The organism is Micromonospora sp. ATA51 (assembly GCF_016802855.1).
Lineage (GTDB): Bacteria > Actinomycetota > Actinomycetes > Mycobacteriales > Micromonosporaceae > Micromonospora > Micromonospora sicca.
Genome location: NZ_JAEVHJ010000012.1, coordinates 1 through 55,877 on the forward strand (window position 1 = coordinate 1; position 55,877 = coordinate 55,877).

General features: G+C 69.5%; 57 protein-coding genes and 3 pseudogenes. 29 read left to right on the plus strand and 31 right to left on the minus strand.

Annotated features, from left to right (window positions below; translation table 11 throughout):
* Positions 1 to 196 precede the first annotated feature (196 nt).
* Positions 197 to 730 (plus strand): DUF4240 domain-containing protein, encoded by a 534-nt coding sequence (locus JNW87_RS04090; protein ID WP_238453070.1) that lies wholly within the window; start codon positions 197 to 199, stop codon positions 728 to 730.
* A 355-nt stretch (positions 731 to 1,085) separates the two neighbouring features.
* Here the strand turns inward: JNW87_RS04090 and JNW87_RS41310 are convergent, their stop codons facing one another.
* From JNW87_RS41310 to JNW87_RS04175, 18 genes are all read right to left on the minus strand, one after another.
* Positions 1,086 to 1,862 (minus strand): helix-turn-helix domain-containing protein, encoded by a 777-nt coding sequence (locus JNW87_RS41310; protein ID WP_375373461.1) that lies wholly within the window; start codon positions 1,860 to 1,862, stop codon positions 1,086 to 1,088.
* A gap of 294 nt (positions 1,863 to 2,156) precedes the next feature.
* Positions 2,157 to 3,191, minus strand: a complete 1,035-nt coding sequence (locus JNW87_RS04095; RefSeq protein WP_238453071.1) for a C40 family peptidase — start codon at positions 3,189 to 3,191, stop codon at positions 2,157 to 2,159.
* Positions 3,192 to 3,635: 444 nt separating this feature from the next.
* On the minus strand, positions 3,636 to 3,857 hold the full coding sequence (locus JNW87_RS04100; RefSeq protein ID WP_238453072.1) for a hypothetical protein: 222 nt from the start codon (positions 3,855 to 3,857) through the stop codon (positions 3,636 to 3,638).
* A complete protein-coding gene (locus tag JNW87_RS04105; protein WP_238453073.1) occupies positions 3,850 to 4,080 on the minus strand; it encodes a hypothetical protein in 231 nt (76 codons plus the stop codon). The genes JNW87_RS04100 and JNW87_RS04105 overlap by 8 nt, the downstream gene beginning before the upstream one ends.
* On the minus strand, positions 4,077 to 4,478 hold the full coding sequence (locus tag JNW87_RS04110; protein WP_238453074.1) for a hypothetical protein: 402 nt from the start codon (positions 4,476 to 4,478) through the stop codon (positions 4,077 to 4,079). Before JNW87_RS04110 ends, JNW87_RS04105 begins: the two co-directional genes overlap by 4 nt.
* 121 nt (positions 4,479 to 4,599) lie before the next feature.
* Positions 4,600 to 5,589, minus strand: coding sequence for a DUF932 domain-containing protein (locus tag JNW87_RS04115; RefSeq protein WP_238453075.1), 990 nt, complete (start codon positions 5,587 to 5,589; stop codon positions 4,600 to 4,602).
* A 69-nt stretch (positions 5,590 to 5,658) separates the two neighbouring features.
* Complete coding sequence (locus tag JNW87_RS04120; RefSeq protein ID WP_238453076.1) at positions 5,659 to 5,835, minus strand: hypothetical protein; 177 nt, start codon at positions 5,833 to 5,835, stop codon at positions 5,659 to 5,661.
* The gene (locus JNW87_RS04125) at positions 5,832 to 6,881 is read right to left on the minus strand and encodes a helix-turn-helix domain-containing protein (protein ID WP_238453077.1); all 1,050 of its coding nucleotides are present in this window, start codon (positions 6,879 to 6,881) and stop codon (positions 5,832 to 5,834) included. The genes JNW87_RS04120 and JNW87_RS04125 overlap by 4 nt, the downstream gene beginning before the upstream one ends.
* A 511-nt stretch (positions 6,882 to 7,392) precedes the next feature.
* The gene (locus JNW87_RS04130) at positions 7,393 to 8,124 is read right to left on the minus strand and encodes a hypothetical protein (protein WP_238453078.1); all 732 of its coding nucleotides are present in this window, start codon (positions 8,122 to 8,124) and stop codon (positions 7,393 to 7,395) included.
* An 89-nt stretch (positions 8,125 to 8,213) separates the two neighbouring features.
* A complete protein-coding gene (locus JNW87_RS04135) occupies positions 8,214 to 8,903 on the minus strand; it encodes a hypothetical protein (protein ID WP_238453079.1) in 690 nt (229 codons plus the stop codon).
* Between the two features lie 316 nt (positions 8,904 to 9,219).
* Positions 9,220 to 10,071, minus strand: coding sequence for a replication-relaxation family protein (locus tag JNW87_RS04140; RefSeq protein ID WP_238453080.1), 852 nt, complete (start codon positions 10,069 to 10,071; stop codon positions 9,220 to 9,222).
* A 209-nt stretch (positions 10,072 to 10,280) separates the two neighbouring features.
* Positions 10,281 to 12,032, minus strand: coding sequence for a type IV secretory system conjugative DNA transfer family protein (locus JNW87_RS04145; RefSeq protein WP_238453081.1), 1,752 nt, complete (start codon positions 12,030 to 12,032; stop codon positions 10,281 to 10,283).
* Positions 11,942 to 12,745, minus strand: coding sequence for a hypothetical protein (locus JNW87_RS04150; protein WP_238453082.1), 804 nt, complete (start codon positions 12,743 to 12,745; stop codon positions 11,942 to 11,944). The genes JNW87_RS04145 and JNW87_RS04150 overlap by 91 nt, the downstream gene beginning before the upstream one ends.
* The gene (locus JNW87_RS04155) at positions 12,745 to 14,448 is read right to left on the minus strand and encodes a VirB4 family type IV secretion system protein (RefSeq protein WP_238453124.1); all 1,704 of its coding nucleotides are present in this window, start codon (positions 14,446 to 14,448) and stop codon (positions 12,745 to 12,747) included. The genes JNW87_RS04150 and JNW87_RS04155 overlap by 1 nt, the downstream gene beginning before the upstream one ends.
* Before the next feature lie 41 nt (positions 14,449 to 14,489).
* Positions 14,490 to 15,380, minus strand: coding sequence for a PrgI family protein (locus JNW87_RS04160; RefSeq protein WP_238453083.1), 891 nt, complete (start codon positions 15,378 to 15,380; stop codon positions 14,490 to 14,492).
* Complete coding sequence (locus JNW87_RS04165; protein WP_238453084.1) at positions 15,377 to 16,294, minus strand: type IV secretion system protein; 918 nt, start codon at positions 16,292 to 16,294, stop codon at positions 15,377 to 15,379. Before JNW87_RS04165 ends, JNW87_RS04160 begins: the two co-directional genes overlap by 4 nt.
* A gap of 10 nt (positions 16,295 to 16,304) precedes the next feature.
* Positions 16,305 to 16,604, minus strand: a complete 300-nt coding sequence (locus tag JNW87_RS04170) for a pilin (protein ID WP_238453085.1) — start codon at positions 16,602 to 16,604, stop codon at positions 16,305 to 16,307.
* A gap of 359 nt (positions 16,605 to 16,963) precedes the next feature.
* On the minus strand, positions 16,964 to 17,740 hold the full coding sequence (locus JNW87_RS04175) for a hypothetical protein (protein ID WP_238453086.1): 777 nt from the start codon (positions 17,738 to 17,740) through the stop codon (positions 16,964 to 16,966).
* Between the two features lie 300 nt (positions 17,741 to 18,040).
* On the opposite strand from JNW87_RS04175, the gene JNW87_RS04180 reads away from it, so the two are divergent.
* The 11 genes from JNW87_RS04180 to JNW87_RS04230 all read left to right on the plus strand — a co-directional run bounded on the left by JNW87_RS04180 (position 18,041) and on the right by JNW87_RS04230 (position 26,045).
* Positions 18,041 to 18,580: a hypothetical protein gene (locus JNW87_RS04180; protein WP_238453087.1), complete on the plus strand. Its 540-nt coding sequence runs from the start codon at positions 18,041 to 18,043 to the stop codon at positions 18,578 to 18,580.
* Positions 18,573 to 19,163: a DNA methyltransferase gene (locus JNW87_RS04185; RefSeq protein WP_238453088.1), complete on the plus strand. Its 591-nt coding sequence runs from the start codon at positions 18,573 to 18,575 to the stop codon at positions 19,161 to 19,163. The genes JNW87_RS04180 and JNW87_RS04185 overlap by 8 nt, the downstream gene beginning before the upstream one ends.
* Positions 19,157 to 19,414 carry a hypothetical protein gene (locus tag JNW87_RS04190; protein WP_238453089.1) on the plus strand — a complete coding sequence of 86 codons (258 nt, stop codon included), beginning with the start codon at positions 19,157 to 19,159 and terminating at the stop codon, positions 19,412 to 19,414. The genes JNW87_RS04185 and JNW87_RS04190 overlap by 7 nt, the downstream gene beginning before the upstream one ends.
* A gap of 348 nt (positions 19,415 to 19,762) precedes the next feature.
* A complete protein-coding gene (locus tag JNW87_RS04195) occupies positions 19,763 to 20,512 on the plus strand; it encodes a hypothetical protein (protein ID WP_238453090.1) in 750 nt (249 codons plus the stop codon).
* Positions 20,455 to 20,985, plus strand: a complete 531-nt coding sequence (locus JNW87_RS04200; protein ID WP_238453091.1) for a hypothetical protein — start codon at positions 20,455 to 20,457, stop codon at positions 20,983 to 20,985. Before JNW87_RS04195 ends, JNW87_RS04200 begins: the two co-directional genes overlap by 58 nt.
* Before the next feature lie 219 nt (positions 20,986 to 21,204).
* The gene (locus tag JNW87_RS04205) at positions 21,205 to 22,179 is read left to right on the plus strand and encodes a DUF4192 domain-containing protein (RefSeq protein ID WP_238453092.1); all 975 of its coding nucleotides are present in this window, start codon (positions 21,205 to 21,207) and stop codon (positions 22,177 to 22,179) included.
* Between the two features lie 6 nt (positions 22,180 to 22,185).
* Complete coding sequence (locus JNW87_RS04210; protein ID WP_238453093.1) at positions 22,186 to 22,638, plus strand: hypothetical protein; 453 nt, start codon at positions 22,186 to 22,188, stop codon at positions 22,636 to 22,638.
* A 253-nt stretch (positions 22,639 to 22,891) separates the two neighbouring features.
* A complete protein-coding gene (locus tag JNW87_RS04215) occupies positions 22,892 to 23,248 on the plus strand; it encodes a hypothetical protein (protein WP_238453094.1) in 357 nt (118 codons plus the stop codon).
* 165 nt (positions 23,249 to 23,413) lie between these two features.
* Positions 23,414 to 24,100 (plus strand): GGDEF domain-containing protein, encoded by a 687-nt coding sequence (locus tag JNW87_RS04220; protein WP_238453095.1) that lies wholly within the window; start codon positions 23,414 to 23,416, stop codon positions 24,098 to 24,100.
* A gap of 17 nt (positions 24,101 to 24,117) precedes the next feature.
* On the plus strand, positions 24,118 to 25,383 hold the full coding sequence (locus JNW87_RS04225) for a hypothetical protein (RefSeq protein WP_238453096.1): 1,266 nt from the start codon (positions 24,118 to 24,120) through the stop codon (positions 25,381 to 25,383).
* A gap of 191 nt (positions 25,384 to 25,574) precedes the next feature.
* Positions 25,575 to 26,045: an SRPBCC domain-containing protein gene (locus tag JNW87_RS04230; protein WP_238453097.1), complete on the plus strand. Its 471-nt coding sequence runs from the start codon at positions 25,575 to 25,577 to the stop codon at positions 26,043 to 26,045.
* A 157-nt stretch (positions 26,046 to 26,202) separates the two neighbouring features.
* Here JNW87_RS04230 and JNW87_RS04235 read toward each other — a convergent pair whose 3' ends face one another.
* Positions 26,203 to 26,607 carry a hypothetical protein gene (locus JNW87_RS04235; RefSeq protein ID WP_375373462.1) on the minus strand — a complete coding sequence of 135 codons (405 nt, stop codon included), beginning with the start codon at positions 26,605 to 26,607 and terminating at the stop codon, positions 26,203 to 26,205.
* A 1,101-nt stretch (positions 26,608 to 27,708) separates the two neighbouring features.
* A pseudogene (locus JNW87_RS04240) lies at positions 27,709 to 28,878 on the minus strand (IS3 family transposase).
* Between the two features lie 564 nt (positions 28,879 to 29,442).
* Here JNW87_RS04240 and JNW87_RS04245 point away from each other — a divergent pair.
* From JNW87_RS04245 to JNW87_RS04280, 8 genes are all read left to right on the plus strand, one after another.
* Positions 29,443 to 30,783, plus strand: a complete 1,341-nt coding sequence (locus JNW87_RS04245) for a family 43 glycosylhydrolase (RefSeq protein ID WP_238453098.1) — start codon at positions 29,443 to 29,445, stop codon at positions 30,781 to 30,783.
* A 114-nt stretch (positions 30,784 to 30,897) separates the two neighbouring features.
* Positions 30,898 to 32,049 carry a sulfatase-like hydrolase/transferase gene (locus JNW87_RS04250; protein WP_309233900.1) on the plus strand — a complete coding sequence of 384 codons (1,152 nt, stop codon included), beginning with the start codon at positions 30,898 to 30,900 and terminating at the stop codon, positions 32,047 to 32,049.
* Positions 32,050 to 32,106: 57 nt separating this feature from the next.
* Positions 32,107 to 32,391: a sulfatase/phosphatase domain-containing protein gene (locus tag JNW87_RS04255; protein ID WP_375373463.1), complete on the plus strand. Its 285-nt coding sequence runs from the start codon at positions 32,107 to 32,109 to the stop codon at positions 32,389 to 32,391.
* 178 nt (positions 32,392 to 32,569) lie between these two features.
* Positions 32,570 to 33,046 carry an N-acetylmuramoyl-L-alanine amidase gene (locus tag JNW87_RS04260; RefSeq protein WP_309233901.1) on the plus strand — a complete coding sequence of 159 codons (477 nt, stop codon included), beginning with the start codon at positions 32,570 to 32,572 and terminating at the stop codon, positions 33,044 to 33,046.
* Complete coding sequence (locus JNW87_RS04265) at positions 33,043 to 33,246, plus strand: hypothetical protein (protein ID WP_238453102.1); 204 nt, start codon at positions 33,043 to 33,045, stop codon at positions 33,244 to 33,246. Before JNW87_RS04260 ends, JNW87_RS04265 begins: the two co-directional genes overlap by 4 nt.
* A gap of 1 nt (position 33,247) precedes the next feature.
* Positions 33,248 to 33,973, plus strand: a complete 726-nt coding sequence (locus tag JNW87_RS04270) for a sulfite exporter TauE/SafE family protein (protein WP_238453103.1) — start codon at positions 33,248 to 33,250, stop codon at positions 33,971 to 33,973.
* Complete coding sequence (locus tag JNW87_RS04275) at positions 33,967 to 34,377, plus strand: DUF202 domain-containing protein (RefSeq protein WP_238453104.1); 411 nt, start codon at positions 33,967 to 33,969, stop codon at positions 34,375 to 34,377. Before JNW87_RS04270 ends, JNW87_RS04275 begins: the two co-directional genes overlap by 7 nt.
* Positions 34,374 to 34,748, plus strand: coding sequence for a DUF202 domain-containing protein (locus tag JNW87_RS04280; RefSeq protein WP_309233902.1), 375 nt, complete (start codon positions 34,374 to 34,376; stop codon positions 34,746 to 34,748). The genes JNW87_RS04275 and JNW87_RS04280 overlap by 4 nt, the downstream gene beginning before the upstream one ends.
* A gap of 67 nt (positions 34,749 to 34,815) precedes the next feature.
* Here JNW87_RS04280 and JNW87_RS41315 read toward each other — a convergent pair.
* Positions 34,816 to 34,992: pseudogene (locus JNW87_RS41315) on the minus strand (IS5/IS1182 family transposase); the annotation flags it as partial.
* Positions 34,993 to 35,552: 560 nt separating this feature from the next.
* Here JNW87_RS41315 and JNW87_RS04290 point away from each other — a divergent pair.
* The 3 genes from JNW87_RS04290 to JNW87_RS04300 all read left to right on the plus strand — a co-directional run bounded on the left by JNW87_RS04290 (position 35,553) and on the right by JNW87_RS04300 (position 40,555).
* Positions 35,553 to 36,503, plus strand: coding sequence for a family 43 glycosylhydrolase (locus JNW87_RS04290; RefSeq protein WP_238453106.1), 951 nt, complete (start codon positions 35,553 to 35,555; stop codon positions 36,501 to 36,503).
* Positions 36,504 to 36,835: 332 nt separating this feature from the next.
* Positions 36,836 to 37,960, plus strand: coding sequence for a hypothetical protein (locus JNW87_RS04295; protein ID WP_238453107.1), 1,125 nt, complete (start codon positions 36,836 to 36,838; stop codon positions 37,958 to 37,960).
* Between the two features lie 213 nt (positions 37,961 to 38,173).
* Positions 38,174 to 40,555, plus strand: a complete 2,382-nt coding sequence (locus JNW87_RS04300) for a family 43 glycosylhydrolase (RefSeq protein WP_238453108.1) — start codon at positions 38,174 to 38,176, stop codon at positions 40,553 to 40,555.
* Positions 40,556 to 40,621: 66 nt separating this feature from the next.
* Here JNW87_RS04300 and JNW87_RS04305 read toward each other — a convergent pair whose 3' ends face one another.
* The 7 genes and pseudogenes from JNW87_RS04305 to JNW87_RS04340 form a co-directional block, all read right to left on the minus strand.
* Complete coding sequence (locus tag JNW87_RS04305; protein WP_238453109.1) at positions 40,622 to 41,668, minus strand: formylglycine-generating enzyme family protein; 1,047 nt, start codon at positions 41,666 to 41,668, stop codon at positions 40,622 to 40,624.
* Positions 41,665 to 43,097: pseudogene (locus JNW87_RS04315) on the minus strand (sulfatase). The gene JNW87_RS04305 and the pseudogene JNW87_RS04315 overlap by 4 nt, the downstream one beginning before the upstream one ends.
* A gap of 44 nt (positions 43,098 to 43,141) precedes the next feature.
* Entirely contained in the window at positions 43,142 to 44,644 is a 1,503-nt protein-coding gene (locus JNW87_RS04320) for a sulfatase-like hydrolase/transferase (RefSeq protein ID WP_309233903.1), read from the minus strand.
* The gene (locus JNW87_RS04325; RefSeq protein WP_238453113.1) at positions 44,641 to 45,642 is read right to left on the minus strand and encodes an aliphatic sulfonate ABC transporter substrate-binding protein; all 1,002 of its coding nucleotides are present in this window, start codon (positions 45,640 to 45,642) and stop codon (positions 44,641 to 44,643) included. The genes JNW87_RS04320 and JNW87_RS04325 overlap by 4 nt, the downstream gene beginning before the upstream one ends.
* Before the next feature lie 19 nt (positions 45,643 to 45,661).
* On the minus strand, positions 45,662 to 46,501 hold the full coding sequence (locus tag JNW87_RS04330; protein WP_238453114.1) for an ABC transporter ATP-binding protein: 840 nt from the start codon (positions 46,499 to 46,501) through the stop codon (positions 45,662 to 45,664).
* A complete protein-coding gene (locus tag JNW87_RS04335; protein ID WP_238453115.1) occupies positions 46,498 to 47,211 on the minus strand; it encodes an ABC transporter permease in 714 nt (237 codons plus the stop codon). The genes JNW87_RS04330 and JNW87_RS04335 overlap by 4 nt, the downstream gene beginning before the upstream one ends.
* Positions 47,212 to 47,302: 91 nt before the next feature.
* Positions 47,303 to 48,556 carry an ROK family transcriptional regulator gene (locus JNW87_RS04340; protein ID WP_238453116.1) on the minus strand — a complete coding sequence of 418 codons (1,254 nt, stop codon included), beginning with the start codon at positions 48,554 to 48,556 and terminating at the stop codon, positions 47,303 to 47,305.
* A 344-nt stretch (positions 48,557 to 48,900) separates the two neighbouring features.
* Between JNW87_RS04340 and JNW87_RS04345 the strand changes: the two genes are divergently transcribed.
* Positions 48,901 to 49,911 (plus strand): TRM11 family methyltransferase, encoded by a 1,011-nt coding sequence (locus JNW87_RS04345; RefSeq protein ID WP_238453125.1) that lies wholly within the window; start codon positions 48,901 to 48,903, stop codon positions 49,909 to 49,911.
* 32 nt (positions 49,912 to 49,943) lie between these two features.
* On the opposite strand, the gene JNW87_RS04350 is transcribed toward JNW87_RS04345, so the two are convergent.
* Positions 49,944 to 50,096 carry a hypothetical protein gene (locus tag JNW87_RS04350; protein WP_238453117.1) on the minus strand — a complete coding sequence of 51 codons (153 nt, stop codon included), beginning with the start codon at positions 50,094 to 50,096 and terminating at the stop codon, positions 49,944 to 49,946.
* A gap of 83 nt (positions 50,097 to 50,179) precedes the next feature.
* Between JNW87_RS04350 and JNW87_RS04355 the strand changes: the two genes are divergently transcribed.
* The 5 genes from JNW87_RS04355 (at position 50,180) to JNW87_RS04375 (ending at position 54,531) form a co-directional block, all read left to right on the plus strand.
* On the plus strand, positions 50,180 to 50,434 hold the full coding sequence (locus tag JNW87_RS04355; protein WP_238453126.1) for a hypothetical protein: 255 nt from the start codon (positions 50,180 to 50,182) through the stop codon (positions 50,432 to 50,434).
* Positions 50,435 to 50,510: 76 nt separating this feature from the next.
* Positions 50,511 to 51,746, plus strand: a complete 1,236-nt coding sequence (locus JNW87_RS04360) for a tyrosine-type recombinase/integrase (RefSeq protein WP_238453118.1) — start codon at positions 50,511 to 50,513, stop codon at positions 51,744 to 51,746.
* A 336-nt stretch (positions 51,747 to 52,082) separates the two neighbouring features.
* Positions 52,083 to 52,670, plus strand: coding sequence for a tyrosine-type recombinase/integrase (locus JNW87_RS04365; protein ID WP_238453119.1), 588 nt, complete (start codon positions 52,083 to 52,085; stop codon positions 52,668 to 52,670).
* Positions 52,667 to 53,656: a tyrosine-type recombinase/integrase gene (locus JNW87_RS04370; protein ID WP_238453120.1), complete on the plus strand. Its 990-nt coding sequence runs from the start codon at positions 52,667 to 52,669 to the stop codon at positions 53,654 to 53,656. Before JNW87_RS04365 ends, JNW87_RS04370 begins: the two co-directional genes overlap by 4 nt.
* 470 nt (positions 53,657 to 54,126) lie before the next feature.
* The gene (locus tag JNW87_RS04375; protein WP_238453121.1) at positions 54,127 to 54,531 is read left to right on the plus strand and encodes a hypothetical protein; all 405 of its coding nucleotides are present in this window, start codon (positions 54,127 to 54,129) and stop codon (positions 54,529 to 54,531) included.
* 176 nt (positions 54,532 to 54,707) lie between these two features.
* Here the strand turns inward: JNW87_RS04375 and JNW87_RS04380 are convergent, their stop codons facing one another.
* Both JNW87_RS04380 and JNW87_RS04385 read right to left on the minus strand, forming a co-directional pair.
* Positions 54,708 to 54,935, minus strand: coding sequence for a hypothetical protein (locus tag JNW87_RS04380; protein ID WP_238453122.1), 228 nt, complete (start codon positions 54,933 to 54,935; stop codon positions 54,708 to 54,710).
* Positions 54,936 to 55,138: 203 nt separating this feature from the next.
* Positions 55,139 to 55,336, minus strand: a complete 198-nt coding sequence (locus JNW87_RS04385; RefSeq protein WP_238453123.1) for a transposase — start codon at positions 55,334 to 55,336, stop codon at positions 55,139 to 55,141.
* Positions 55,337 to 55,877: the final 541 nt, after the last annotated feature.

Consider the following 55,877-nt stretch of genomic DNA (forward strand, 5'->3'; position numbering starts at 1 on the left):
TCCATGATCACCGACGTGATCTCACCCGCTCCACAAAGGCCGCTCACCCCTTGAACTCCCAGCTCAGGGCACCCGTCGGCCGACTACGCAATCACCCTGTATTCCAGGGCGCGATGAGCTAGACGGGCTGTCAGGCACGGGCACGACGTCGAATGGTGGGCGGTGAAGTCATAGACCCCTGCCATACTCCGGCGTCGTGAGTGTTGATGAGTTCTGGAACGTGGTGGCGAAGGCACGGGAGTGCGCGACCGACCCCTCGGACGCCGAGGACGTCGCCGAACAGACACTGCGCCTGCTGACTGCCCTGCCGGCCGACAGAATCGCGGAACTGGCGCAGCCGCTGTGGGATCTGCGGGCGCAGTCGTACGGGTGGGACCTATGGCAGGCGGCCTATCTGATCAACGGCGGTTGCTCCGACGACGGCTTCGAGTACTTCCGCGGCTGGCTGCTCACCCAGGGGCGAGAGACGTTTGAACGCGCTGTGGCAGACCCCGATTCGCTCGCAGGCCTCCCGGTGGTCCAACGCGTTGCGGTCGATGGCGAGTTCGATCTCGAGAGCGAGACCATGTATGGCGTCGTATGGGACGCATACGCGGCCGCGACAGGAAGCTTGGAGCTGCCCAATGCGGTCACCGGCAGATACCCGGAGCTCGGCCAGGGCTGGGACTTCGAGGACGACGGTGAGATCCGTCGGCGTCTGCCGAGGCTCGCGGCGCTTTTCATGGATTAGTCGCGCCAGCGGATCTGCCACTTAGCACCGTCATAGCCGATGTGCGTGCGCGTGGAACGCTCAGTGCTGGCTGGCCTGAGCGGCTGTGGATGGCTGGCGCCGCCGTCGGTTGGATCGGCCAGCTCGAAGGTTCGCTGTTGCGTGCGTCCAACCGGTAGTTAGGCCGTTGGATGGTGCGGCTCGTGGTGCTCTGGAAGTCGGGGTCGATGTTGACCCAGCGGCTCGGCCGCCGACATTTCAGCAGAAGCGGGGTGCCGTATTGCAGAGCTGCTTTGTTGATCGGCGGAAGCACCAGCGCGACGAAGGTCCACTGCAGAGCCGACAGCATCTCGTCAGCGCCCAACGGTCGGGCCGTTCACCTGCGCTCGATCGCCTCGGAACGGCAGGGGACGCAGCGGCCAGCGGGCTGACCAATATGCCCAGGACGTTGGCACCGGCCACCACTGCCGACGTTTGGCGTGGCCGCGCGCGGCCGCCAGGCGGTCCGGGCTGGCACCGGAACCGGCCGACTCGCCGGTAGAAACCGCCGCCACCCCGGAGGGCTCACGGGCGCGTCGCCCTTCAATTGGTCTTCAGTACTTCGGGTGACACTCTGGCTGTCACCCCCGGCAGGCGAATGTGTCACCCCTGCCGGTTGTTCTGTCACCCCCGCTGCGGGTGTGGTCCGTCGGTTCGTGTGCACCAGCCGATAGACGCGGGTGGCGATGCCGGCGACCTTCGACACGATGAGGCGACCCAGTTGCACGAGCTTGGCCAGGCATCGTTGCACTGTGCGCTCGGAGCAGCCGACGTACTCGGCGAGGGTGGCCACGGATGGCCAGGCGTTGCCCTCGCGGTTGGCGTGGGCGGCGATGGCGATGGCCACCGCTCGCTCGTTCTTCCCAAGATCTTTTGTGGTGAGCAAGGCAGCCTTGACGGCTTGACTCATGGCTTGCGGATCTCCGTCCGTCAGGGTCCGCGGCGCCTGTCGTGGCGCCCTGGGCCAATCTCTGGGTGCAAACCGCCGGCACTTCCAGTGCGGCGGAGCGTTACGTAGGCGAACGTCTGTTGCTGCGGCGTTTTTCACCACGGCCCGGCCATCAGCCGACATCGGCGTGAGAGCCGGGTCCCTGGCAGCCGCGGGGACGGGCATGCCGGAGTACCTGAGGATGGTGGTGAGCGCGGGTCGTGCGATCGCTCACGGCAGGGATCTATGGCGGAGCTTGTAGGCCCCAGGCAGGACTGGCCATCGCTTGCGCCTCTTCGTCAGCAGGTGCTGTCGGGCAGTGGGGTGATGTTGCGGACTGTCACCGACGGATCAGCCACCGGCGGACCTGATCCACGCTCAATCCGTCGCCCGGGTCAAGCCACGTCAGCCGGGACCGCCAGCGGACGTTGTCGGCGCCCCAGATCAGATGCTGCGCAGGCCAGTTGGTGCGGCGCTCGATCAGCCCTCACCCGATGGAGCAGCGATGCGACGGAGCGCTGCGATCTGATCGATCCAGCTGCTCAGCCGAGTGATCCGGACGACGTCGCCGGTCTTCGGGGCTTGGATGATGAGTCCCTCGCCGAGGTACATGCCGACGTGACGTGGGTTGGTCATGGTGCCTTGGCTGCCCGGGATGAGGATGAGGTCGCCCGGGAGCAGGAGCGCCGGATCGGTTACGGCCTTACCGGCGTTGGCCTGGTCGGTGGTGACGCGGGGGATGGAGATGCCGGCCGCTCGGTACGCCGCCTGCATGAGCGATGAGCAGTCGCACTGTTTGTCGGGGTTGCCGGAGTGCGGGTCGGTGCATGATCCGCCGAAGTGGTACGGGGTGCCGAGTTGGCTTACGGCCCAGAAGATGGCGGTCGTGACGGCGGGCGGGGTGTTGGCGGGGAGCGCGAACCCGTCCGGGAGGGCGGCGGGCGCATCGGGGGCGCAGTTCGTCAGGGTGCTGGTCAGCTGCTCCACCAGGTGCAAAGCGTCGTCGGTCCACTTGGCGTACGCGTCGGGGAAGGCCGCGACCTGGACCGCCTGGGCGGCCTCGGTGAGAGGCATCGTCTCCCAGCCGGGAATGGTCAGGAGCTTGTCGAAGAATTTGCCCGCCTGGTGGGCGGGCTCGGACAGCTGCGCGATGCTGCCCCAGCCCTGGCTCGGGCGCTGCTGGAACACTCCGATGGAATCGTGGTCGTTGCTGTCGCCGAGGTAAGGCAGGTTGCGCAGGCCTGATTCCTGCATGGCGGTGGCGACGGCGATGACCCAGCCCCAGCGGGGTACGCCTTTGGCGACGCCGACGTCGATGATGGTCGCGGCGGTCTCCAACTGCTCGGTGTCCCAGCTACCGGCGCCGGGCGGCTGCCCGGAGGGGCGCACGGCGGGCGGGGCGACGATGCCGCATCCGCTGGAGCCGCCGCCCATAACGGCCGACAGCAGCAGCATGGGCAGTCCGAAGCAGGCCACGACGACGACGGTGACGACTCCGATGATGATCTTGGTCATGTTGTTGCCCTTCCCTTGAACACGAAAAAAGGCCGGTCTCCGCGCGGACGCGCGGCCGGGACCGCAGGTGCGAGAAGGCGGACCGCAGGTGTGGATGCGCGGAAGCCTCGGCGCAGGTGCTGCAGAGGAGATCGGCGATCGGGCCGGCCGTTTCCAACAGCAGATGGCTGGCGTCGACTGGGGTCGCGTAGCGCCGGATTTCGCGACCAGCCCCGGCCGGGGCAGGTATCGCAGAGGAGCTGAGTGAGGCAGTGATGGTGCGGGCGCAGTGGGACTCGTTGTAGGCGGTGCGCGGCAGGTGACGGTGCGCGAGGCGACGGCAGTCGCAGACCCTGTGCCCGGTTGCGTGTATGCCATGAGGTCTCAGCGCAGGGCGTGTACGTACGCCTCGGTCGCCGCCGGCGGCAGGCAGCGCCCGAGGCGTACGCGGCGGGAACGATGGCGTCAGGCCGTCATCCAGGTCGGCGGCATGATGGACGCCCGGCCCGGTCCCAGGAGCATGTCGCCCTGGATCCGGCGGGTTTCCTCGGCGGTGAGCAGGTAGGCGGGTAGCCGCGGCACGTGCTCGCGCCAGGCGCGGTAGAGGCGGTGTATGCCGTCGATCAGTAGCGCAATGGGTGGGTGCCCGGGAACGTCGAGTTGGGCGACGATCAGAGGTTTAGACAAGTCGGTCGTCATGGCAGTCGCGGTTGAGGCCGGTGCTGGTCGGGCCGATCAGGTTGACCCGGTGCGGGTCGTCGAGCCGGTTCAGGCCGTAGGCGGTAGCCCAGGTCGTGACGTCGAGCGACTGGGTGTCGGGGGGCGTGGTGGCGATCAGCGCGTCGGCGGCGTCGATGGAGAACGCCCACGGCCCGAAGTGAAACCACTGGGGTTGTCGAGGGCCGGTCACTGGCCGCCTCCGGCCCTGGTCAGGCGGGTGTAGACGGCAATGCAGCGAAGGATCAACTCGTGTGACGGCAGGGTCAGCAGCCGCTGCCGCTTGTCGTCGGCGAGCCGGTCCCAGATCAGGACGGTGACGCTGGCGGACCACACGTCGACGAGCACTCCGTCGATCTTGGCGTACTGGCGGTCGGCGACGATGCGCCGCAGCGTGTCGATGAGGGTGGCGTCGCCTGGCGGGTGGTTGGCGTCGTCGGGCCGTTGAGCTTCGGGAAGCAGGCTGTAGCAGTCTTCGCAGGTGTAGTCGATGCGCGGCCGGTCCTCGGTCTCCCACTTGCCGACGTCGGCAGCGGGCAGGCCGCACACCGACTGCCGCAGGTCGCGAGGGTGGCGGACGTGGTAACTCATCGGCTGGCCACTCGGTCTGATCCCCACTTCATGGGTGTGGGCTGTGCCATGGGGTGTCCCTTTCGTTGGTGAGCCGGGGCGGCGGGTGACCGCCGCCCCGGTGAGGTGGAGGGACGGGTGGTCAGACCTTGAGCAGGTCGAAGGCGGCCACCTTCAGGTCGCCGACGTTGCCGGTGAGGACACGGTTGGCGCGGACGATGGCGTTATTGGCAGGCTGGTAGTGGTCGAGGTATTCGGTGATGGCCTGGTAGCCGGCCCACCGGCTGCCGGTGATGGCTTTCTGGGTGTCGGCCTCGCGGATCAGGTACTTGAGCGTGCCGAGGCGTTGTTTGGCGTTGTTGCGGGTCTGCTCGGAGGCGTTGTCCTTGACCGGCCACACCTGCGCCACCACCGATTCGAACTCGCGCATCGTCAGCTCGGTCTGCAGCATCCGCTCGGCGGCCTTCTCAAAGGTCTCCATGTACTTCCACATCAGGCCCAGGGCCTCACGGGCCTGGCTGATCTGGGAGTTGACGTTGGAGGTGTGCCGGAACGTGTAGTGCCCGACCGAGTTGGCGAAGGCGGCGCGTTGGGTGTTCGCGCAGACCACTCGGATGGGGCTGGCGTCCACCCGCAGCGCAGCGGTGCCGTCGTGGGAGGTGGTGCCGATCAGGTAGAGGTCCAGGCAGTCCACCCCGGCGATCTCCATCGCCGTCGGCAGCTTCATGGTCACGAACACGCTCTTGCCGCGGCGCAGACTGCCGGCGGTCTCGAAGTGGGCGCCACCCACCTCATCCACCAGGCGATCCAGCATCTCGGCGCACTGCTCGTTCTGGACCACCGTGTAGTCGGTGCCGACAATGCCCAGGTACTCGGTGGCGCCGGTCACCGGGTTGCGGCGCACAGTCATCCGCTTGTTGTCGGCCGGGATCTGCACCTCAATCCCATCGACGAAGTCGATGCCGACGGTGCGGATGGTGCGTACGCCCCAGTCGCCGAGCCGGGCGGCGGCCATGATGTCCTCGGCGCGCAGGGTGTCCTGCGTGACGGTGCCGAGTTGGTGCCAGGCCGACAGGCGGGCGCTGGCGAAGGCGGTCGTTCCGTCCGCGAACGTCTCCAGTTCGTGCGGCACGGGCTTCTCCTGTTCATACGGTTGAGGGGGCCGAGCGCACGGCTCGGCCCCCCGCGATGGATTGGTGGGTCAGGACGGCTCGGCGGCGTTGACCTGCGCCGGGTAGGCGAAAGTCAGCGGCGTGTCCGAGACCAGGAGGATGCGGCCGGCGGCGGCGGCCTTGGTGCAGTTGTTGCGCACCGCCCCGGAACTGACGGTGCGGCCGAGTTGCCCGCCGATGGCGGTGGCGATGTCCTGCGGGGTCATCGCGTGCCGGGGTTGGCGGCAAGGACGTCGAGGGTGAGCTTCTCCAGCTCGCCCCGGCCGAACGGTTGGCTGCCGTCGGCGTTGACGGTCACGTCGCTGCGCCGGCCCACACTGCCCGCGGCGCCCGGCGTACGCGGGCCTGGGCGGGTGGGCAGAGTGACGACGTGGGTCTCGCCGTCTGGGCCGACGACATGCAGGGTGCCGTCCGGCCGGATCAGCGGCAGCACCGTGGCCCTGGCGTTCGGCGTGTTCGCCCCGCCGCGGATCACGTGAAGGCAGAGCGGGCAGCGGGGCGGTTCCGGGTTCGGGTCGACCTCGCTGGCCTTGGTCGGACCCGGGATCCACTGCTCGGGCAGGTCGGGCCGCCGTCGAGCGGCGTCGGCCTGCTCCATCACGGTCAGCAGCCGGGCGGCGGTGACGTGACCGATGCCGCTCTCGGCCACGATCACGTCGAGGGTTGCGCCGTCGTCGCCGTAGTCGGCCAGTACGCCTTTGATCGCCATGACCTTGCGGTCACCGGGACGCGTCGGCTGCACAACGGTGACTGTCCGGGCCTCGCCACCCTCGTTGCCATTGTCGGCGTCGTCGGAGGCCTCGCCGCTGGCGTCGAATCGGTCGGTCTCGTTCGCCGCCTCGTCGGTCTCCTCGTGTGTGCCGTCGCCGTCGGTGCCGTTGCCCGGGTGGTCGGCCGGTTCGGTGTCGCGGGTGGCCGGCTCGTCGGCCGCGTTGACGGGGTCCGGGTCGGCGGACTGCTCGGTCTCGTCCGCGCCGGCCGTGTGTCCGTCGCCGCGGTCGGCGACGTCGTCGGGCACGGCGTCGGTGGCCGGGGTCGCGAGGCTCCACTGAGTCGGCGCGCCCTCCGCGGAGTCGGCCCCGGTGTCCACTGCGACGATCACCCCGGCGTCGGCCAGCGTCTTGATCGCCTTGTCAGTGGTCGAGCGGGCCTTGCCCGACCTGTCGGCCAGTTCGTGGACGTTGCCCTGACCGAGAGCTGTCAGGGCATCGAGGACGGCCTGCGTGGCAGGTGTCAGGGACAGGTTTTCCATCGAGTTCCCTCCTTGGGAACGTGGGGTTGGGAATGCCCGGCCCGGTGTTGTGCCGGGCGGTGGTGCGCCGGGTCGCGGGGCAGCGGTCAGCGCGGCAGGCGCCCACAGCGGCGCGCTGCGTGCTGCTGGATTACGGTCCGGTGGCCTCGCGGCTGCGGGATGCGGCCGAAGCGGCCGGAGTCGGTGGGCTCGGCGGCCGCCGGCTGCAGGATGTAGCGCCTGCCTTCGGCAGGGTGGCGGTAAGTCCGGCGTCAGGCTGGGACAGGCGCAGCTGTCCGGTTCCGACCATCAGGTCGGACGACGTAGCGGCTGGTCCGCCCGGCGAGCTGATGGTTGCAGCGGGAGTCGGTGTGGCCGGGACGACCCGGAGCGTGTTCCGGGGTTGCGATCGCGCCGCCGCCGGCAGCCGGGGGAAGGGTGCGGCGGCCGGGATGGGGCGGCGGCGTGCTGGCTGAGGGCGCAACCCGGATGTCAGCGCAACCCCGGTGACCCATCGCGCTGCGGTGCGCTGCTAATTGGCGAGGTGAGCGAGCTCGGCCGGGGTGAGCTGGGCGGGGGTGCGGCTGCGCCAGGCGTCGGAGTGGCGCAGGTGCCACCAGCGCAGCAGCGACCGGCAGGCCGAGGCAAGCTCGTCACACACCGGCAGCGGATACGCCATGCCGGCCTTGATGTGCAGATGCTGCGGATCGGTGTAAGCGGTCGGCGCCCACCCCTGGTCGGTCTCGGTGACGTCGCCGACGACCCGATCCGGGTAGGGGACGACGAAGGCGCTGGCGGCCTCGGCGTCGGGCACCACCAGCCAGGTGTGCGGATCTTTGAGCCGCAGCGTCGCCACGCCACGTGACGGGTCGCTGCGCCGCAGGAGCAGGTGCCGCTGGTCGCCGTCGCCGATGGGCCGGTGGTTGCGCCAGGCGCGGTAGGCGCTGACGAGTCCCGCCCCGAGGACGGTGTGCCGCTCGCGGGCGGCGAGCGCGTCGGTGAGAGCTCGGTGGTAGCCGGCCAAGTGCAGGTCGGCTCGGGCGGCCAGTCCTTGCCGGGCCGTGTCGGCGAGCACACTCACGCGGGTGAGGGCCTGGTCGAGGCTGGTGGTGCTGTCGGTGAAGTCGCGGGCGGTCTTGTGCAGGACGCGGGCGAGGTCGCCGATCGGGTCGAGGTTCGCGGTGTCGTGGCGCCACAGCTGCTCGGGAAGGACGTCGTTGGTGTCGGCGGCGATGCGCCGAAGCGCCGGGTCAGTCAGGAACATCGGGAGTCTCCTTTGTGGGCCTCAGGGTTGCGGGCATGCCGAGGGCCGGTCGCAGCGGGGCTGCGACCGGTCGTCGGTGTGTAGGGGGGTTAGGCGATGGCGACGGCGCACAGTCGTGCGTTGGAGCGCAGGCTGCGCAGGTAGGCGCATGCCTCGTTGAGGAAGCGGAGCCGGTCGGCGACGGAGGCGCTGGCCGCGATGAGTAGCCGGCCATCGGTGGTGATCAGCGCGTCCCCGATCAGCGCGATGCGCCAGTAGAGCCCGACGTAGGTGCCTTCACCGGCTTGGTAGACGGGCAACTCGTAGGGGTCGAACGAGTGGGCGAGCATCGCCAGGACTCTTGGTTGCTGCTCGAAGCGGCGGCGGGCCTCGTTCAGCGTGACCTTGCCGGGGTCGGCGAGGTGCTGGGCGAGGTAGTCCTCCCAAGGGCGGGCCGGCCTAGTGGTGGCGCCGATGTGGGCGTTCCACGCGCGCCATCGTCGGGTGGCGCCGTGGGCGGCCTTCGCGGCGGTGCCGGTCAGGTCGAGGCGGCTCTTGCGGCCCCCGGCGGCCATGGTGATCGCGCCGAAGCGGCGGGCGGCGTCGAGTAGGTGGTAGCCGAAGAAGCGGGTCAGCCAGCCGATGAGACGGCGGTGACGGACATGGTAGCGGCGGACGGGGGTGCCGTGAGCGTGCAGATGGTCGTGGCCTTTTTCCGAGGCGGCGAACCAGTCGGCGTCTTCGCCGGCGGCGAAGCAGACGGTGACGACCTGAACGGTGAGCGGCCTGGGCGTGGGCATGACATAGTGCTCCCTTCGCGAAGGAACGCGCATGAATGGACGCGCGGTGGTGTCACCGGATCGCGGCGTCTAAGCCGGGGAAGCTGCCGTGAACGAGGGTGCGGGGCGTGGATCGCGAGCCGACCACAAGAGGGTGGGCTGTCGGCGATCCCGCGGCGCGGGCAGATCCGAGGAGGACAGACGGGCGGCGGTGCGAGCAATAGAGAGGTGAGCCTGCACCGTAACTTCGTGACCTGACAGCACAAGCCCGGTCAGAAATCACGGCCATGCCGGTGACCTGCGCTGACAGGAACAGCCGCGCGGCTGTCAGGGTCTGTCAGAGCACGAAGACGCCGTCGTCGTAGTTCGGGTTGTCCGCTACGGGCTGCCCGTGGTCGCTGGGCAGGTCGATGAGCCGGGTTCTGCTGGTGGCGCCGACCGGGAGCCAGACCGCTTCGGCGGGATCGCCATTGCCGGTAGCGGTCGCGGCCGGCACGTCGTCGCCTCGGGTGTGCAGGAGCCGGTGCAGGTGTTCTTCGCGTTGCTCACTGCCGAGCCAGAACAGCACCGGGTAGCGGGGCCCGCCACGGCCGATCAGCTGCCCATACCGGTCGAGCTTGGCCACCACCCGGCCCAAGGGTTCGGTGCCGGTGTCGGCTTCCAGGAAGAACCCCACCGTGGTGTCGCCGACGCTCCACAGGCCGTGCCCGTCGGCGGTGATCGTCCGGAACTGCTTCGTGGTGGTCGTCTCCGACCACCACCGGTCCAGCCGCGTCTCGGGGCGCCGGCGGGCGTACGCGGTGAGGCGGACGAAGAACTCGTTGGCGGTGAGCAGGTGGGTCAAATGCGGGTTGGCCGACAGCCGATGCGTGATCTGCCGGCTCGCCCGCAGGGTGGGCTCGGGCCGCTGGTTGGCGGCGGCTTGGAAGCCGTGCCCCTGGTGGCCGAGCGTCCAGTGCCATGGCTGGCTGCCGCCCCCGGCGCGGGCGAACCGGAACCGGTCCAGCAGACCCAGGGCGGCCAGTTCACCGAGGCGGATCTGGCAGGTCCGGCGGGCGTGGAACAGCATGCGGTGGATCTGGTCGGTGGTGAGGACCTGGTGGTCGTCGAGGAGTTGGAGCAGCTGGCGGTCACGGGCGGTGATGTGCGGGTAGATGGCCAGCAGGCCGGCAGAGCGCGATTGCGGCATAGATGGTTCACCCCTGTGGACAGAGAATCCCGTAGGGAGTCTGGATACGTTGATCTTGCCTCCGGGTGTGTTCCCGGGTAGGTTTCGGCAGCTCAGGCACCTGACAAGCTGGCTTGAGAGGGCTCGCAGGGGGACTCGTGTCGCGGACACCCCCAAACGAGCCCCCGATGCCGCACCCAGCCGAGGCGCCAACCGCGCCAGCCCGGATGTCAGCGGTCGCGATCGGTCATCCGTCGCTTCATCGCCGTGCGGGCAAGCTGCTGCATCGGCGGCTCACCGTCGGTGCGGCTGTGGGCGGTGGCGCACTCCTGCCGGATCGCGGTCGCCTCACCCACGACGGGCGCCGGCGGGTTGGTCACGAAGGTGAACGCGGGCAGTTCCCGGTTGTCGACCAGCAGCCGCGCGGCGGCGGTGTAGACGTCGAGGTGGGCGAGGTCGTGCTCGTCCAACTCGGGTTTGGTGTGCCGGGACAGCTCCCGCGCATCAGCCGGGTCGACGGTGAAGAACAGCTTCGACCGGGCGTTGGCCGATACCGCCGCGGCGACGTCCTTGGGCAGTTGGGCGAGGTCCTGGTGGGCGAGGACGAGCCCGAGCCGGAACCCGCGTGCCTCGGCCAGCATGTCGCCGACGCTGCCCGGCAGAGCGAGGAAGTTCTGACACTCGTCCACGTAGAGGCAGGCGTCTTTTCGCTGGCGCTCGGGGATGGTGGCGCGGGCGATGGCGGCCTGCCACACCCGGGCGACGATCAGCGAGCCGAGGATCCGGCTGGTCTCCTCACCGAGGATGCCCTTGGGTAGCCGGCACAGCAGGACTCCGCCGTCGAGCACTGTGCCCATGTCGAACGACGAGTGGGCGTTGCCGATCACGCTCTTGACGAAGTCCCGCAGTAGGAAGGCCCGCAACCGTGCGAGGACCGGGGCGATGACCTGGCCGCGGAACTGCTCGTTGATGCCGTCGTACCAGAGCCAGAACCCGCCGAGCCCGTCCGGGTCGTCCAGGCCGTGAGTGAACCTGGCCCGGAACTCCCGGTCCTGCAACAGCGACGGGATCAGGCTCAGGGTGGGTTTGGCGTGCCGCATCAGCGTCAGACACGCCACCCGCATGGTGTCGTCCATGCGGGGGCCCCACTGCCCTTGGAAGATCTTGGCGAAGATGCCCACCAGGTTGTCCACCGCCAGGTGCGGGTCGCCCTGGTCGTCGAGGGGGTTGAAGCAGCCCGGGTTCTCCTGGTCCGGGTCGATGATCACGATCTTCTTCGCGTGGGAGGCGGGGAGCCGGTCGAGGATGTCGGTGATCAGGTCCCCGCGCGGGTCGATGACCACCGTCCCGCGGCCGGCTTTGATGTCGCCGAGGATCATGTTCAGCAGCAGAGTGCTCTTGCCGACGCCGGTCTTGCCGACCACATGCACGTGCTGCCGGGCGTCGGTCACGTTCAGGCCGACGCTGTGGCGGCCGATCTGCGACCGGCCCAGCACCTTCACGCCCCGCCCGCCGGAGGGCACCTGCACAGGCGCCGGCACGGCCTTGGCCCGCGCCCGGTCCAGGCCCGGCACGGCGAGGTCTTGCGGCAGCGCGGCGAGGGCCGCGAGTTCCGGCACGGTGGCCAGGAACCCGCGCCGCAGCCTGCGCCCGGCGAGAGTGGCGGCCGGCTGCGGAATCTTCATGCGCCGCAGCCGGTTCGGGCCGGTGTATGTCGCGGCGGCCGAGGCGATGGTGTGTCGGAGCCCGAGCAGTCGTGCGCGGACCTGCGTGGCCCGCTCTGGGGCCGGTGGTGTCTTGTCCGCGTCGGCGGCCACGGCGAACCGGACCGCGATCTCGAAGTGCGGCACCCGCACGGCCTTGTCGACGATCGTGCGGGCGTCGGCGCTGGCTACTGGGTCCCGCTCGGCCGCCCGCGCTGCGGTGGCGTATGCCGGGCTGCGGGGCCGGGACGGGCCGGGCGTGAACACGTCGAGGAGCAACAGGAGGGGTTCGATGGCCAGCCGCGCCGCGCCGGAGACGGCGCGGGCGGCCGCGTCGGCCGCCCGTGGGGATGGTTGCTGCTGGTCGCCGCCGCCCGTCTGGCGGCCCGGACGCGGCGGGCGGGTGCCGGGCGGGCGAGGATCTGCACGCACGCGTGTTCGCGGTGGCGTACCTCGGCGCCGACGGCGAGCAACGCCCGCAGGGGATCGGCGTCGTGCTCGCTGCGCAGCGGCAGCACGTCGGGTTGCTGCGGCCAGTGCGCCCCACCCACCTCCTCGCCCACCTCGGCCGGGATCGGTGCGGCGGCGTCAGTGGTCGTCATGGTCGCGGCGGGCCAGGCCGCGCGGACGGCGGCCTGGACTGCGCCGGGCGGCACCGTGCCGGGCACCCACACCCGGATGGTCAGGGCGCGGCCGGTCCAGGTGTACTCCCACCCGACATGCGGATAGCCGTAGAGCCTGCGCCGCCACCCCGGCGGAGTGAGCACGCCGACGAGCGTTGTCCAGAACGCGGCGGCTGCCTCCTTGGTGACCTCCGGCGGGGCGGCGATGGTCAGCCACCGCGCGCCGGCCACGAGTCGCTTGTGCCGCCAGGCGAGCAGTTGGTCATAGGTGAACACCGCGCCGACGAAGCCGGTGGCGGCGAGAACGCCGAGCCACGGCCGGGCGATGATCCAGTTCCAAAACTCTTCGGGCCAGGTCCGGCTGATCATCACTCGGCCTCCCCGATCCCGGTCACGGCGATCTTGTGCTCGGCGGCCGACCCGACAGCGCGGAACGGAATCCGGCTCCGGCCGGCGACGAGCAGGCCCTCACCGCGTGGCGCCGACAGCAGCAGCCGCGACTCCCCGGCGGTCAAGCTGAACGCCTCCGACACCGCGTCGATGGACTGCGTGCTCTGGCGCATCAGCACCTGAGTCGCGGCGTTGGACACCACGGCGAGGCCGAGGTCGGTCGACAGCACGTCGGCCGCGTCCTGGGTGATCACACACAGGCCCGCCGCGCGCTTGCGGGCGGCCTTCGCCATCCGGAACAGGAACCGGCTGCCCTCACCGTCGCGCATCAGCAGCCACGCCTCGTCCACCACGACGAGCTGCCGCCGCTGGCGGCCGCCCGCGGCTGGTGTGTCGATGCCGGACCAGATCGAGTCGAGGGCCAGCAGCGTGCCGACGGTGCGCAGCTCGTCGGGCAGGTGCCGCAGGGACCACACCACCAGGTGACCGGCCGGGGTGGTGGTGGTCGGCCCGTCGAACAGGCTGGCGAAGTTCCCGACCGTCCAGGGGGCGAGCCGTGCGGCGAGCTGTCCGGCGGCCGGGTCATCGTCGGCGGCGAGCACGGCGGCCAGGTCCCGCAGCAGCGGCGCGGGCTTGGTCCAGGTGGCCGGGTCGCCGTTGATCCCCGCCTGGTTGTAGGTGGCGGTGATGGCCCGATCGAGGGCGGCGCGTTCGGCCGGCGGCGGTGCCGCCCCGAGCATGACCGAGATCAGCGTGTGCAGATACAGGCCGCGGCGGGTCAGCGTGTCGGGCCGGTCGTCGGTGGGCAGGTCGAGGGGGTTGATGCGGACGCCGGGCTGGCCGAGCTGCACGACGGTGCCGCCGACGTGCTCGGCCAGCGGCGTGTACTCGTCCTCGGGGTCGATGACCGACACTGTCGTGCCCTGGTACAGGTTGCGCAGCACTTCCAGCTTGACGAAGTACGACTTCCCGGCGCCGGAGCGGGCCAGCACGACGCTGTTGTGGTTGTCCTGCGCCCACCGGTTCCAGATGAGCACGCCGTTGCTGGTGGTGTTGACCCCGTAGAGCACGCCCTCGGGTGGGGCGACCGTGCCGGGGGAGGGGGCGGCGAGGTCGGCCGAGGCGAGGGGGAACGCCGCCGCGAGGGCGGTGCTGTCCAGGATGCGGCGCATCCGCAGCGGATCCACGCCGACCGGCAGAGTGGAAATCCAGCCCTCCTGCTGGCGGAACGTCGCCGGCTGCAGGTCCAGGAGCACTGATGCGGCGGCGGACTTCACGCCGGCGGTGACGGTGGCAAGTTCGTCGAGGGTGCGGGCGTGGATGGTGACGTAGATGCCGACCTCGAACAGCTTCGCCGCCCCGCGGGCGACCCGCTCGGCGAGGTCGGCGGCATCGGCCGCCGCGGCCTCCACCATCGGATCACCCAGGCGTCCCTGGTCGGCGTCGAGGCGGCGGGAGGATTCGAGGCGGGCGCGTTGGCGCTTGAGCATCGGCGCGGCCAGTTGCGGTGGCACCGGGTCCAGGTGCACGGCGACGTCGACTCGTCCGGGGTAGGACAGCAGTGGGTCGAGCCAGGCGGGGCCGACCTCGGCGGGGTAGCCGCAGATGGCGTAGGTGGCGGCGTACCCGTCGCCGACCTGCACGTGTGACCGGGTGACTGACAGAGCGGCGGGGGAGGGCATGGCGTCCCCGGCCGCGACGTTCTTTTTGGGTTTCAACAGGTTCACGATGTGCTCCGGCGGGTGATCGGGGCGCCGGGCACCGCGCGGGGGCCAGGCGGCGGGGGAGAGAACGGATCGACCGCGGCCGCGAGCGCGGAGGTGACGGCGGGCCCGTCCAGCGCGGTGGCTTCGACACCGAGCCCGGACAGGGCGCGCACGGCGCCCTCGGCGGCGTGCGCGCCGGTGACGACGGTCAGTACCTGGCGGCGCAACGGATCGCGCTGGTTGTCGAGGTCGAGGAGGAAGTCGGCGTAGTCGGTGGCGGCGGCCTGCAACGCCGGGTGGGGCAGGCGCGGCGCGTGGTCGACGGTCGCCTGCGCGTAGGCGGTCAGGTCGTGCCGCTGCGCGGCAACGACGATCTGCGCCGGCCCGGTCAGCGAGTTGAGGAACCGGCCGAACCCGTCCAGCAGGGCACCTTGCTCGCTACCGGTGCGCAGGTGGATGTTCGTGGTGCCACAGGCGATCAGCAGCCTGTCGCTGCCCTCGCTGCTCAGGACTCCGGTGGGGCTGACCGTCGTGACCGGAGAGCGCAGCGGCGCCGGGACGCTCGGCTTGCCGGCCACGACGGCGACCGAGCTGGCCCGCGCCGTGCCCGGGGTGAGCGTGCGCGGGCTACGGGACAGGGCGAACCCGTGCCGTAGCCACACGTCCAGGGGCAGGCCGTCGCGGCGGCCGAGGGCCACCACGATCGCGAGGGCGAACCCGATGACCGCGGCGACGATCCATGCCGCCGGCGGCAGTAGGGGACCGAAGGCGCGGTAGAGACCGAACCCGGCGAGGCCGACACCGCCGATGATGCCGAGCTGCCGGAAGGTAAGCCCGAACGCGATGCGGTCGGGCTCGTTGACGTTGGCCGGGACGACGGCCCGCGGCGTGGTGTCCTCGTGGGTCATCGCCCACCTCGCATGGCGGTACGCCCGATCCGGCCGAGCGGCAGGTGGCGGGTGACGCCCTGGATGAACACCGCGCGCAGCAGAACTCCGCCCGCGTTCGGTGATCCCGCCCGGATGGCGTAACGCCGCACCATCCCCGGGATCTTGATCGTGACCCAGAGCACGACGATGACGAGCATGAGGTTCAGCGCGTCCGAGCCGGGCAGGCCGAGCACGATCGGCAGGTTCGACTTCGAATCGATCAGCAGGTCGACGCCGGCGGAGAACGCGACCGCCTGCAGGGCCGGTGTGGCCAGGCAGCCGAGGAGGGCGCGCCACCACAGCTGCGCGGCGCCTTGTGTCCACGGGGTGGCGTAGCACGCGAGGGCCACCGGCGCGATCCCGGCCAGGACGACCAGCACCCCGATGCGCACCAGCCAGGCGCCGACGAGCATGAACATCAACACGACGATGAGCAGTCCGATGATGGTCATCAGCAGGGCGGAGCTCTGGTCGGTCATCGCCGAGGCCAGGCGAGCCCGAACGAAGGTGACGGCCTCGGTGGTCGGCGCGGAGGTACCGGTCAACGACACCGTCAGCGCGTTGGCGATGTCGATGAGCACGCCGGTCAGCGGGACCGCGAACGCGGACAGGATGAACCCGACGACGAGCCGGGGGAGTAACTCCTTGATGCCGTAGCGCATCTCGACCGAGTCGCCGACCATCATGGCCGCGCCTACGGCGATGATCGCCAGGATGAAGCAGGCGTTGACGACCACCGCGCCCTTGCCGGCGATCGAGGTCACCTGCGGCAGGACGGTGACGTCCGGCGATACGAAGATGGAGGAGGCCAGGAAGGCCAGCAGGCCGCCGAGAAGGTCGGTGACCTTCTCGGCGAGCCATCTGACCAGGCCGTTCATCATCCAGTCGACCACGGTGGCCGCCTCAGCCGCCGAGGATGCCCTGCAACACCTGCAGGACCACCGGGGCCAGTACCGCCAACGCGTAGCCGATCAGGGCGCTTTTGAAGTTGCCCTTTGCCTGCTCGACCTGCGCGGGGTCGCCGCCGGCGGCCATGTAGCGCAGGCCGCCGATGACCAGGAACATCGTCGCGACCAACGCGATGATGCCCATGATCCAGCCGGTGATGTTGGAGATGACCTGGGCGATCGAGTTGGGGCCCCCGCCGCTGTCAGGGGCGGGGGCGGCCAGGACCAGGTCGTTGAGGACAGAGATCGTGTGCATGTGCGGCGCTCCACAGGGCCTGCGGGCCGCCGCGGTGGGGACCGGACACAGGGCGCGGTGCTCCGGTGGGGGCGCTCCTCCCTTGCGTAAGGCGAAGGGTTGCGGTGTCAGTACGCCGCGCCAGCCATGCCGGACCCGCCCCGCCGAAAGGAGTGGTCCCCACCGGGCGGGCATGTCGTGGATGACATGCACCGCCCAGATCTCGGCTGTCAGGCCGATCGAACTCGTCGCCGGTCTGTCACGACCTGACGAAACCGGTCAGCGACTCATGTTGCCTTCCCGAGTGGGTGGACACCGAACGCGACGAGGCCGCCCGGCGGACCAGGGCGGCCTCGTGTCGAGATGCGCGCTGACGGTGGTCAAGCCGCCAGGGTGGCGTCACGGCGGCGGGACGAGCAGATTGGGCCGGACAGGTCGCCTCGCGTGACGGCTGCGGCTACGACGCGCTCGGCGCGGCGGCGCCGCATGCGCAGGACCGACGCGGTCACGCCCTGCTCAGCGGCCAGGTGCTCGATCAGCGCGTCGCCGAAGCGGGTCGCGCTGATCAGCTCGGCGGCATCGGCGGTGATCAGGCCGGCGGCTGCTGCCCGGCCGAGCAGCAGATCCGGGTGCCCGTAGGGCATCCTCGGCGAACGCGAGCCGCTCGGCAGGTCCAACGGCAGTTCCTCGCCGTCGTCGGCCTTGACGACCGAGGCGCCGGCGCGCCACGCCGCCCAGCACAGTCGCAGCCACAGCCGGGGCGGGGCGAGGTCCGCCGTGCGCAGTGCGTGAAGGAACCCGGCGAGGACTTCGGAGTCAACGTCGTCGGCGTGCCGCGCGTAGCCACGGCTGACCTTCGCCGCGAGGTGCGTCAGCGCGGGCAACGCCACACCGATCGCGCCGACCACCCAGGCCGGTCCCCGCCGGCGGGCGTGGTGGGCCAGCTGCCGCCACACATCGTCAGTGGTGTCGCTGTCGTAGCGCCCGTACAGCAGCAGCTTGCGCAGCTCGTCCAGCGGCATCGTCGTGTCCGGTAGGCCCGGTATTGGCCGGGCGTCGAGCACCAGCGGCGCGGGTTCGCAGGTCAACAGCTGAAACGCCTTCTCGGCGGTGGTCAGCGCCGTTCCGGCCGTCCTCGTGCGGGTGGTCGTTGCCATGGTGATGTCCCCTCGACGCAAGCGCCTCGCCTGTGCGAAGGCTCCGAGACGTCGATTGGGGCAGCCCGACCTGACACCACGCGCGCTTGTCAGACCGGGACAGGGCGTGTCGGGTGGTGTCAGGTTCGCCGCCGTGACCGCCCGCGCGAGGTTGTCAGGCGGCCGGGGTGACCGGTTCTGTCAGGCCGGGGGCGGGTTCGATCTGCCTGTCAGCGGCGCACTGGGAGCGTCAGTACGCCCGCCGGTCCGGGGGCCACCACGCCCATGGCCGACAGAAATCCACGCCGCGCACCGGTCCCCGTGGGGGATGTGGTGCCCGGCGACCCGCCCGTGCCGATCACCGTCTGGCCGGTCCCCGCCCCGCAGCCCGGCGAGACGATGTCCAACGCGATGGGCGTGCGGCTCGTCCACAACCTCACCCACCCATCCGATCTCGTCGTTGACCTCGCCGAAGGGCCGCAGCTGGCCCACGCGGTCATCGCCACGCACCGCCGCAGCCACCTGCACGCGCCCCGACAGGTCGGCTGGGGTCGGGAGGCCGCGACGCTGATCGTCACCGGCTGGCCGGTCGACGACACCACCTCGCCGGTCGAGTTCTTCGCCCGCTGCCGGGCCAGCCTCGTGGCGGGCGGCTGCGTGGCGGTGCTGCTGCCGCACGGCGACGTCGTCGCACCGGTCGACGTCGTCATCGCCGCGAAGCAGGCGGGGCTGGCGTACCTGCAGCACATCGTGGCGGCCGACCGGCCGCCTCGGCGTGGCCAGCAGGCGCAGCTGGACATTCACACCGACGTACTCATCCTGACCCGCAGCGCGACGGAGACCGGAGGCACCGATGGCTGACCCCATGCCGGTCACCTCGATGTGGCTGACCTGCCAACAGCCCGCCCGTGACCAGCGGCGAGGCCGCTACGTCCCGCAGACCTCCAGCCACCCGGGGAAGATGCTGCCCCACCTGGCCGCGCACGCGATCAGCTCGTACACCGCGCCGGGCGATCTGGTGTTCGACCCGATGTGCGGGTCCGGCACCACGCTGGTCGAGGCTATGCACCTCGGCCGGCAGGGGATCGGGATCGACATCGAACCCCGATTCACCGCGCTGGCCGCCGCCAACGTCGCTCTCGCTGCGTCGCAGGGCGCCGCCGGCGCGGCGCAGGTGCTCACCGGCGACGCCACTCGTCTCCTTGAACTGGTGCCCGCGTCCGCGGTCGGTCGGGTGAGCCTCGTGCTCACCTCACCGCCGTACGGGCGCGGGACCCACGGCCTCGTGCAGACGACGAGCACCGGGGTACGCAAGCGCAACCACCACTACGGGGACCGAGAGAATGGCAACCTCGCCTACGCGGGATGGTCCCGCCTGCTCGACGGGTTCGCCGCGATCCTGGCCGCCAGCTACCACCTGCTGGGCCCCGGCGGGACGTGGTGATCACCTGCCGGCCGGTACGCCGCCAGCGCGACGACCTGATCGACCTGCCCGGCGAGTTCCTCGCTGTCGCCCGGTCGGTGGGGCTGATTCCGGTGCAGCGGTGCGCGGCGATGCTCGCCGCCGTCCGCGACGGGCAGATCGTGCACCGTGCCAACATGTTCGGGCTCCTAGCCGTTCGCCGAGCCAGGGACGAAGGCATCCCGGTGCACCTGGTGGCGCACGAGGACGTGCTGGTCCTGCGTCGTTACTAGAACTCCGCGAGTTCGACTGAACCCAAGTGTTCGCACGGCGAATCCGGGTGTCCTGAGGGGCTGAACGAGCTGGGCTGTCAGGTCCTGCCAGAGCGGCGGACCTGACAGCCGCAGCCCCACCAGCAGCGACACGGCTAGCCTGAGGGCTCTCCTCCTTTATCTCTGTGTCTGATCTGATCCGTCACCCGCGACGGCACCGCGCCCACCTGCCTGGTCGGCCGCCGCTCGCCACGCTCGGATCCGGCACCCACCACCCCGGCCCTCTTCTGTCTGCCGTCGAGGGCACCCCCATCCGTTCAGGCGGCCACCACACGGTGGTCGCCTCTTTTCATGCACGAAGGAGGGCTGATGCTTCCCGCCACCCCCATTTCCACAGCCGCCGAGACGATGACCGACGGGAGTGTCCTGGACCAGGTCCGGGCCCTGCATGCCGAAACGATCACCGCCATCGAAAAGCGGCAGGCTCTCGCCGTCGACGCCCGTCGTGCGCTCATCGCCTCGCTGCGCAACCGGCTGATCTGCCGGCCCGGCTGTGAGGACGCACTCGCCGCATGGGGCCTGCCGCCGCTGCCGCAACGCTGGACCGTCTCCGCCGACGCGCAGCTGTCCTACACCCGGGCGCACACCAACCTCGAGCAGGCGCGCGAACAGGCCCGCTGGGATGTGCCGGAGGAACTGCGCCAACTGCAGCCGGCGATGGTCGTCTACCCGCGGCACGTCATTGAGGTGACCGTCGCACCGTGCGGCAACGACCAGCCCGGACCGCAGCGGTTTTCCATCACCGTGCAGGTGACGCTGCAGACCTGGGCCACCGCCACCCGGCAGGCCGACGCGCACGAAACGGCACGCACGCTCGTGGAAGGCCACCTACCGGCGCTGGCCGGCGCCGGGATCAGCGTGACCGCGCTCACCTGGCAGGCCGCCGACAACCCCGACGACGTCGCCCTCGATTACGCCAACACCGAAACCCCTGCCACCACTGCCGCACAGCCTGCCGATATCAACGACCTCACCGCCGCGACCGCGCGCGTGACGCCGCCGTGCGGGCCCTCGCCGACCTGCGGCGCGCCATTCGGACCTGGGCGATCCGCGCCCTAGTCGACGACGAGATCGGCGGCATCTACCAACACACCGCCCAGCGGGTCAACCAGTTCCTGACCGACCTCGGCCTCGGCCCGCTGCCGCGCGCACATCACGTCACGGTGGTCGCCGACCTGACACTGCCCGTCGCCGCCGGCACCGCCCGGCAGGCCTGCGACGCGGCCCGAGACACCATGCGCCCGGCCACCACCAGTTGGCCGGATGCGGCCCGGCCCTGGACCGCGTACGGCTGGACCGACCCCGAAGAAGCCGTGCCCGACGGCGACGGCTGGCGGGTTGCGTGGCGGCACGAGTACGAGATGTGGCTACGCGGCCACACGACCTCCGCCACTGCCACCACCGGCGCCGAAGCGCTCGCCCGCGGCGACCTGCGCCGGGCCCTGACCGGCGTCGGCTACCACCTGGTCGCGGTGAGCGTCACCGTCGAGGACGTCGGCGTCGACCTCTACCTGGACACCGACAACGACTGAACCCAGCGCTGCCCGCGGTCTTCGCTCCCGAGCAGGCGCCTCCTCACCCACCGTCCCGCGCTGCGGATGGCGCCTGCTCCCGCAGCGGAGCAGGCGGCGCAGACGCGGGCCAACCACCTCCAGCCCGGGCGCCCGCCGTCCACTTCCTGCCCCCTCTCACCTGGAGATCACCGTGTCCTTCACAGAGAACAAACTGACCGTCCGATCATCAGCGACCTGGTGGCCGCAGTGCCATACCTGCTCGGCTTCCACCCCAGCTACGGCAGCATCGTCGTGATCGCCTCCCGCGACCGGCGCGTCGTGTTCGCCGCCCGCGGCGACCTGCCCGCCCCCGCACACCTGCTGGACGAGTTCACCGCCTACCTGGTCCCGGTCGTGCAGCGGCAGCAGCCGATCACCGACCTGGTCCTCGTCGGCTACGGAACCCCCGAACACCTCGACCCGGCACTGCGCATCGTCGGCGACGCGTTCACCACCGCCGGCCTGACCGTGCGGGAGATGCTGCGCGTCACCGAAGCACGAATCTTCAGCCTCACCTGCCAAGACCCAACCTGCTGCCCGGCGGACGGAACCCCGTTCGACCCGACCGCGTCACTGGTCGCCGTCCACGCAACCGTCGCCGGGCTCGTCGCACGACCGGACCGGGCCGCGGTAGCCCGCCGCTTCACCGCCGGCGACAGCGCCGGCGACAGCATCCGCGGCGCCACCGACGCGGCCACCGCCCGCATGGAGGCGGTGGCCGCCAACGGCAGCGCCGCCGTATTCGAGGCCGGCGTGCTCGCGGTCCGCGACGCGCTGCGCCAGCACGACAACGACGTCCGCCTCACCGACGACGAGGTGGCCTGGCTGAGTGTGCTGCTGACCGACAGGCCGGTGCGAGACCTCGCCGTCGACCTCACCCAACCCCACGACCAACACATCACCTTCTGGGCCGAGATCACCCGCCGCGCCGACACAGCACTCGTGGCGGCACCGGCGACGGTGCTCGCCCTGACCGCATGGCGGTGCGGGGACGGGGCCCTGGCCGTCATGGCCGCCGAGCACGCCCTGCAGATCGACCCCGGCTATCAACTCGCCCACCTGGTCCTGCACGCCCTGCAGGCCGGGCTGCCACCCACCGCCATCGAGGAGGCCATCACCCGCACCCACCGCACCTCGACCCGCAACTCGGACACCGCCGACGAACAGGAGTGAGTCCTGATGGACCCGATCCGCGCCATCCTGCTGTCCCTGGCCCGCAACGCTGAGGAAGCCCGGCTGCGCTGGCACGCCGAACGCGCCGCCGTGCGAGCCCGCGGCGAAACGCCCACCCGCACCGACGCCTTCGTCCACAACGTTCAGGCCAACCTGTGCCTGATCACCGCGATCGGCGCCGCCGACCTGCCGGCGAACTTCCGCCTCTACGACACCACCCTGTCCCGCGACCCGCTCACCGCGGCCGCCCAGCTTCGCGAGGTCACCTCCGCCTACTACCCAAGCGGGGCGATCGAGGCCGAACACGAGGCCGCCCGGCTGGCCTACCGGGCCGCCCTCGCCGCACCGCTCACCGCCCCTGAACAGCACTACGTCGACCTGCTCGCTGACCTTCCGCCCGCCCGACGCGACAAGATCATCGAAGCCGCTGAGGAACGCGCCCAACACCGACCGGCATAGAGCACCGCACCGGCCGGGCTTCGCGCCCAGGCGCTTCGCCCCGCCGCCGCAGCGCCGCCTGTCCTGCGCTGTCAACGCCCTGGACGCTTCCAGGAGGTGGTGGCGGAGCCCCTGCGGCGCCCACTCGGTGCCCCCGCCAGGTCGGCAGCGCGCCAGCGCCACCTGGTAGCAACCCAGCCTTCAACGGCCGCCGAGCGGCCCGCTGCGGCTGCCTCACCCGAGCCCGACGGCAGCCATGCCACGAAAGGAATTCATGAGTCTCTACAACCTCACACCCAGACCCGGGTTCGAGCGGTACACCGTCCAGGTCGGCTGGAACCCGCACCGCACCTACGTCGCCACCATCGTCGACTTCACCTGGAACCCCATCACCGCACCGGACCGCCAACCCGACACCATCCACCTCGCGTCGAGACGATTCTCGACCCGGCCGAGGTGCTTGCGGCCGTCGAACCCTACGCCCACATACCAGCCGACCTGCCCGCCAGGCTCCGCGCTGATCAAGCCGCGCACCCACTGCGCCGCTGAGACCCACTCGCCGCACCCTGCACCCATGGGACGGCAACGGTGGCGCACGGCTCCGGAGTACGCCGACGAGCGGCCCCGGTGACGCAACCGCCCCGACAACGCCTCCCGGGAAGCGGTCACCACCGGTGCCGTTCACCCCAGCGGCACGAACCAAACCGCCCGCCAATGGCGGGCCGTCGTCGTATCAGGACCCGGGACGCGCCGCCTGCAAACGACCGCGTCCCGGGTTCTCCAAAAGGAGGAACCAGTGTCCCTACCACTGACCATGATCGCCACCAGCATGGTGGCGTTCAGCCTCGGCACGCTCACCACCTGGCCGATCATCCACCGCCTGCGCACCCAGCTCGCCGACGCCACCTGGGCGATGCTCCACGATCCGCTCACCGGGATGCTCAACCGCGCCGGCCTGCACGCCGCCCTCACCGACAGCACCGCCGCCCAGCCGGTCATCGTCGCCCTGATCGACCTCGACAACTTCAAACACGTCAACGACACCCACGGCCACGACGTCGGCGACCAACTCCTCATCACCATCGGCAACCGCATCACCGACCTCGCCGCACTCCACGGCGGCACCGCCGCCCGGCTCGCCGGCGACGAATACGCAGCCCTCCTACCGGCCCGCACCGACGACCTCGAGCGCGTCGCCGACACCTTCGCCACGGTCATCGCCCAACCCGTCACCCTCCCGGGAGGCGACGACGCCGTCACGCTCACCGTCACCGCCAGTGTCGGCCTCGTCCTCGCCGACACCACTGACTGCCTCACCGAGGTGGGCCTGCACCGGGCCGACGTCGCGATGTACCACGCCAAACGCAACGGCCCCAGCCGCCACGCCGTCTACCGCCCGGGCATGACCATGCCACCCGCCCAGCACCGCCGCGGACCCCGCCTACGCGACCGGCGCCAGAGCACCGGCGAGGTGACGGCATGAGCGCCACCCAAGAGGAGATGGCCTGCCAGGTCTGCCTCGCCCCGCTGAACACCCTCGGCATACCACCCACCTACGTACATCCCGCCCACCTGGCCACCGACGGCCACGACCCGGTACCGGTCAGCCGGCTCGACACCGTCCGCCGCAGCTGCGACTTCTGCGGCGACCCCTACCCGACCTGGACTCTGCACGGCGGCGAGGTCACCGCCCTCGCCGTCGGCCCCACCGCAGGACTCATCCAGAACTTCGGCCACGCCTGGGCAGCCTGCGCCACCTGCCACACCCACATCGACGACGGCCGCCACGATAAGCTAGCCGACCACGCCGCCCGGACACTCGGCCTCAGCGACCACCCGCAGGCGCGACAGCGCGTTGAAGAACTGCACCTGGCGTTCCTTGACGCCCAACTGCCCGGCCGCACGCTCATCACCACCACCGCGTGGCCGGCGACCACCATCACCGCCGCCGAGGTGCCCAAGGTCCGTGACCGGCTCACCCGCTTCTATCGAGGCAACGACCAACTGCCCGCCGCGCTCGGAATCACCAAAACGCGCGCGGAAATCGCCACTGGCCTGGACCGGTCGCACCTCTACTGGATCGACAACGACTTCACCGAACTGGCCGACCACGCCGCAGCCCAACTCCCGGACACCCCCATCAGCCGCGACGCCCTGCCCTCGACCGACGGGCTGCTCATCTGGGCGCGGCCACTCACACCCCGCCAGCTCGCCGCCGCATCCTGGACCGCCACCAACAACGGCCTGCACCTCGTCCACTACCGCACGATCGGCGCCGGCCTCCAACCCAGGCCCCTGCAGCGGCTCCGCGAACAGGTCGGCTGGCTCGCACCCATGAGCACCACTCGCCTCGGCGAACAGGAAACGATAGGCAATGACCATCCGTCGGCAGCCCTGGTAGCGACCTGGCTGCTCATCACCCAGAAAGCCGCAGAAGTGGCCACGGCAAGACCAGACAGGGCCGTGGCCAGGGCCTACGCCCGGATGAACCGGCCCACACCCGAGGTACGCATTGTGCGCATCCGCGGCCGCCACCTCCCGTCGGCGCAGAGGCCGTCGACGTCGGGCGATCCGCAGGGCTCTCAGACCAGGCGGTTCTGGGTGTCCGGCCACTGGCGCAATCAGGCCCACGGGCCACGCCGATCGCTGCGCCGCCCCGTCTACATCCACCCGTTCCTCAAAGGCCCTGACGATGCACCGATCGCCTTGAGCACCACGGTGCGCATGCTCAGCGCCGGCCATCCGGAACTGAAGGACCGCGAGTAGACGGCGCCTTGGGGTGGCGTGTCGGGTGCATGCCACCCCCCGACGCCTAGCTTGATCTTTAACCTGCTGGGCGGCAGCATCGACCCCGGTTGATCATGAGGACGGGCCTTGATCGATCATTCCTCTTGCTAAGGGACACAGCGCCACCCAGATGTCTCCCTCCGCAGGTCACACGAGGGTATGTTCGCTCGATGTACTCGATGCAGGTCTCTCATCACGTGAGTGCTTCGCGTCCAGCCGTCTACAGGGCGCTGTTGGACCCGGACGCGATCGCGAGATGGCGGGTGCCGGCCGGCATGAGCAGCTACGTGCATGAATTCGATGCCCGCGAAGGCGGCTTCTTCCGCGTCTCGCTCACATACGACGCGCCGGATGGCACCGGAAAGTCGGCGTCACATACCGACACTTACCATGGCCGTTTTCTGACGCTTGTGCCGAACGAGCAGTTGGTGGAAGTGCTCGAGTTTGAGACCGCAGACCCCGCGCTTCAGGGCACGATGACGATGACGACGACGCTCACCGATGCGGACGGCGGCACTGAGGTCCTCGTCGTGCACGACGGCATTCCCGATGGTGTGCCCGCGGCCGACAACGAGACGGGCACCCGCATGGCCCTGGCAAACCTTGCCCAGCTCGTTGAGGCGGACGAGCGCACCTGGTAACCAGCGATCGGCTTTCTTAGCCTCGCGTGTCGGGGTCCACGGCGGTGCAGGGCGGGCACAGCCGAACGTCCTCGCCGGTGGGGTCGGTGAGACCGGCGAGAACGTTCATGGGGTTCGCGTGTGGCGGTACCGGATTGACGCGGTGCGCGGGTGCGGCTCAGGCGGCGAGCGCCGCGGCCGCGGCCGCGGACACGGACCGTTGATTGGCGATGTGGCGGCTGATCGCGGCGCGGCCGGTGCGGGTGGCCGAGCGGTGCACGGCTTGGTGGGTGAGTTCGTCAGTGGTCTGCTGGCTGGTGACGCCGGTGAGCAGCCCTTTGGCGAGGGCGTCGGCGAGGCGGGTGTCGATGCGTCCCAGCCGCATGCGCAACGCGTCGACGGTGATGCCGAGGCGGGCGGCGACCGGTTCGATCGCCCGCCGCCCGAGCCGGATGTCGATGTAGGGCTGCTCGTCCTCCCGGTCGAGGATGCCCAGGCCGACCGCCCGTTGGACGAGCAGGTCCGGGTGCCCGTAGGGGACGGTGGGGGTGCGGGGACCGGTGACGTGGTCGAGGTTGTCCACCGCCGTGTACTCGCCGGCCTGTTGGCGCAGGGCGTAGCCGGCCCGAAACGCCGCCCCACACAGCGCCGCGTATGGGGCGTCGCGGGCCAGTGGTCACCGACACCCTCGGTTCGCTGCTGGCTCTCGCGCCCGTGCGGCGACGTCCGTCGACCGACGAAGGCATATGGACTTCCCCTGCCCGAAGCACGGCCAGCAGGCATGACGGCGAGACGCTGGTTGCAACAGGTGGCCAGCGATGTGGGGCGTTCGATGACTATGGGCGCCTCATTGTCTATGGCACGAGAATCGCTCGGTCCCTGATTTGGTCCCACAGCTGTACCGGGACCTCCGCGACGATCAACGCCTCGTCGACATCTGAGAACGCGCCGCCTCGCGCTTCACGAGCGTGCACAAGCAGCTCGGCGGTGGATGCAGGGATGCCGCACATCGTGGCGATCGCGTCCGCCGTTGCGCCATTTAGGTCGACCAAGCCGCCGTCGTCGTATGCCCGCCTCCGGTCTGGACGACCAATCCCTAGTTCACGTGCCATAAGGGGGTCTTTTGTGACGATGGCTCTCGCTTCTGCGCGCCTGGCACGAGCGGCGAGCACAGCGGCGACTGCCGGGTCGGCACCGGCGACCGGCTGGGGTGCTGGTGTGGCGAGTCCGTAGGCCTCACGCCGTAGTGGCGCGAGCTGAAAGCACGCAACGCCGAGAGTCGCGAGGCTTAGGACGACCGTCAGAAACTGGAGTACCGCGCCGACCGCTCCAACTGGATCACCAGCGGCATCGACTGGTGTCATGCCAGTTAGCGCGAGCATGAGTACAGCGACCCCGCCGTAGACCGCCGCCAGTCGTCGGATGTGTGGTCTGTTTAGCCGCTGGGCCGCATGTAGGAACGGCACCCACGCGAACAGTCCCGCCGTCAAGATGGTTAGCACGAAGTACCAGCGACCGGTTGGGGTGCGGCCTGACGCGGTGTTCAGTGTAGGCGGAGCCGGTACTTGAGGGGGTTGGGAGTCCATGTCGGCATACTTGCAACTCGCCGTCACGACCGCTACTCCCCGCGAGTCTCGTCATCGCTGAGCTTCCCCCGGTTGTCCGGACGGCCTCTGTGTGATGGTCAGGCCGCGGCTGCGGCCGGGGTGTGTTGTCGTTCGTAGTCGATCGGGGACAGGTTGCCAAGGCTTGAGTGGCGTCGGCGTGGGTTGTACCAGGCCTCGATCCACTCGAAGATGGCATTGGCCAGTTCCTGGCGGGTTGCCCAGGGCTGGCGGTCGAGCAGTTCGAGCTGCATGGAGCCGAAGAACGACTCGACCATGCTGTTGTCGTAGCAGTCACCGATAGAGCCCATCGAGCCGAGCAGCCCGGCCGATCGCAGCCGCTGCCCGAAGGCCCAGCTGGTATATTGACTGCCGTGATCGGAGTGGACCACGGTCTGCCCCTCGGTCGGGGTGCCGTCGCCAGCGGGCCATGTCCAGAGCGTCGATGACCAGCTCGGAGCGCAGGTGGTCGGCGATTGGCCAACCCACGACCCGGCGGGCGAACACGTCCAGCACCACCGCGCAGTACACCCAGCCGCCCTGGGTGCGGTGCTGGGTGATGTCGGTAACCCACAGCGCGTCCGGCCGGTCGGCGACGAACTGCCGGTTGACCAGGTCCGCACTGGGCTGGGCGGCAGGATCGCGCACGGTGCAGCCACGCCGCCGGCGCCGGTAGACGCCCTGGAGACCGGCATGTCGCATGAGCCGCTGCACCCGTTTGCGGCCGCACCGCACTCCTGCGGCCAGGCGCAGCTCGGCGTGCACCCGCGGGGATCCGTAGGTGCCCCGCGACATCTGATGGATGTCGCGGATCAGCTCACCGAGCGCCTGATCGGCCGCCTGGCGACGGGACACGGGCCGGCCGCGCCAGTCGTAGTAGCCCGACGTCGACACCCCCAGGACCCGGCACGCCACCGCCACCGCGTTCCCGCCAGCGGCGAGATCGGCGACGACCGGGTAGATCATTTTGGGAGGACATTCTCCCGCGCGAAGTAGGCCGCAGCCCGGCGCAGGATCTCGTTCTCCACCTCCAAGCGCCGCTTCTCCTTACGCAGCGCCGCGAGCTCTCTGCGTTCGTCGCTGGTCAGGCCCTCGCGCTTACCGTCGTCGGTGTCGGCCTGGGCCAGCCAGTTCCGCAGACACGACTCGGAGATCCCCAGATCCTTGGCGATCTCCCGGATCGGCTTGTCCCGCAGCCGAGCCAACTCGACCGCGCGCTGACGAAACTCCGGCGGGTGTGGTGCGGGCATCCGAACTCCTCCCTCGGCGACCAGTGTCGCCTCAGCTCAGGTGTCCGGGAAACCGGGGGAAGCTCACCTTCCGTTATGGGCCGATGCGGGACAGCAGTGCCCCACTGACGCTGGGCGGCTGACCAACCGTCCGATCAGACACCTCCCAGGGATCCCGTTACGCAATCGTGACACGCCAGCTGGTCGGCCGACTGCTCGCAGGACCTGCGCAAAGGCCTCGGCGCGGCGAAAGGGGTGAAGCCCGGACACCCCAGGTATTTGTACGGCCTGTTGACGGCAAAAAATGTCCTACACATGCTGTTTGCGCCATGGCAGCCATTGGACGGCCCCCTACAAATCCCGGGTTCGAGCACGAAGCGCTCGTGCTCGAACCAGCTTGCAGACGTCCGATTCGGCCGGAGCGGGCTCCACGACCTGAGCAGACGTCCAGGACGTCCACGGCCCCACCGACCTGGCCCGCAGCGGCATGTGCCCAATCGTCGACAGGGCACGCACCAGAGACAGCAGGCACCACTCCCGTCGGGCAGGTATCGGCATCCCGGACAACGAAGGAGAACGCGACTGATGACCAGTACCAAGTGCGGGTTGCACCGACGGACCCTGCTGGCCGGTGTCGCCGCCCTGGGAGCGGCGGCGGGCCTTCCCGCGGCTACCGCGCAGGCAGCGCCTGACTCCCCGGATGGCACGCCGACGGGGCGCTACCCGTCGAACTGGCCCGACCCCGAGCCGTATGGCCTTGCGGACACCCGCAAGGACCTGTGGCCGCGGGAGGACAACTCCTTCGTTCTGCCGCTCGAGTTGCGCCCGCGCGACGAGGGACTCGGCCGGGTCTGGATGCGCGACGCCTACGTCAACTGCTTCAGGGTTGCGGGCCGTCCGCTCTACGTCGCCACCGGCACCACCCGCGTGCCCGGGCTCACCACGGCCACCCCGTGGAACGACGGGGTCTTCGTGTGGACGGCGCCGTCCCTGCGCGGCCCGTGGCGGCTGGCCGACACCACCGGCGTCCGCCACGGCGCCGAGCGCGGCAAGGTGTGGTCGCCGGAGTTCGCCGGCGAGAACCGGCCCGGGCGCACGGTCGTCGCCCCGTGGCAGGAGTACTGGTACGACGACACCTTCGGCAAGCGCGGCAACGTCTGGGCGCCGGAGGTGCACTACTTCCGCGGCACCTGGTACATCGTCGCGTGCATGGGCGATCGCGCGCAGAAGGTCGGCTCGTTCCTGCTGGTGAGCGAGGGCGGCGTCGAGGGACCGTACCGGCTCGCCGCCGGCAACCTCGACAAGCCCTTCGGCGATGCGCTCCCCGACGCGCCGTACATCGATCCCGGGGCGCGTTTCCACATCGACGGCGGCATGTACACCGAGGGCGACGACGCCTGGCTGGTGCTGCACAACAACGTGTACGCCCGGTTCCGGGACGACATGGAGGACATCGTCCCGACGACGGACCTCCCGGCGTTCCAGCAACAGCCCTACTCCCCTGAGCCCTACCTGGAGGGCGCGTACGTCTTCAAGCACGGCGGCAAGTACTACCTGCTGCACGCCGCGTGGGACCGCACCTCGACCGCCGCCGACGGCAGCACCCGCCACGCCTACGACACGGCCGCCCCCAGCCGGACGCAGCACCACTACAACGCGATCGTCGCCGCCGCCGACCACTTCGAGGGCCCGTACTCCCGCCGCTGGACCCTGGGCGTGGGCGCCGGCCACAACAACATCTTCGAGGACGCCGACGGCGGACTGTGGGCGACCTTCTTCCGCAACCCGAACTTCGGCTACTGGGCCGACCCGGCACGCAGCGCCGACGCCGCGGTGCCCGGCGTCGTCCGCCTGGAGTGGACTGGCCCGCAGGGCAACCGCCTGTACGTCCGGCGCCAGAGCCGAGGCCTTGCCGTCAGCGAGTGAAGGCAAGGCGACGTGATCTCCCCGTGTCGGGCGTCAGCCCACGCAGCGCACCGGCCGGCTGATCCGCGTCCCCGCCCGATTGTTCCGCTCGCACTCCTACTGGAAAGGAACCCTGTGACCTGCCCGACCGCTCCGAACATCATATTCGCAATGTCCGATCAGGTCCGCGCCGACTTCACCAGAGGCGTGGGCTTCGAACTGGACACGATGCCCTTTCTCGACTCCATCGCCGCCCAAGGCACCCGCTTCCGCCGCGCCTACACCACCGCACCGGCCTGCGTCCCGGCGCGCACCAGCCTGCTCACCGGCAGATGGCCCAGCACTCACCGCATACGGCAGAACTCCAACACCAGCACGGTGGACGTGTCGCGCGGAGACGACCTGCTCGATGTGTTGCGCGGCGCCGGCTACCAGCTGTTCTACGCCGGCAAGACCCACATGTACCGAAACAAGGCGGAGGACTACGACGCCTTCTCCGAGTACGGGCACACGATGGCGCCGGACACCACCGCCGAGCAGCGCGCCTTCACCGCCTATCTGAACTCCATCGACATGGGCCCGACGCGCGAACCCACCCCGTTCCCGGCGGAGCAGCAGTATCCGTACCGGATCGTCTCCGACGCCATCCAGCAGATAGACGCCCGGGACCCGGACAAGCCGTTCTTCGCCTTCGTCTCCACGCCCGAGCCGCACAACCCGTACCAGGTGTCGGAGCCGTACTTCTCGATGTTCGCCGAGGACAAGATCCCCAACCGGCTCTCTGGCCCCGAGGCCGCGGAGGCCAAAGGCGGCGCCTACAAGTGGCTACGTGACCTGGTGGAGGAGAAGCGGCCCGGCTACGACGACATCTGGCGCCGCTACCGTGCCACCTACTGCGGCATGCTCCGCCTCATCGACGACCAGTGGCGCCGGCTCGTCGACCACCTGAAGGAGCAGGGACTGTATGACAACACCCTGCTGATCTTCCTCGCCGACCACGGCGACTACGCCGCCGAATACGGCCTGCAACGCAAGGGCGCCGGCATCCCCGAGGTCCTGGCGCGCATCCCCATGATCGTGCACGGCTGCGGCGTCGAAACTCAGGACAACAAGAAGGACTTCGTCTCGATCGCCGACATCCTGCCCACCGTGTGCGAGGCGATCGGCCGTCCCATCCCCCTGGGTGTCCAGGGCCGCAGCCTGTGGCAGATGCTCACCGGCTCCGACTACCCGGCCGCGGAGTTCGCCGACATCGTCACCGAGCGCGGCTACGGCGGCCTACCCTAGCCCGACGACGCCCGGCCACCGCTGCACTTCCCCTACGAAGGCACCAGATACGACGAGCTGAACAGCGTGACCCAGAGCGGCTCGTCACGGATGATCCGGTACGACAACTACAAGCTCTACGAGCACGTCTCCGACCCCGGTGAGCTGTACGACCTCGAGAAGGATCCGATGGAGCTGCACAACCGCTTCGACGATCCGAGCCTGCGTGGCGTCAAGGCCGAACTCATGCAGCGACTGCAGCGATGGTCGGTCCGGCTCACCGACGACCTGCCGAAGGGGAAGTACAACGCCAGGCTCGCCCAGCACAACTGGTACCGGACCTCGGAGGCGCACGGAGCATGACCGAATCGATCCGCCGCAGCGACGGCAACCCGCAGCCTCGCCTATCACGCCGTACGGTCCTGCGCGGTGCCGCCGCCGTCACCCTGGCCACGGCAGCCACCACCGCAGCCACCGCCAAAACCGCTTCCGCGGTCGGAACCAGCCGTTCCCTCGCGGTCGTCGACTACCCCGGCGCGCAGTGGCTACCAGCCTCTCCCGCCAACTACCGCCCCGCGGGCGCCCTCGCAACCATCCGATCGACTACGTGGTCATCCACGTCACGCAGGAGCACTTCGACGACGCCCTCGCCGTCTTCCAGAATCCCGACCGGCAAACCTCGGCCCACTATCTGCTCCGCTCGGCAGACGGCCACATCGGCCAGTGCGTCCGGGAGAAGGACATCGCCTGGCACACCGGCAATCCCGACTACGACAACCGCAGCATCGGCATCACACACGAGGGCTGGGTCAATTCCACCGCATGGTTCACCGAGGAGATGTACGCCTCCTCCGCGGCGCTCACCGCGGCCGTGTGCGCACGCCATGCAATTCCACTGGACCGAACCCACATCCTCGGTCACAACGAGGTGCCCAGCGCCACCCACACCGACCCCGGAGCCAACTGGGACTGGGATCACTATCTCGAACTGGTCCGGAAGGTGAGAACCGAGAGGTGAGGCGGACCCCGAGGGGGCGGCGCTACCGCGCCAACCCGGGCGGCCTGGGGTCCGCGCCGGGGGCTTCAGGTGTCCTCGCCGGCCGCACGGTCTGGGCCTCGGTGGTCGGCAGCCCGACCATGGCCGACGACCTGCGCACGACTTCGGTCGACCGGCTGCGACGCCTCGCCGACGTGGTCGACGACGCCGTGTCGCACTGAGATGGTGCCCCTCGGCGACGTGCTCGCGGTCGGCGCGGTCGCGCTCGGCGCCACCATGCAGAGAGCAACCGGCCTGGGCTTCGCCCTGGTGGCCGCCCCGTTCCTGGTCGTGATCCTCGGCCCCTTCTCGGGCGTGACCCTGGCCAACCTGCTCTCAGCGGTGATCAACCTGATCGTGCTGTCCGTGACCGCCCGGGCGCTGCGCCGCCGCGTGGCCGTCCAGATGATCACCGGCGTGATCCTGGCCCTGCCACTGGGGGTCTGGGTGGTCCGGGAGCTGCCGGGCCCGGTCTTGCTCGTCGGCATCGGCCTGATCACGGCGGGAGCCGTGACCTGGGTGGCGGTGGGCCAGAGCATGCCCGTTCTCAGGCAGCGGGGCGGGGCGGTGGCGTCGGGGTTCGCATCAGGCTTCTTCAACACCACGGCGGGGACGGGCGGGCCGCCACTCGCGGTCTACGCCGTGAGCACCGACTGGGAGCACCGCAGCTTCGTCCCGACCGTGCAGCTGGTCGGCCTGGTGACGAACGTGCTGTCGCTTGCGGCGAAGGGTCCTCCGGTCCTGTCGTGGAGACTGCTACTGGCCTGCGGGGTGGCGATGCTGATCGGGATCGGTGGCGGGCACTGGCTGGCGCGGTGGTTGCCGGAGACGGCTACCCGGCGTTGGGTGCTGGCGCTCGCCCTCATGGGAAGCGTCATTGCGATCGCCAAGGGGCTTTCGGCGTGGTGAGACGACGTTCCTCAACCTCGCACGCGGGCAGGCCGACGCCTCCGGGCGCGTCGACCCGGTGGCCCCGCCACGTCTTCAGTCAGGGCAGCGACCCGGATCCACGGTTCAGCCTCGCCAACGAGCGCACCTTCCTGGCGTGGATCCGAACCTCTCTGGCGCTCTTCGCCGCAGGCGTGGCGTTGGAGGCGGTGAACCTGCCGATCGTGCCCGGGTTGCGCCGAGCGTCAGCGATCGTGCTGATCCTGCTGGGCGTCGCCGCCCCGGCCCAGGCCTGGTTCGGCTGGGTCCGCACCGAACTCGCCCTGAGACGGGGAAGAGGCCTCCCGCCACCGCTGATGGCCGTGCCGGTCGGTGGGGGTCTCATGCTCGTCGGCGTCCTGGTCCTTCTGGGGCTCATCCTGTGATCGACCATGGCTCCTCGCCGTCCCCAGACCCCTCCCCGGGGCCGGTCTCGTCGGCTGATCGCGGGTTGCAGGTGGAACGCACAGTGCTGGCGTGGCGGCGTACCGCAGCCGCCCTTGTCGTCGCGTCGGCTGCCGTCGGCCGCTTCCTTCTGCCGCACCTCGGCGGATGGATCTTCCTGGCCGCCGTCGTCAGCGCGACGACGGCCGTCATCGTCGCCGCAGCGGCGCTGCGGCGGCGCCTACCACCTTCTACTGCCTCTGCCGTGCTGAGCTCGGCCCGTCCGCCCGGCCCCTGGCTGGCGGCGGTCGCGCTCGCAACCGCCGCCGGCGGTCTCAGCGTGGCACTCTCCGTACTGGCCGGGTCACACTGACCCTCACCTTCTTCAACCACTGGTTTTCGCGCGCCGCACCGCCAGGTTCCATCCGGCGGATCATGGACAGCCAGAGCCGGATCGCGGCGACGGTGACGGTGCCGTGGAAGACGTGTGCCCGCTTGTCATACCTCGTGGCCACGGCCCGGAAGTTCGCCAGGGCACTCCGGTCCGCTCCCCGAAGAGGATCCCGTCGATCACCCTGCGGTGGCTCTTCCAAACGCCCGCCCCGCTGGCCCGTCTTGGGCACATGTGGCTTCAGCCGGCGCCCAGAGCTTCCGCGATGTCGGTGCCCGGCCGCCGTGGACGCGCACCAAAAACCATTTTGTCATCTGTTCACTGTCGAAATCAGGCTCACTAACCTGCCTCGCAGGCAGGGCAAACGCCCTGCATGACTAGGAGGACGTGACTGATGAGCAGTTCCGACAACGGGTTGCACGTCGACCGGCGGTCCTTGTTGGCCGGTGTCGCTGGCTTCCTCGGAGTGGCGACACTTCCCGCTACCGCAGCACAGGCGGCACCGGCGGAGGTCGCGTCGACGCGGCCGTACCCGTCGAACTGGCCCGACCCGGAGCCGTACGGGCTCGCGGACAACCGGCTGGACCTGTGGCCGCGTGAGGACAACTCCCTCATCCTCCCGCTCGAGCTACGTCCCCGGGACGAGGAGCGCGGCCAGGTCTGGATGCGGGACACCTACGTCAACTGCTTCGTCGTCGACGGCCGTCCGATCTACGTCGCCACGGGCACCACCCGGGTGCCGGGGCTCGGGGCGGCGGCCCGTGGAACGACGGCATCTTCGTGTGGGTGTCCCCGTCCCTGCAGGGACCGTGGACGTTGGCCGACACCACCGGCATCCGGCCCGACGCCGAGCGGGGCAAGGTGTGGTCACCCGAGTTCGTCGGCGAGAACCGGCCGGGACGCACGGTCGTCGCTCCCTGGCAGGAGTACTGGTACGACGACCAGTTCGGCAAGCGCGGCCAGGCCTGGGCGCCGGAGGTGCACTACTTTCGCGGCACGTGGTACATCGTCGCCTGTATGGGTGACCACTCCCGGAAGGTCGGGTCCTTCCTGCTCGTGAGCGAGGGCGGGGTCGAGGGCCCGTACCGGCTCATCGAGGGCAACCTCGAGAAGCCCTTCGGTGACTCCTTCATCGGGGGACCCAAGTTCATTCCGCCCGGCGCCTACCACCACATCGACGGCAGCCTCTACACGGAGGGCGACGACGCGTGGCTCGTGCTGCACAACGACCTGTACGCGAAGTTCCGGGACGACATGGAGGACATCGTCCCGACGACGAACCTCCCGAAGTTCCAGCAGATGCCCTATTCACCCGAGCCGTATCTCGAAGGCGCGTACGTGTTCAAGTACGAGGGCAGGTACTACCTCCTCCAGGCCGCGTGGGACCGCACGTCGATCAATCCCGACGGCAGCACGCGGTACGCCTACGACCCGCCCGGCCCGGGTCGCACCCAGTATCAGTACGACGCGATAGTCGCGGTCTCGGACAATTTCGAGGGACCGTATTCCAAGCGGTGGACCGCGGGTGTCGGAGCCGGCCACAACAACTTTTTCGTGGATCGCAGCGGCCAAGTGTGGGCGACGTTCTTCCGTAATCCCAACTTCGGCTACTGGTCCGACCCGTCGCGCATCGCCGACGCCGCCGTGCCCGGTGTCGTGCGTGTCGAATGGACCGGCCCGGCGGGCAGCCGCCTGTACGTCGAGCGCCGGAACCCGGGCCGGACGATAACCGCCTGACACATCGGTGCGACGGCCGTTTCTCCTGCTCGGAGACCGGCCGCCGCACCGTGTTCACCCCTGGCCCGGCAACCGGGCGGTGAAAGTGACGCTGGGTGTCGAGGTGCCCGGCCGGCCGGAGTCACGCCAAATTTGATTGTGTCGGATCATTGCCGGAACAATCTGACCTTCCTAACCTCGGCAGCGCAATGTAAATGCCTCTCGGGAGGAATGGAATGTTACGTCGACTGTTGTCGGTAATCGCTGTGGCAGCGGGACTCGTGTCGGCCGCGACGCCATCGGCCGTGGGCGCGCAGGCCGGTGTTGTACCCGATACGACGCCCGACGGTTCCATGACCCGCGCACACGCCGCCGACGGTGTTCTCGGTGCCAACTTCAACCAGAATCTCGACAGCGTCAACTACCGGGAACTGCAGGCCGCCCGGGCCACCTGGATTCGGGGATTCTTCACCATGCCGGCCGCGGACCACGGCGACCCCGCGGACACGACCACGCTCCGTACCGTGCTGGACGCCGCGCGGCGCGGCTACGGCACTGCACTCAGCCTGAAGTTCCCCCTGGCCGAGACGGAGATGCCGGCGGCGGGCACCGAAGCGATGGCCGGCGAGATGGCCCGCCTGGAGAAGGTTCTGCCGGTCGTCATGGGACGGGTGGACCTCCTGGTGATCGGTAACGAGCCGTTCATCGAGAGCCGCCCGCAGGACCGCACCGACGTCCTGAACCACTTCTACGAGGCCGTGGCCCAGCGGGTCATCGCCTATCGCCGGGCGCACTGCGCGCCGGCCTGCAAGACACGGCTCTACATGGGCGCGCTCAACCGCCTCGACCTGCCGGACCGCCGCACACCGGCCGCTGAACGCTGGATGCGGTTCGTCCGGGAGACACCTGACATCCAGGGCGTCGACATCCATCCGCACGTGCCGAGCCGGGAAGCGGCCCAGCCGTTCCTCGACTACGTACTTCCTCGGCTGCGACCCAACCAGACGTTCCTGGCCACGGAGTTCTCCCTCGTCTGGTACTGGAAGGAGCACATGGGCGACCCGGTCTCGGCCGGCTTCGCCGAGCGCTACGGATTCCCCGCCGACGCGAAGGTCTGGCAGGTGATCCAGGCAGCAATCGCGCGCCCGTTCCCGCAGCAGCAATGGGACGACTTCCTGTCCAGCAGCCCCTGGTTGGAGAGCCAGAAGCACTACCTGCGCGACCAGATGGAAACGTTCCGGGCCACCGGGCGGTTGGCCATGGCCAGCTACGGCTTCAGACAGGACACTCTCATGGTGCAGAACTTCGGCCCGGACAAGGTGCCGTGGTTGCTCAACAGCGTGTTCGCGCCGTACACGGTGCAGTCGGCGGCCAACGGGCTGGCCGGGCGGGGCTACCCGTGGATCGACGACTTCCGCGACCTGCAGCTGGCTCCGGAACAGAGCCGGGGCGATGAGGAGGCAGTGCCCGGCATGTGAGCCCGCATCGTCGAGTCGGCGTCGCTCGGCGGCGAGGAAATCTCGAATGGGCCACCGCCGGAGAGACCAAGCCTTCACCACGTCGGCACGGCATGTTTCCGGCCGTTGCACGACGGTCGTGTCCGGCCAAGCCACACCACCGCACGGCGCAGCGGACCGATTCCGCCGATTCGTCGTGCCGTGGATCTCTGCAACGACAAGGGAGATGCGTAGATGACAGCTCTTTCCACCCTCCGGCCGCTCATCGGCACGGTCCTCGCGGTGCCGTTGCTCGTCACCGGCATCGCGTTCCCCCACGCGGTCTCCGCAGCGACCGCCTCGCCCCCGCCGGCGCCCGCCCATCAGGTCAGTACGTATGCGAATCCGGTGAGCCAGAACGTTGTCGACACCTTCCCCGATCCGACCATGATCCGCGGCAAGGACGGCGCGTGGTACGCCTACGGCACCACCAACCCGATCTTCAACAGCAAGGGCGAGGCGGGCGAGCACATCCTGCCGATGCTGCGATCGACCGACATGGTCTCCTGGCAGTACGCGGGAGACGCGATCGCCGCCGGCGCGACCCCCACCTGGTGGCCCGCCGGGACGCGACCCTGGGCGCCGGACATCAGATATGTCGACGGCACCTACCACCTGACCTACAGCCTCTCTGGCGGCGGAGTCGCACTGTTGACCAGCGACCATCCCACCGGGCCGTGGACCGACCATGGCCTGCTCGTCCCGGCGAACAACAGTGGCTGCCCCACGGGCAGCATCGACCAGGCGATGTTCACCGACTCCGACGGCACGCACTACCTCTACTGGGGCAGCTACGACACCATCTGCGTCTCGGCGATGACCCCGGACGCGACCGCGCTGACCGGCCCGGTGACCCAGGTGGCTCAGGGACGGCGTGCCGAGGGCGGCTTCGTCGTCAAGCGCGACGGCCACTACTACCTGTTCTTCTCCGACGCCGGCTGTTGCGACGGCGCGTTCAGCGGATACACCGTCAAGGTGGGACGCGCCGACGACCCGCGCGGGCCGTTCGTCAACCAGGAGGGGCAGTCCCTCACGGACCGGGGGAGCAAGGGTGGCATCGTCGCCGCCGCCAACGGCAACGGCTTCGTCGGGCCGGGACACAACGCGATCCAGACCGACCTCTCCGGCCAGGACTGGCTCGTCTACCACGCGATCCCGGCCGACGATCCGGACTTCCCGCCGGTGAGCGGTGGCGGCGGGCGGTTGGCCGCGCTGTCGAAGCGACCACTGATGATCGACCGCCTCGACTGGATCGGGGGCTGGCCGGTGCTGCGCGCCGGGGCCGGGCCGTCGAGCGGTGAGCAGTCGGCACCGGTCACCCAGGCCGCCGCGGGCAGCACCTTCAACGACGCAATCCCGCCCGAGTGGGTTCCCGCGGGAGCCGGCGTCGGCGAGTGGACCGTCACGCAGGTGCCCGACGCGCAGGGTGTGCTGTCCCAGGCCGGCTCCCCGACGCAGCCGTCGCTGTTCGTCCAGGCTGCCCCCGTCTCCGACGACCGGCGGATCGAGGGTGATCTGCGCCTGCCACAGGCCGGTGACACCGGTTCGGTCGGGCTGGTGATCTCCGACCGTGGCCCGCAGAATCGCGTCGTCGCGTGGCTCGACCGCGGCCGCCGGGCACTGGTGGTGTCGGTGACCGACCGCGGGAACACCACCGAGACCAGCGCTCCGCTGCCCGCGTCCTTCGACCTGGGCAGCTGGCACACGGTTTCCGCCGAACTCAGGGGTACCAGCCTGAGCGTCGACGTCTCGGCGGACCGGCTGCGCGACCCCCAGGCGGTCGTGCACACCTCGCTCCCGGACACCCCGGCACCCGGCCGAATCGGCGCGGCGTCGCTCAACGCGCCCGGGCAGGCGGACAACATCAGCGCGGCACCTCTCTATCAGCCGGTCACCGAGCGAATGTCCGACCCGGTGCTGGGCGATCTCAAGCCGGCCTACTCGGACGAGTTCAACGCAACAGGCCGCCCCGAGTCGTCCGACCCGTCATGGGGCTGGGTCCGCGGGACGTCGGCCGCCGCCAGCGAGAGTGGTGGCGCCCTCACGTGGTCCACCCAGAGCGCCGACCTGTACAACGCCAACAACACGGCATCGGTGCTGCTGCGCGACGCGCCTGAGGGCGACTTCGCGGTGGAGACGAAGCTGGACTTCACCGGCACGAACCCCGCGCAGCAGGCGGGCATCGTCCTGTACGAGAACGACGACCGCTACCTCAAGCTGGTCCACTCCGTGCTACCGATCAACCGCATTCCCGGTGCGGTGACACACCAGACCGAGTTCGGCAAGGAGGGTGAGCGGTCTACCACCACGCCCCCGATGCCGGTGTTCAACGGGCCGATGTTCGGCGGTCCGCCGGCTGGGACGACGTGGCTACGTCTGGTCTACCACTACGACGCCGCCCACCAGGAGCATGACGTGCGGATGGCGTCCAGCACCGACGGGACGCACTGGGTGTGGGGCGGCACCTGGTCGCTTCCGATGCGCGGCAAGCTGCGGATCGGGCTCGTCTCGATGGGCGGTGCCGGGGCAGTCGCCAGCTTCGACTACGTGCGCACCTACGGGCTCGTCTCCCGCTGACCGGGCAGCAGCCGGAGAGGCCGGTACGCCAGTGGCGTACCGGCCTCTCCGTGCCAGGGCTGCCGGTCAGGTGACCGGCCCGAGGGCGACCGTGCGGAAGCCGGCGTTGCCCATGGACGAATCGGGTGTGTTCGCCGAGCGGGCAGAGTTGCGGTACCGGTTGCAGTAGGAGTCGTGGCAGAGGTAGGAGCCCCCGCGCAGCGCTCGGGCGCTCCCGGACAGCGGCCCCTGCGGGTCACGCTCCGGCGAGTGCGCGTAGTAGCCGGGGTCGTACCAGTCGGAACACCATTCCCAGACGTTGCCGACGGTCTGCCACAGGCCGAAGGCGTTCGGTGCGAACGTGCGGACCGGTGCCGTGGTCAGGTATCCGTCGTCGAGGTCGTTGCGGGTCGGGAAGCGGCCCTGCCAGATGTTGCAGCGCCACCTGCCGTCGTCGTCGAGGAGGCGATCCCCCCAGGGGTACCGGGCGCCGTCAAGACCGCCGCGGGAGGCGTACTCCCACTCGGCCTCGGTGGGCAGTCGGCGGCCGGCCCACCGGCAGTAGGCCATCGCGTCGTTCCAGCTCACCTGGACGACCGGGTGGTCGTCCAGCCCGTCGAGGTCGGAGCGCGAGCCGTGCGGATGCCGCCAGTCGGCCCCGCGCACGCCGAGCCACCACGGGGTGCCGGCCGCCGGGCCCATCACCTCGTCGGGGGCGGCCCGGACGGCCAGGTGGAACACGGCGGAGAAGCCGAACGTCTCGGCCTCGGTGCGGTAGCCCGTGGCGGCCACGAAGCGCGCGAAGTCGGCGTTGGTGACCGGGGTGGTGTCGATGGCGAACGGCGAGAGGATGACTGGGTGGACGGGGCCCTCACCGTCACCGGCGTTGCCGTCGCCGCTTGCGTCGCCCATCCCGAACCGGCCGCCCGGCACGTCCACCTGTGCGGCGGTGTGCCGGCTGGTGGCCGACCGCGCGGCCGCGGTTGCGGCGGGGGACCGGACGGTGACGCTTGGCTCGGGCTCGGGGGCCGCGACCGGGGGATCACCGGGTCCGAGCGCCGCCTGGACGGCTCGCACGCCGGGTGCGCAGCAGGCGGAGCGGTGCTCCCGGGGATCGTCGTGCCGTTGGTTCATCGGCACTCCGACCAGCTCGCGGCCGGGCGGTCCCGGCGGAGACGCTCCGGCACCGGGTGGCTCGGGTGCGGTTCGTCGCCGACGGCCGCCTGGGCCAGCCACATTCGCGCCTTGAGGTCCTCACGTACCTCGACGTAAGCGGGGTCGTCATAGACGTTGCGCACCTCGTTCGGATCCTCGAGCAGGTCGTAGAGCTCCCACTCCGGTGGATAGGTTCGCGATGAGCTGCCGGGGACGCCGAGGCCGTCGTTGTAGAAGTAGATGAGCTTGTGGCGGGCGGTACGGTATCCGTAGTGGGCTGGTGTCCGGTGGTTGCTGTCGTCGTGCTCCCAGTACCGGTAGTACATCCCCTCCGCCGGGGGCTCGCCCCGGGTGCCGGTCAGGTCGGGCCAGAAACTGCGGCCCTGCATCCGCTCGTGGTACGGCACGCCGGCGCGTCCAGGATCGACTGTGCGAAGTCGACGTTCGTGACGATCCCGTCGTGCACCTGGCCGCCGGCGACCGCCCGTGGACAGCTCAGCAGCAGGGGCATACGCAGCGACTCTTCATACATGAAGCGCTTGTCGAACCACCCGTGCTCACCCAGGAAGAAGCCCTGGTCGGAGGAGTAGATCAGGACGGTGTCGTCGAAACGGCCCCGCTGCCGGAGCCAGTCGATGACCCGGCCCACGTTGTCGTCGACGGAGGCGACGCAGGCCAGGTAGTCCTCCATGTACCGCTGGTACTTCCACCGGGCCTGCTCCTCGTACGACATCCCGTCGGGGACCGGCTGTTTGAGGTCCTCCAGCGTCAGGTGGTCCGCGATCCGCATGGCTGCGCGTCGCGCTGAGGAGGTGCGCGTGGCGTAGTCGTCGGCGAAGGTGACGGGCACCGGGATGTGGCCCGCGTACATTCCGGCGTGCGCCTCGTCGGGCTCCCACGAGCGGTGGGGCGCCTTGTGGCAGATCAGGACGCACCACGGGTCGTCCCCGTCCAGCGAGTCGAGCCACCGCAGGGACAGGTCCGTGATGACGTCCGTGGCGTAGCCGCGTTCGGTACGCAGGCCCTCGGCGGACAGGAACCGGGGATCGAAGTATTCACCCTGTTCGATTAGCACGTCCCAGTAGTCGAAGTTCTGTGGGTCGTGCCCTGCGCCGTCGCCCAGGTGCCACTTGCCGACGATCGCGGTGCGATAGCCGGCGTCGCGGAGCTGGGAGACGAAGGTCGGCTGGGCCGCGTCGATCGGCGTGACGAGGGTCTTCACCCCGTTCACGTGGCTGTACGTGCCGGTGAGGATCGTGGCGCGACTCGGCGAACACAGCGAGTTGGTGACGAAGCAGTTTTCGAAGCGGACCCCGTGCTCGCCGATCTCGTCGATCCGCGGCGTGCGGTTGACGGCCGACCCGTAGGCGCCGACGGCGTGCGCGGCGTGATCGTCGGTGAGGATCATGACGATGTCGGGCCGTCGAGGTCGGCCGTTCGACGCGCCCGAGGTCACGGGTTCGACCCCTGGTAGGTCGCCTCGTCCAGGCCGCTCAGCGTCGGGTCGTAGCGGGTCTCCCCGACGTCGTACATGGACGTCATCCAGTGGTAGAACTTGTCGCCCCGTTCCTGCAGGAGCTGGTACAGCCGGTGCATCATCCGCGTCCGGATCTCCGCCATCTCGGGGTGCTCGTAGACGTTGAGCAACTCGTCCGGGTCGAGCTGCAGGTCATACAGCTCGTTCACCGAGTCGGGGTTGACCACAAGCTTGTAGCGGTCCGTCCGCAGCATCCGCTGCGCATACGGGAAGTGGTGGCCGTGGAACTCGCACACGAGGTCCTCCTCCCAGCGCGCCTCACCGCCGCCGACCAGCGGCAGCAGGCTGCGCGAGTCGACCGCCGACTTCGGGTCGAGACCGGCGAGTTCGAGGATCGTCGCCGTGCAGTCCAGCAGGCTGACGAACTCGGTGCGGACCACGCCGCCAGGCTCGCCCGGCACCCGGAGCAGGCCCGGGGTGCGGTAGATGTCCTCGTACATCGCCGGCCCCTTGTCGTGCAGTCGGTGCGCGCCGGTGAACTCTCCGTGGTCGCAGGTGAAGAACACCGAGGTGTCCTCGACGAGACCGAGGCGTTGCAGGGCGTCCAGCACGCGCCCGATCTGCCGGTCGATGAGCGCCACGTAACCGTGGTACACGGCGATGAGTTTGCGGGTGGTCTCGATCGGCATGGTGTCGAAGGTCCAGTGCGCGCTGTAGTTCTTCTGCACCGGGGGTTTGCCGTGGAAGGTCTCGGCGACCGAGCGCGGCAGTTCGACGTCCGCGGGATCGACGAGGTCGAAGTACTCGTCCGGGAGGATGTACGGCAGGTGCGGGCCGAAGAAGTGCAGGGCGAGGAAGAACGGCTGGTCGCGGTCCCGGGCGGCCTCCGCGTACCGTTCGAGGAGTTCGATGGTGCGGGTGGCCAGGTAGTGCTCGAAGGTCGCCTCCACCGGCTGGTGCAGGCGTGCGGCCAGCAGGTTGCCGGGGCCGCCGTTGGGCAGCGTACCGCGGATCCGGTCGGAGATCTCGTAGGGCGGGAGGTCCCGCTCGGCGAGATAGGCCAGGTAGTCGGGGTTGTCCACGGGGTTGTGCCAGCCCGGCAGCTCCGGCCCGTCGAAGCCGAAGTCGCGCGCTGTCTTCTCCGTGCCCACGTGCCACTTGCCGATGAGGCCGCAGTTGTAGCCCGCTTGCCGCAACGCCGCCGAGAAGGTGAACTGCCCGTCCGGCAGGTCCTCGATGTATCCCACGTTGCGTTCGTTGTTGGCCAGCAGTTTGTGGCGGAAGGGCGCCTGACCGGTGAGCAGGCTGGCCCTGGCCGGAGTGCAGATCGCGGTGGGCGTGTACCACCGGTCGAACCGGGTTCCGGTCCGTGCCAGCTCGTCCAGGACGGGCGTCGCCCGGGGGCTGCCGTACACCCCGAGCGTGTCCGCCCGGTGCTGGTCGGTCATCAGGAAGAGGATGTTCTTCGGTCCGGTCACTGGGCTGCCGCCATGAACAGGTCGCCGGTGTAGTAGCTCTTCGGGTCCGCCGGAGACTTCAGCTTGCCCGCCTGGACGAAGTAGTCGCTCATCCCGGTGAGCCACTTGTCGATGGTGCCGTCCTTGGTCATCGTGTCCAGCTCGTCGACTGAGAGGACCTTGACGTTGGCCGCGTCGGCCTTGACCTGGTCCACCGGGATTTTGAGCATCTTCGCGGTCAGCGCGATGCTCTGGTCCATGTTCTCGGAGCGGTAGCGCATCGCGTCGCGCAGCACGGCGAGCACCTTCTCGGTCTTCGCCTTCTCGTTGGCGACGACCTGGTTGCCGGCGACGAACGCGGTGGGGAAGGAGACCTCGGAGGCGAAGTCGTCGTTCTTGGCGAGCTCGACCAGGTCCGGTACCTGCTTCTTGATCGTCGCGGTCGCCGGATACCAGAAGCCGGCGGCGTCGATCTTCTTGGACGAGAACGCCGAGACGATCGTGGAGGGGTCCATCGGGACGACCTTGACGTCCTGTTTCGTCATGCCCGCCTTCTTCAACGCGAGCGTGAGGATCATGTCACCCGACGTGCCCTCCGGGACGCCGACGGTCTTGCCCTTGAGCTGCTGGATGGACGTGATACCGGGCTGGGCGATGACCCGGTCGGCGTTGCCCAGGGTGTTGATCGCGACGACCTTGGCCTGACCGGAGGCGGGCAGCCACATGGCGCCGGGCCCGATGTAGCCGAAGTCGAGGTCGCCGGCACCGAGGGCCTGGATCTGCAGCGGACCGTTCGTGAACACCTTGGCGTCGGCCTTGAGCCCGTGCTTCGCCCAGAGCTTCTGGTCGTTGGCGATGGCGAGCAGGCTGGTGCCGTTGAAATCGCCGATGTATCCGAACGTGACCTCCTCCGCCTTGCCCCCGGAGCCGGAGCCGGAGTCACTTTCACAGCCGGTGAGCAGCGCGGCGACGATGGCACCGGCGGCGGCGCCGGCGAGGAGTCTGCGGGAGGTTCTCATGATCAAAACGTCCTTCGGATCAGGCCGTCGTGAGTGACGGTGCGGGGGGTGAGGAAGGGGTGGTGCCGTCCTGGTGGTAGACCGAGTGCCAGACCCGGTTGCGGAGCGCGGCGAACTCGGGGCTCAGCCGAAACTCCTCCGATCGGGGATACGGGAGGTCGACGTCGATGACGTCGTAGATGCGTCCGGGCCGTGCCGCCATGACGACGACGCGGTTGGCGAGGAACACGGCCTCGTCCACGTCGTGCGTGATGAACATGACCGTGCGTTGCTCCTTGCTCCACGTGTCGAGCAGTTGTTCCTGGAGCTTGACCCGGGTGAGGGCGTCGAGGGCGCCGAAGGGCTCGTCCATCAACAGGATCGACGGGTTCACCGCGTACGCGCGGGCGATGGCACAGCGCTGCCGCATGCCACCCGAGAGCATCTTCGGCAGGGCGTCGGCGAAGTCCTCCAGGCCGACCATCCGGATGAAGTACTCGGCCCGCTCGCGGCGCTCCGCCTTCGGCACGCGGGCGGTCTTCAGGCCGAACTCCACGTTCTTGCGTACGGTCAGCCAGGGGAAGAGCGCGTACTGCTGAAAGATGACGCCGCGTTCGGGACCTGGTCCGGACACGGGTGTCCCGTCGACAATCGCGTGGCCCTCGGTCGGCTCCTCCAGCCCGGCGAGGATGTTGAGCAGGGTGCTCTTTCCGCAACCCGACGGCCCGACCACGGTGACGAACTCGTTGTCAGCGATGTCGAGAGACACCTGGTCGAGTGCGGTGAACGTCTGCCGGCCCAGCGAGAACGTCTTGGTGACCGCCTGTACCGAGATCTTGGCGGCCTGCGTGCCGGGACGTGGCGAATTCGAGGTGGTCATCGGCGCTCCTGCCATCCGGTCAGCCTGCGTTCGGCCACGAGCAGCACGCGGTCCATCAGCAGGCCGAGGATTCCGATCGAGATCAGGCCGACGAAGATCGTCGGGAGGTCGTAGTAGAGCTGCGCGTTCTGCATGCGGTAGCCCAGGCCCTGTTGGGCGGCGATCAGCTCGGCGGCGACCAGCGTGGCCCACGCCGAGCCGAGGCTGACCCGCATGCCCACGAGGATGAACGGAGTGGAGGCGGGCACCACCACCCGGACGAAGATTCCGGCATCCCGCGTGCCGAGCACCCGCGCCGCGTTGATCAGCGTGCGGTCGACGCTCACCACGCCCTGAAACGTGGAGATGACGCAGGCCAGAAAGGCCGCCAGGAAGATGACGAAGATCTTCGGCGCCTCGTCGATGCCCATCAGCACGATCGCGAGCGGGATGATGGCCAGCGGCGGGATGGTGCGGAAGAACTGGATCCACGGCTCGACCAGGCCCCGCACGACGCCGTACCACCCCATGAGGAAACCGATCGGGATGGCCGCCGCCGTACCGAGGACGAACCCGGCCAGCACCCGACCGAGACTGACCAGGATGTCGTTCTCCAGCGTGCCGTCGGCGAGCAGGTCCCCGGCCCGCGAGACGACCTCGGTCGGCTGTGGCACCTTCACGCCGAGGGCCGCGAGGGCCCACCAGACGCCGATGCCGAGCGCGATGGACACAGCGTTCAACGCCAGCGGCAGTCCGCGTGGACGGCCGCGGCGCGTCTGCGATGACGCGAGCCGGTTGTCACGTCCGGTGTGCGCAGCCGGTTCAGTGATGACGGCCATGGGACACCCTTTCGATCGTGGTCTGCGGGACGCGGATACCGCCCCCGCTGCCGGCGGCGCCTGCCTTCGGGGGCTCGGGGTAGGCCGCCAGCAGCGGCGAACTGTGGAACAGCGCGGCCAGGCCGCCCAGCGCGCCGTCGTCGTCTGAGAGCTCCGCCGCACGGACGACCGGAATGCTGGCGGCATCCGGCAGGAGCTCGTAGGCGATGGTGGCGCGGACCTGCTGGACGATGACGGGGGCGACGCGCACGATCTCGCCGCCGATGACGATCTCGGCAGGGTTCAGCGCCATCGCCGCCGTGCCGACGACCCGGCCGATGGCGGCGGCCGCCGCACGCAACACCTGCTCGACGATCGGGTGTGACCGTTCGACCGCCGCGCGGAGTTCGTCGAGGTCGTCGACCGCGACGCCGCGGGTCCGGCAGTTCGCCAGGATCGCCGGTACCGACGCGACGGTCTCCAGGCAGCCGTTCTTGCCGCACCGGCACGACCCGCCGTGCACGTTGACCCTGACGTGGCCGAACTCGCCGGCGAGGCCGGTCGATCCCGTGACGAGGCGGCCGCCCACGACCAGGCCACCACCCACTCCGTCGGAAACCCGTACGTAGATCAGGTCGTCGACGGTGCCGCTACCACTGATCGCCTCGGCGAGAGCGGCGAAGCGGGTGTTGTTGTCCACCAGCACCGAGGCGTCGAACCGGCTCGCGAACGCGGCGCCGACGTCCTCGACGGTGTCGAGCAGGCCCGGTGCCGGGACCTGCCGTGGTGCGGGGTGCGCAGCCGGCGGAACCGGATGCGGTCCGGGCACCCCGATACCGACGCCCTGCAGCGCGCCGTAGTGCACGTCCGTCTCGTCGGTGAGCCGGTCGATCAGCCGGAAGGCGGCGTCCAGCCGTTCCGGCCACGGCGCGTCGTCCTCATAGCGTTCAGAGCCGGACGCGATGATCTCGTGCGACGCGTCGGCAACCGCAACGCAGACCCGCCGGTGGCCGAAGTCGACCCCCATGAACTGCCCGGAGGAGGGGTCCAGGGCGAGCCGTTCGGCCGGGCGCCCGCTGCCCTCGCGCTTCGCCGCGTCGGTATCCACTACCACGATGGCGCCGCGCTGCAGGAGGCTCGCGGTGATCTCGGAAAGCGTAGAGCGCGAGAGCCCGACGGCGCGGGCGATCTGGCTCCGGCTCAGCGCTCCCTGCTCCCGCAGGGTGCGTAACACGCGCTCCTCGTGCGTCAGCCGCACGAGGGCATGCACTCCGTTTGATGACGGCACGGTGACGACCGTTACAGCGGCGAATTATTCCGTCAACCTTCCGACAAAATTCGGCTTGAATTTGTCAGGAGTCCCGACCCTGACCGCTCGCCGGCGGTGCGCCCCTGGCCGGGCCGCCAGTCACGGCCTGGGCCCTGCCGCGCATGGGTTTCCCGGTCGGCGCCGGCCGCCGGTGCGGCGCGTACGCCTACCCGGTCGCCAGACCTCGCGGCCGTCGGTCTGGTCGTGCCCGCGAAAGCAGAGTCGTCAGCAAGGCGGTGACCGTCGTGGCTGAGCACCTTCCCTTCCCCGCCAATCCGACACAGCCCGCCAACCTGGCGGAGGACACCTACCGAGGCCAGCACCGCGACCACGCTGGCCGCCACCGCGACACCAGCGGGCGCCACCGCGCCCCGAACGGGCCGCAGGACCTGTCGGTGTGGACGACCGCGCAGCAAACCGGGCCGGTGCAGCGCCGCGGCCGGTACGTGCCCGAATCGGTCAAGCACCCCGCCCGGATGCTCCCCGCGATCGCCGCACACGCCGTCAACGCCTACACCAACCCGGGTGACCTGGTCCTCGACCCGATGTGCGGCATCGGCACCACCCTCGTCGAGGCCATCCACGCCGGCCGCGACGCCATCGGCGTCGAATACGAGTCCCGCTGGTCCGACATCGCCGACGCCAACATCACCCACGCCCAAGGCAAAGGGGCGACCGGCAGGGCAGCGGTGATACGCGGCGACGCAACCCGCATCCTGTCCCTCGTTCCCGCCGCCCTTGCCGGCCAGGTCGCCCTGGTGGTGACATCGCCGCCGTACGAGCCGACCGTCCACGGCCTCGTCCGACCCGGATCCGACGGGGTGGCAAAGTTCGACAACGCCTACAACGACGGCACCGACCGAGGCAACCTCGCCTACCGCGACCTCACCGGACTCTCCGACGGGTTCGCGCAGATCCTGGCCGGCTGCCACACACTGCTGCGCCCCGGCGGCGTCGTCGTGGTCACCGCACGGCCGTGGCGCAAACACGGCCAGCTGGTCGACCTGCCGTCCGCGGTCATCGGCGCGGGCATCCGCGCCGGCCTGGCCCCGGTCGACCGGTGCGTCGCACTCCTGGCGGCCGTCCGCGACGGGCACCTCGTCGCCCGGCCCAGCTTCTTCCAGCTCCAGCAGGTCCGCCGGGCCCGCACCGCAGGCACCCCGATGCACCTCATCGCACACGAAGACGTCCTCGTGTTCACCAAGGCACACGGCCACGCCAGAGACGAGCAAGCCCGTACCGGCCACCACACGCAAAAGACAGCAGGCGGCGAGATGACGGCACCGACGGGGGAGGGGGCGTGATTGACCCACGACCTCGGCCCAGCATCGGGTCACTATGCACCGGTGAGGAGGTCGACGGGCGGGACGCGGGTCCAGTCGATGGTGCGGATGTCGCCGAGTTTGGGCACGTGCGGCCAGTGGTGGGCGCAGACGGTGCGGGCGTGCCGGTCGGTTTCGGCGTACCAGGTGAGGTGGCCGCCGAGCACCAGCTCGACGGCCAGGTCGAGGCCGCCGTAGCCCCGCAGGCTTCCCCTGCCAGGACATCTCCAACGCCGGCAAACGAGCCGGCATCACCGGACCCCACTCCAGCCTCTGGCACCACATCACCACAGCCCTTCGCCTTCTTCGACCACCGCTCGTGTTCGTGGAAAACGTCGCCGCCCTCCGCAGGCGCGGACTCGACGTCGTCCACACCGACCTGGCCACGCTCGGGTACGACACGAGCTGGCTATGCCTACGCGCTTATGCCGAATGGCCGGTTATGCCGTGCTCTCGTTCGGATGGCGGGCTGATAGGTGTTTGTCGGAGCGGTTGCTCGGCATAGTTTTCGGACATCGACGGCTGCCGCGATGCCGCAGCGAGATCCAGCATGGGTAGTAGAGCCCACTCTGGAGGCAATCATGGAAGTGGATGTGGTTCAGCGAGAGTTTGGTCGTTGGTCTCGCATCGAGGTGCGCGGGCCACTGGCGCCCTATGCGAATGGGTGGCGGGCAGAGCTCGGTTGTCAGGGTTATGTCCTGCACGCGATTGCGCAGCAAATGTCGCTGATGGCGGATCTCAGCGGTTGGATGCATGACCGGGACCTGGCAGCTGCGGGGTTGACTACACCGGTCGTGGTGGAGTTTCTCGACGGGAGGCGAGGTCGGGGGCTCCGCAAGATGATCTCGCTTCGGGCGCTGGCGCCGTTGCTGAGCTATCTGCATGGCTTGCGGGTTGCCCCTGACCCGTCCCTGCGGTATGCCGTCACGCCCATGGACGAGGTGCTGGAGTCGTACCGCGCCTTTCTGGAAGGTGAGCGGGGCTTGGCACCGGGAACGGTTGACAAGTACGCGCGGCTTGCTCGGCTGTTCATGGCGGACGTGGCGGGCCCTGACGGCATCGTGGTGCAGGAGTTGACGTCCGGGCAGGTCACGGGCTTCATGGTGCGTTACTGCGCCGGGTTGAACCCGTGGTCGGCGAAGGGCATGGTGGTGGCGCTGCGGTCACTGCTGGGCTTCCTGCATGTGTCAGGCCGCTTATCGACGTCGCTAGTCGCGGCGGTGCCATCCGTGCCGGGCTGGCCGCAGTCGGCGTTGCCGCGCGGCCTGGACACGATGAAGGCGACTGCGCTGTCGGACAGCTGCGACCGGGGCACCGCCAAGGGCCGCCGTGACTACGCGATTCTCGTGCTGCTTGCCCGGTTGGGGCTGCGTTCGATCGAGGTCGCCAACCTGCGGCTCGACGATATCGACTGGCGTGGCGGAGAGCTGATCATCTGCGGCAAGGGCAATCAAGTTGAACCGATGCCGCTGCCCACAGACGTCGGAGACGCTCTGGCGGACTACGTGCGGCATGGCCGGCCGCGCGGCCCGAGCCGGGCGCTGTTCCTCATCACTCGAGCACCGTGGAACGGTCTGACTCCGATGGGGGTGCGCGAAGTGGTGTCCACCGCAGGGAAGCGGGCAGGACTCGACGACCGGGTCGGGACGCACCGCCTGCGTCACGCAGTGGCCTGTGACCTGCTGCGCCGCGGCGCGGCTCTGACCGAGGTCGCGCAACTGTTGCGACACCGGAACCTCCGAATCACGGCGACCTACGCGAAAGTCGACCAGGCAGCGCTGGTCGCATTGGCACAGCCCTGGCCAGGCGTGTCATGAACCCGCTGCGCCGAAGGGCCGAGGAGTACCTGGCGATGCGCCGCGCGCTGGGCTACCAACTGGACCGGCACGGCCGGCTGCTGTTGCAGTTCATCGACTACCTGGAGCACGCAGGAGTGTCGACGATCACCGTCGACGTCGCGGTGACCTGGGCAAGGTCAACCGGTCGGTGCGACGGCGGCCTGGTGGGCCTCCCGGTTGTCGGTCATCCGATGTTTCGCCCGGCATCTGCACGCTCTCGACCCAGCGACCGAGGTCCCACCAGCCGACCTGCTGCCCGGCCACTACCACCGCACCGCCCCACGCCTGTATTCCACCGCCGAGATCACCGACATCGTGCACGCGACTGGGCTCCTGTCCGCACCATTGCAGGCCGCGACGTTTCGCGCATTGATCGGATTGCTCGCGGTGACCGGCATCAGAGTGGGCGAAGCCGTCCGCCTTGACCGTGACGACGTCGACCTCGACACGGCGACGTTGACGATCATCAAGTCCAAGCACGGCCAGTCACGCCTACTACCGCTGCACCCTTCAGCGGTGACAGCGCTCAGCGAATACACGCGCCGCCGCGATCACCTGCTGGGAACAGCAGTCGCGGCCAATAGTTTCTTCGTCTCCACCACCGGCACCCGCCTGGCGGTGGCAAAAGTCGACATCGTGTTCACCCGATTGCTCTACCACTCCGGCATCCGACCGTCCCCCGGTCGGCGAGCACCCCGCGTTCACGACCTTCGCCACAGCTTCGCCGTGGCGACCCTCCTGCACTGGTATCGCACCGGCGCGGTCGTTCAGGCTCTGCTCCCGTCGCTGTCGGCCTACCTCGGTCACGTCGCCCCCGAGTCGACCTATTGGTACCTGCAAGCGGCGCCCGAACTCCTCGCCCTGGCCGCCGCCCGGCTCGAACACCCTCAGGAGTCGACATGACCTCCTTCGCCCCGCTCCTCGAAGCATTCTTCACCGACAGGTTGATCAACCAACGCCACGCCAGTGGCCACACCGTGGCGGCCTACCGCGACTCGTTCAAACTCCTGCTCACCTTCACCGAACAGCGCACCGGAAAACAACCCGCCCAACTGGACACCGCCGACCTCGACGCACCCCTGATCGGCGCGTTCCTCCAGCACCTGGAACACGACCGCGGCAATTCCGTACGCACCCGTAACGCGCGCCTGGCCGCGATCCACTCCTTGTTCCGCTACGCCGCGCTGCGCACCCCCGAACACGCCGCGCTCATCCAACGGGTGCTGGCCATCCCCACCAAACGCGGCGACCGCAGGATCGTCAACTTCCTGACCAGCGACGAGATCGACGCCCTACTGAAGGCACCCAACAGGTCAACGTGGATCGGAAGACGTGATCACGCCCTGCTGCAACTTACCGCCCAGACCGGGCTACGCCTGACTGAACTGACCGCCCTGCAACTGCAAGACCTGCACCTCAACGCCGGGCCGCACGTCCGATGCCACGGCAAGGGCCGCAAGGAACGCTGCACCCCGCTGACCACCAAAACCGTGAAAGTCCAACGAGTCTGGCTCGCCGAACGAGACGGAGGCGACACTGACGCCCTCTTCCCGTCCCATCGCGGCGGCGCACTGGGCCACGACGCAGTCCAACATCTCGTCGCCAAACACGCCGCCACAGCCGCGATCAGCACCCCGTCGCTGGCCGCCAAGAACGTCACCCCGCACACCCTGCGCCACAGCGCCGCCATGGCGCTGCTCCACGCCGGCGTGGACATCACCGTCATCGCGCTCTGGCTCGGTCACGAGTCCACCCAGGCCACACAGGCATACCTGCACGCAGACATGAAGCTCAAGGAACAAGCCCTCGCCCGCACCGCGCCCACCGGCACCAGCCCCGGACGCTACCGCGCACCAGACACCCTGCTCGCGTTCCTCAACGGCTTGTAGCTGATCGACCCGTTATGCCGCGCCCTCGTCACAAGCCGACCGGCTCACCAGCGGGCCAACCCGAGAGCGCGGCATAACCGGCCATTCGGCATAAGCGCGTTTATGCCGAAGTCGGCATAAACGCGCATCCGACATCGGCGCACCCCACCGACGCGACCGGCTGTTTTTGCTCGCCACCATCGAAGGCGGGGAAGAAGGTGCGGACACTGCCGACGCCCTGCGCCCGTGACGGCAAGGGACCCGGACACCAGAACGGGCTGCCCGACGTCGTCGAACCCCACGGCAGCCGCCACGACCTGTTGCCGACCCCACGCGCCAGCGACACCGGCACCCCGGGCCGCCGCGCAGGTGCCGGCTTCCGGCCGCCGCTGTCACAGGTACTCCTGCCCACTCCTCGGGCGACGGACGGGCAGAAAGGCTGCCCGGGACAACGGGGCTCCCACGGCGACCTCACCCTGCCGTCCGCAGCCGTGCGATGTGCAGCGCCTGCCCTACCGACGCCCCGGGCCTCCGACGCGCGAGACCCCGGCCACCACGGCGACGGCGGCCCCGACGTACGCACCACCGTCGCCCAGCTCACCACCGGCGGCCTGGGAACACCCGATGAGGCGACCTGGGGGATCTACGCACCGGCGATCGCACGCTGGGAGCTTCTGATCGGCCGGCCCGTTCCCGCGCCCACCCAACCCGGCCAGCACGGCAAGCCCGTGCTCGCACCACCGTTCGTGGAATGGCTCATGGGCCTACCCGCCCACTGGGTCACCGACCGCACGCTCAATCGCCCACGCACCAGCGCGTTGCGCGTCCTCGGCAACGGCGTCGTCCCAGCCCAAGCCGCGACCGCCCTCCGTCTCCTTCTCTGCCGCCACCGCTGACAGCCCCACCACGCGGAACTCTTCGCGGGCGGCCCCATGCGGCTGCCCGCGAAGAGCCCGCGTCGGCCCTGGCCACGTCACCCAACGCTCCTGGGAGCCCCCGATGCCGTCGAACCCTTCGCGATCCCGACGCCGCCTACCGCCGCCCGCACCTCCACCCGCCCATGTAGGCGCGATCAGACTGGTTTCTTGTGCCGGGTGGTTGGGCCGGTGCCCTGGTGCAGCGGTTGAAAGTCTGGGGTCTGTTTCGGTGACGGTGGTTCCGGTTCCAGGCTGAGTCCGGTCTGGGCGAGGAAGCCGGGGATCAGGTCGGGTCGGTACTGGATACGCTTGAGTCGGTTGCGGATGATCGCGGCGAGATGGTCCACGCTGTCGACGGCGATGTTGCCCGGGCTGGACTTCATCGTTGACCACAGGTCCTCGACGGCCCAGATCTTTCACGATCTTGGAGTGCCGGTGAGATATCGATGGTTGCCGCTTGGTTCGTGGTGGTTTCGGTGTTCGGGCGTGGTGACAGCCCGGCTGGTGGCCGGGTTCGGCCCTGGTATCCCCTTCGCGGGCCGGGTGGGCGGGGCCCCTCGTCTGGTCGGGGCGGGTGGGATTGCCGTTACGGCGGGGTGACCATGGCGTGGATCTTGTTCCAGGCGAGGATGAGGTCGGTCTGGTGCGGGTGGGTGTCGTCGAGGCGGGTCAGCCGTTTACGGGCGGGGCGCACGAGCCGGGCTGGCGCGTTGAGTAGCACTCGGCGCAGGGTGGCCGGGCTGGCTTGGCGCAGCCCGGACTGTTCGGCCAGCAGCCGTAGCAACGGGGCGCCGACCGCACCGATCAGCCCGGACGCCCCGGTGGTCAGCGTCAGTCCGCGGGCCTAGGCGTTGGCGCGTTGTTCGATGCGTCGCTTACGCCGCAATCGTTTGGCACACGCAGCCTTCATACGCAACCTGGTCGATGTCGTACGCTTCACCTGGCAGGTGCCGCCCTTCTGGAAGATTCTCGATCTAGGCAATCCAGATCATTCCAGGTAGGACGGCACCTCCTTTACGTCAGGGCCGGCAATCAGCCATCACGCCATCGAGCCCATGAATTCGTGAGGCTGGATGTCGGCGAGCCGTCCGATTCTGCTAACAGAGCGGACGCCCTTTCGCGTCGCCCGACGTGGTCGTCTTACCAGCTCGCCAGACCTCCTTCCGCGCTCCGACACCCGAGGCTCGGATGCGCCGCGTCAGCCCATGTGCTGGTCGTCAGACGTTACGAACGTCCGCAGATGGTCAACCGCCGCAGAGAGCGCGTCCTGCAGGGGGCCGATGTCCCGGGCGACCTGAGCGAGGAGCATGCCGCCTTGATACGCC

What these genes read in the sequence shown, in the direction of transcription:
- JNW87_RS41310 (WP_375373461.1), bottom strand. Translation starts at nt 1,862, where the DNA reads ATGCCCGTCCCCGCGGCTGCCAGGGACCCGGCTCTCACGCCGATGTCG.
- JNW87_RS04095 (WP_238453071.1), bottom strand. Translation starts at nt 3,191, where the DNA reads ATGACCAAGATCATCATCGGAGTCGTCACCGTCGTCGTCGTGGCCTGC.
- JNW87_RS04110 (WP_238453074.1), bottom strand. Translation starts at nt 4,478, where the DNA reads ATGAGTTACCACGTCCGCCACCCTCGCGACCTGCGGCAGTCGGTGTGC.
- JNW87_RS04120 (WP_238453076.1), bottom strand. Translation starts at nt 5,835, where the DNA reads ATGACCCCGCAGGACATCGCCACCGCCATCGGCGGGCAACTCGGCCGC.
- JNW87_RS04125 (WP_238453077.1), bottom strand. Translation starts at nt 6,881, where the DNA reads ATGGAAAACCTGTCCCTGACACCTGCCACGCAGGCCGTCCTCGATGCC.
- JNW87_RS04130 (WP_238453078.1), bottom strand. Translation starts at nt 8,124, where the DNA reads ATGTTCCTGACTGACCCGGCGCTTCGGCGCATCGCCGCCGACACCAAC.
- JNW87_RS04135 (WP_238453079.1), bottom strand. Translation starts at nt 8,903, where the DNA reads ATGCCCACGCCCAGGCCGCTCACCGTTCAGGTCGTCACCGTCTGCTTC.
- JNW87_RS04140 (WP_238453080.1), bottom strand. Translation starts at nt 10,071, where the DNA reads ATGCCGCAATCGCGCTCTGCCGGCCTGCTGGCCATCTACCCGCACATC.
- JNW87_RS04150 (WP_238453082.1), bottom strand. Translation starts at nt 12,745, where the DNA reads ATGATCAGCCGGACCTGGCCCGAAGAGTTTTGGAACTGGATCATCGCC.
- JNW87_RS04155 (WP_238453124.1), bottom strand. Translation starts at nt 14,448, where the DNA reads ATGCCCTCCCCCGCCGCTCTGTCAGTCACCCGGTCACACGTGCAGGTC.
- JNW87_RS04160 (WP_238453083.1), bottom strand. Translation starts at nt 15,380, where the DNA reads ATGACCCACGAGGACACCACGCCGCGGGCCGTCGTCCCGGCCAACGTC.
- JNW87_RS04170 (WP_238453085.1), bottom strand. Translation starts at nt 16,604, where the DNA reads ATGCACACGATCTCTGTCCTCAACGACCTGGTCCTGGCCGCCCCCGCC.
- JNW87_RS04175 (WP_238453086.1), bottom strand. Translation starts at nt 17,740, where the DNA reads ATGGCAACGACCACCCGCACGAGGACGGCCGGAACGGCGCTGACCACC.
- JNW87_RS04185 (WP_238453088.1), top strand. Translation starts at nt 18,573, where the DNA reads ATGGCTGACCCCATGCCGGTCACCTCGATGTGGCTGACCTGCCAACAG.
- JNW87_RS04195 (WP_238453090.1), top strand. Translation starts at nt 19,763, where the DNA reads ATGCTTCCCGCCACCCCCATTTCCACAGCCGCCGAGACGATGACCGAC.
- JNW87_RS04210 (WP_238453093.1), top strand. Translation starts at nt 22,186, where the DNA reads ATGGACCCGATCCGCGCCATCCTGCTGTCCCTGGCCCGCAACGCTGAG.
- JNW87_RS04215 (WP_238453094.1), top strand. Translation starts at nt 22,892, where the DNA reads ATGAGTCTCTACAACCTCACACCCAGACCCGGGTTCGAGCGGTACACC.
- JNW87_RS04225 (WP_238453096.1), top strand. Translation starts at nt 24,118, where the DNA reads ATGGCCTGCCAGGTCTGCCTCGCCCCGCTGAACACCCTCGGCATACCA.
- JNW87_RS04230 (WP_238453097.1), top strand. Translation starts at nt 25,575, where the DNA reads ATGTACTCGATGCAGGTCTCTCATCACGTGAGTGCTTCGCGTCCAGCC.
- JNW87_RS04245 (WP_238453098.1), top strand. Translation starts at nt 29,443, where the DNA reads ATGACCAGTACCAAGTGCGGGTTGCACCGACGGACCCTGCTGGCCGGT.
- JNW87_RS04270 (WP_238453103.1), top strand. Translation starts at nt 33,248, where the DNA reads ATGGTGCCCCTCGGCGACGTGCTCGCGGTCGGCGCGGTCGCGCTCGGC.
- JNW87_RS04295 (WP_238453107.1), top strand. Translation starts at nt 36,836, where the DNA reads ATGACCCGCGCACACGCCGCCGACGGTGTTCTCGGTGCCAACTTCAAC.
- JNW87_RS04300 (WP_238453108.1), top strand. Translation starts at nt 38,174, where the DNA reads ATGACAGCTCTTTCCACCCTCCGGCCGCTCATCGGCACGGTCCTCGCG.
- JNW87_RS04305 (WP_238453109.1), bottom strand. Translation starts at nt 41,668, where the DNA reads ATGAACCAACGGCACGACGATCCCCGGGAGCACCGCTCCGCCTGCTGC.
- JNW87_RS04325 (WP_238453113.1), bottom strand. Translation starts at nt 45,642, where the DNA reads ATGAGAACCTCCCGCAGACTCCTCGCCGGCGCCGCCGCCGGTGCCATC.
- JNW87_RS04330 (WP_238453114.1), bottom strand. Translation starts at nt 46,501, where the DNA reads ATGACCACCTCGAATTCGCCACGTCCCGGCACGCAGGCCGCCAAGATC.
- JNW87_RS04360 (WP_238453118.1), top strand. Translation starts at nt 50,511, where the DNA reads ATGGAAGTGGATGTGGTTCAGCGAGAGTTTGGTCGTTGGTCTCGCATC.
- JNW87_RS04370 (WP_238453120.1), top strand. Translation starts at nt 52,667, where the DNA reads ATGACCTCCTTCGCCCCGCTCCTCGAAGCATTCTTCACCGACAGGTTG.
- JNW87_RS04380 (WP_238453122.1), bottom strand. Translation starts at nt 54,935, where the DNA reads ATGAAGTCCAGCCCGGGCAACATCGCCGTCGACAGCGTGGACCATCTC.